The sequence below is a fragment of the Rhizobium sp. Leaf453 genome, assembly GCF_001425605.1.
Classification (GTDB): Bacteria; Pseudomonadota; Alphaproteobacteria; order Rhizobiales; family Rhizobiaceae; genus Pararhizobium.
On the sequence record NZ_LMRG01000007.1, the window covers coordinates 1 to 57671 of the forward strand.

The window sequence follows — 57671 nt, forward strand, 5'->3', positions numbered from 1 at the left end:
GGATTTGCAGTTCGATGCGCTGGCGCGATGGGCCAACCATCCGCCAGCAAAAGACGGATGGTCAGACGAAACAGGTGGGGGGTCAAAATTGGACGCCGGTCACCCCGCCAGAGGGGTCAATATTCCACGCCGAAACACACAATTCCGTCCAACAAGAGATGAAGAGGAAGCCTAACTCGAACATGCACAGCGTCTACACTCTCGCATCGGAGGAATTTCGTAGGAACTGGGAGCAGCCCGAGTTTCGAAGTGCGAAAGTAGGCGGAAAGGCCGCCTTCTCTAGCATCGCAAAGGCGGTTCAAGATGAATTCAGCGTCAACTTGACCGAAACCCGAGTGATCGACGAGATGACCTTTGCCGACGTCCCGGTGGCTGTCTGGGACATCTTCCACTCCTTCGAGAAGTTCTTCCGTGACTGAGAGCCCACTTACATACCGCAAAAGCCACCAATGAAATCACCGACAATGTCGTAGCTTACTTACGAGGCTTGGCAACCGCTGGTATCTTGGCCCCTAATCGATGTTGGCGACGAGATACGTCGGGCCGTGACCGCTCTTGCTAACCATCGCGCTCGATCTGCCCATCGCGTCCGCCTGCCTTACGGCAGAGTCACGGAAGTCGAACCGGGCCGACGACGACGCACCGTTTCCAGCCGTCTTCCATGCGCCGAAACCCTGATCAAATACGATCGTTGCCGATTTGCCGCCGTCGAACCGCAGGTGCATATAACGGCCGTGGGCGACGCGTTTGAACGTGACGCGGAAGTCGATGTCCTTCTTCTTAGCGTACTCCTTCAACACCGCTTCGGCGATCACACCGTCTCGCCAGTCGTTCGATAGCGAGTTCTGCATTCCCGGCTTGTTTCCCGGCTGATCTCCAGTCAGCAGCTCGACAACACGACGAGGGGTCGCCCCTTTGGTCAGAGCCGAAACTGTGTCGACGAACATCTTCGCCACCAACGGAGACTTTACGTAGGGGTCGCTGTAGACGATGGACTCGATCGTTGTCGTCTTCGGGATTCCCAAGTCCTCAAGAAGACCTCGAATCCTTGAAGCCATGCTGCCGCCGAAGATCGTCAGCGCCCGATCAAGCTCGTTCTCGATCTGGTCGTATTTCGATGCCGCCGATGGGAGCAGGGACTTCTTGTCTATCGACGTGGCCGAGGGCATCCAGTCTACGGTCGCCTTTACGACCGGCTTCCTCGCCGGCTCGCCCCAGTTCGCTCCTGGAAGCCAAGACGACAGATCTCTCGACGCCCACGCTGTCGTTCTCAATCCCGAGGTCACGGCAATGCCAGCGACCGCGCCATTGGCCGCCGTCGTCGCGGTTCCAGAATGGATCGGGAACGCGCCGCCGGTCCTACTAAACCGCAGTCCGAGGTCGTAGAGCGCCAGCTTTCTTGCGCCGTCATAGGCACGCAGAGCGGCGTCCGGGACGACGAAACGAATGTCGTATCCCTGCGAGTGCCACTTTGCGAACTGAGCCAGTGCCGCCCATTCGGATAAGTGTCCGGCGTCCGTCGTTTCGGGAAGGAAGACATGCACGACGGGCTTCGCGGAGTCGATGAGAAGCCGGTTGACTTCATCCAGGGGGGACGTGGAGAGAAGGGCGTCCTCTGCAAAACGCTCGTCGTCCGGAAGGGCGTCGTTCAACGAGAGATGCGCGTCAAGGAATTTCAGCGCAGCGATTCGATCGAGCTTTCCTTCCTCGAACGGAGCGTCGGACACCAGGACGCATGCCGCGCATCCTGTCATGCATCCAGGGTTGGAGCAGTCTAGGACCGCCCGAGCCTCTCGCAGCACCGTCGGTAGCCGCGCGGGTATCGCGGATGAGAATCCAGCGCCGCCTGCCGCGCGGTCGAATACCAGCATCGACCGGACGCGCTGGGCGAGGGTGCCTTCCCAGTTCTGCGTCGCGAAACCCATCTCGTCGGCTTCGATGCCGAGGTCGCGAGCGATCCCTTCGCGTAAGGCTAAGACGAGCGCGGTCGCTGCGGCCCTACTCAAGGGAGCGGAAGGTTGCAACTCGAAAACGTCCGTCGTGATTTCGTAGCCAAGCTCCAGATTTCGCCTGATCGCCCAAGAACTGTCGTTGCCTTCGCAGAACATCCGGCTCTCTCCCTTCTTCCACCTCAGCGGAAGATGGAGCTGGAGCGGCGACCGCAGATCAGGATTGGGATCGCCGTTCTCAAGGTTTTCGTGATCGGGTGCCGCGCGTCCGCAATGTAGGCAAAGGGCGTAGCCGTTCTTCGACTGACCGCGATTGCTGTAGTAGACTGATCCTTCCCTTGTGCTTCTGAACCGACCGAGATCTGGAATGGGCAGCGACGTCCATGCGCTCGCGCGGACGGAAACGCTCGGCTCCTCGGGCGGCACGTAAGAGATGATGTCTGTCTCCGCGTGGGCCTTGTCTCGCGCGTCGACCGAAAACCCGGCCGGCCGGAGATACTGGTCGTTCTTGACCGCTCCGGCGCAGACCGGGCATTCAGGGACGAACTCCCGGCCCGTGTCGCTCGTGCCACAGGTCTGGCAGACCCAATGGAACTTGAGGCTCTGGACTTCCCGAACGTTCTCTTCGCTTGCGGGTCGTTTCCAGTTGAGGAGCACGCCGGCCGATTTATGCACCAGACCGTCGAGTACTATCTCGGAGCCGGGAGCATAGTCGCGTATGGCGAGGTCGAGAGACCGTTGCGGACCAACAAGCCGCGTTGTTCGCCGTCCATCCTGCGGCTCGCTGGTCTTCGCCTTGTGTGGGACGAATGTGACGACGCCGGTCGGAAAGCCGTGACCGGGAAGAAAGCCGCGGTCAGCGAGTGCGCTTAGAAGGAACTCCTGGCACAGCCGCTTCAGTTCCAACGCCATCCTCCCCTTCGCCGCCTCCTTGATACCTTCGTCCTTGGCGAGAGCCTGCAGTCCCGTCCATTCGTTCACGAAGCCCGTCTCGAGCAGGGTTGCGATCTCCAGGCAGCTTTCGACGAGATCGAACTGGCCTTCGAGAACCGAGTGCCTAACGAGGCTTGAAAGATCCTTCTCCACCGCGCCTTCCGTCGACGGCAGCGCGAGCCACTCGCGAAAAGCCGCGATCGGTCGCTGGTCGACAAGGGGTCGGTTTTCACCGACCACTGCCGGCGTACCCATGAACGCCCCGATCTCCATCTTGATCGCGTTGCCACCGCGCTCGAGCATGAAGCGCCTCAGCAGGAATGCGTTCACGTGTCGCTGCACGATCGGCCGGCTGCTCAGGGCCACCTTCGGCGCGGCCAGACTGCGGGCAAGATATCGTGCCGGCGAATTGAACGCCTCGCGGTCGAGCGGCCGGTCCCGGCAAAAGGTGAAGGCGAGCGAGAATGGCTGTCTGCGGCGGCCCGCGCGTCCCACCCGCTGCTTGTAGTTGGCTACCGACGGCGGAACGTTCGTCATGAGGACTGTCGAGACCGATCCGATGTCGACGCCCATCTCCATCGTCGTCGAGCAATTCAGTATGTTGATCGCCCCGGCCTTAAACTGTCTTTCGTAGTGATGAAGAACAGAAGCGTCCTGCTGCGCCGAGTGCTCTGCCGAACGAGAATATTCGGCGAACAGAGCGACACGGTCCGAAATGTTGTTCCAGGCACCGTCGGCGCGCAGCTCCTTCACCTTATCGGAACTTTCGAGCCAGTCGCGGATCGCTCGCCGGCCTTCCTCAAAATCGACGTCGCCTAGAAGAATCGATGGCAGGGCGGGCAGCTTCCTCGGCTCCGCCAGGCGTCGGGCCGAGTGCCTCGACGCCCTCACAAGCGGGCTCGCACCGAAAGGAGCAATGTCCACGATCCTGCGCGTCAGCGTGCAGAAGAACCCGTCCAACAGAGGGGCGATGTGGGCCTTGCGCAAATCCAGTGCCGGATGGTCTGGATTGTTGTTGAGAACCGCCTGCAGTTGGTTCCAAGCCCCATTGAAGATGTCTTCGAAATCGGCGCGGTGGTCTGGCCTTGATGGATCCAGTCCCAAGCCATTCATCAAGAGCATCTGAGGCGTGGAAGGATTGGATGGGTTCTTCGGAACCCCCGGCCATGCCAGGTATCGGCGGTCGCCATCCGTGGTTCGTCCGGGAGCGCGTAATGATCGAATCCTCGCCCTCGGAGTGATCCAATGCATGACGCCCTCGTCGATCGCGATGGCAGCATTGGCACGTAGGAAGAACGTCGTGATCGCATAAAGGAACGCCTGCCAGTCTTCGACACCCTTTCCGTAGCGGACAAACGCGGGCGGTACGACAGTCTTGCTGTCGATGCCTGCGAACCGAAGTCTGGCGAGCCCTAGGCTTTCCAGGGAGAGCGCGGTGCGAGGACGTCTCGCGAATTCGCGGAGCAAAAGGAATTCGGCGAGCTTCCTGCTGTCGTGGAACAGCTCCGGATCGCGCGGCTGCCAGACTTCCTTGACCCACTCAGCAACTTCTTTGCGCTGCGAAAGTCGGGTGACCATGTCGTCCCAGGCGATACCGCCGGGAGACGGCTTGTTCGCATCGGCGAGCGCCTGTCTCTCCTTATCGAGGAGACCTTGCAAGACTGCGTTCGGAGAAAGAGCCAATGCTGCTTCCAGACCGGCGATCGTGTTCTCGATATCAGTAGTGTCAACCGTGCTTCCGGTTCCTAGTGAGTGCTGAACAGTGTGAAAGACGAACGAGCGAACGAAATTTCGTTCGGATTCTGCCTGGATCTTCGCCGACATGCGCGCAGTGCCCTGGCGGCTGTCGGTGAAGGACAGGACACGCTTACCCTGAGACGGTGCCGTTTCCCTCGCCATCTCAGGATCGACGCCTTCCAACAAGATCGGCGCCGCGTTCGCTATCATGAAAGGTGCGCCAAAACGGACTGGGCGAAGCAGTCTGTCAATGCCTTTTGTGGCGTTCGTCTGGCAGCAGGGACAGGATTCGAGCTTTAGAGCTGAGTACACCGAAACTGAATTTACCGACCCAACTGCCTCGATGCTCCAGTCGGTCCTGGAAAGGTGCAATGGCCTGAACTCGGGGCCGGCCATAGACCCAATCAGAATCTCTGTCCCTACAATCTCCGCAAGCGTTCTGTCCTCTTCCGCTGCCTCCGCGTCGACATCGTCGCCCGTGCCGTCGTCATCCCTGGTGGCTTCGAGCTCGAACTCGTCCTTGCCGAGGTCGCGGCGGGTAGAGCGGATACTGTCGTTTGAAAGCTCTTCCGCTTCCAGAAGGACCTCACCGCACTCGGAGCAGCTCACGATCTCAAGCACTGGGGCGGTGCAGGCTGGGCAAAAGTCGCAGCGATCGATATAAACCGCTCCGAACGACCAGCCAGCGGGTGATGCCGGACAACCGCCGTTCACGCAGGTCCAGAGGCCTGGTATCGCTCTTTCGAAGCTATGCACCCTTACGGGCGCCAATCGTTCCTCGTCGCCCTTCGATTCTGGATGCGGCCTCACCGCGCTGGAAAGCAGATTTAGATATCGCTCAGCATCAAGTCCCAGTGTCTGAGCGGAACGCTCGAATTCAGCGAGCGTCAGCGGTTCCTTAAACAGTTTCTCAGAAATGAAGCTCCATACGCGATCATCGCCCGCAAGAGCCTCGTACCTCTCCTCCGGAGGAGAGGCGAAGAGCGAGTCAACGTTCGCGATCCGGGCGCGTTGGGCTGGGCGGCCCGGAAGCTGGCGATGACCTTCGACAACATGGACGTTTGCATGTTCGATCCCTGCGACGTCGGCGAGAAATCTCTTGAGCTGGGACTGGATGTCGTCACCGCTGCCGATCGTTGCCGAGGTCGCCACGAAATGAATTTCTTCTGGCTTGCAATCGAAAGCAATGAGGACGCGGCGCAGCAGTAGTGCTATCTCGGCTGCCGCGGCGCCGACCAAAGAGTGAGCTTCGTCGAGGACGATCCACTTGAGCTTTCCCTTGGACTTCTCGATGATGGGCTGGTCGTCCGCACGGGCGAGCATGTATTCAAGCATCGTGATGTTCGTTACCAGAACCGGTGGAGGGCTTGCGCGTAGCTGCTCGCGATCGCGAAGCTTCTCTGGCGTCTCGCGACGCACTGAGTTTTTTTCCGATTGAGGAAGGTTACCGTTGTAGAGGCAGTACCTAATTTTACCGGAAAATGGCGCCGTCCATGCGGAAAGACGCTCTTGCTGGCTCTCGATCAACGCGTTCAACGGATACAGCATAATTGCCTGCACGCCTTCCAAAGGCGTCGTTACCATTTCGAGCTGCCGGACAAGATCGCTCAGGATCGGAAAAAGGAAGCACTCGGTCTTGCCCGAACCAGTTCCGGACGTGACCAGCACGGACTGGGGCGAGACGCCGCTCGCGAGGTGTTGCCAGGTTTCCAACTGGTGGGCAAACGGGCGGCGGCTCCTTGGAAACCGGTAGTCATTTGGCTCGGGAATTTCATCAAGCATCGAAACGAAACGAGTATGCAGCAGGGACGTTTCCACATTGGCCATCGTACCTTCGGCCGTTACATAAGGATGCGCCCCCTCGATAACCGGCTGTTGCAAAAGGGCGCCCTCGGTTGAGGAGTCGGAGCCAAACATTCGCCTCATATGATCTGCGAGTGCGATGTTTCTGATCCCGGACTGCGCGATGATTGCTTCTGCCGTTCTTCGACGAATATCGGAAAGAGTATTGAAGGGTTTCAAGAAAGGGCCTCGTAAAAACGTAAAAGATGCGGATAGGCAAAGGAGACGTACCGGCCGTGCTCACGGAGTGTCCGGCGCACTACGATGTCGGAAAGACTGCTTGAAGCAATCTTTCCTGTCGCAGCGGCAGCGAGGAATGCTGGAACCGCAATCCCTTCGAAATCCGCCACGCTATGATTTTTAAACTCCGCCGGCAGGCGGATCGATGACTGCAACAGAAGTTCCAGCACCGGATTGCGGCCAACCTTCCGCTCTGCCGTCTCGTCGTCAAAAAGATGTTGGTCGCGGACGAATTCCATCAGCACGATGTCCAGTGACGGCTGCAGTTGCGCGAGGCCGGCATCGAAGACCGCTGTGAGAGCGGGTTCGATTGATAGGAGGGCGGCGCGCAGGGACTGAAAGTGCCCTGCCAGAAGCTCGAAAAGCCTTTCCGGCGGCAGTTGCACAAGCGATAGAGCTCTTTCGAATTCCTCCCTCTCGGAGACGAGCGTGTCCCTCCAGGCTTTTGACGGCAGTGCAAGCCAAAGGAAGGGCAACTGGTCCTGCAGCCCCCATATCGCCTGTCTCTGCGCATCGTCCTTGGCCTTGAACAAAAGACGAAGCAACGAGTGGGGCCGGAGGGCCATGACCTTGAGAACGTCGAAGGCTGCAGCAGGAAGGCCGTTCAGATTGCACGCGAGGTCGATTAGATAATTTACGTCTTCAGCTCTCAGCGACCCGGACTCGAACTCGGCGAGCGCTTCCGTAAAAGCTGCAGTTCGTGACCTGGTGTTGGGCGAGAACAGAGCCGACAAGAGCACGGAGCGGTCCCCTCCGCTCGCAGGAAGGACCACCAGAAGCGGTCTCGAAACAACGTCCGGGCCGTCCCGAACGTAGACGAGACACGGGCCCTCGCAGAAATCGGGAAGCGCGAACGTGCCTTCTCCATGGGGTTTCAACGCATGCTCCTCCGTCGGTCGCAGGATCATACGCACGACAGGATCTGACGGCAGCACCCGATCAAGGACGACAAGTCCATCGTGGTAGCGAGGAGAAGGATACCTATATCGCTTCAATCTTATCGACGTTCTAGCATCGCCGATGAAATCCATGTCGAGGACGGCGTCCTGATCACTGATACGCGCCATCAGTTCTTCGACGACCGGCTTCAAGACAGATAGCGGTATTTCTCCACTGAAGCTGAATTGAAGGGAACTCGATCGTTCATTCCGGGGAGTGAGCGTGAGCGTGGCCTTCGAAGAACTCTCTGCAATTGCCCCTCTAAGGACGGTCACATCGATCTCCTGGCCAGGCTGGACGATCTCGCCGTCGCTGGAAATGACAGAGGCCAACCGGCTCTTTATCGGCACGGACACCTTAAATGGCTGGCCTTGCGGAGCACGGAGAATTGCCTCGACACGATACCGGGGACGCCCGGCGAACGAGAGGCGGTGTTCCCCATCGCGCACGTTTCGAGCCGCGATGTCGCCAGATCCCAGGCCGATGGTCCATCCGTCAAAGTTGTCCTGGATGATCTGTGCTTCGGTAGCGCTGGTCATCCTGCCATGCAGCCGCGCGCCGACTGGCACGATCGCGATACGCCTTCGCTCAAGTTGTATGTCTGCGATCGGGTCGCGCCAGGAGATGTCGAAGACGCCGAGGCGAGACAATCGACGCTCCTTGACCGGCGTCCATGACCCGCCTGGCTGACGGATTAGGACTTCATTTGGACGGATCTGGCGCACGCCCGTCTGCGAGCTGATCTCGATCGTGACTAGCCCTTCGAATATTTCGATCTCGTCAGCAGGCTGAAGCGGAGAGGTGTCTGTAGCCGATAGCGCAAGACTTTCTTGCCGTTCGTCCTTGCCGGCCTCTATCCTGTACCGCTCGCCGATCGCTGCATCAGGCTTTTGGAAGTAGGTGGTGCCGGTGACGATGTGGACGACAGTCTTGCCTGCTGCCGGCCATGTCTCAGGAGCAGCCGTTCCTTCCTGCGTAATGGCGATCCAGTCCGCAGGCGCTAACACGTAAACTGTCGGTGCGGGTAGGCTCGCAGAGCCCGTCTTGGCTAGCCGAAGCTTTTTCGGCGCGGTCTGGTCGACGGAACCTTCTGCGACGAACGACATGATTTTCGCCACGACAGGCGAACCACCGGGCCATACGAAGGGATGAACTTCCGATCCGCACGTAAGATTGACGGTGACACCCTGGTTGAACTCGAATCCTACGTGCATTCTGTCGAGCGTCGCCGTCGGACGTATCCGCCATGTCTTCTCGAATTCGGTGGGAGGCTCGAAGAGCGCCAACTGGCTCGGAAGGAAGTCGACAAGCTTGCCAGACGGACCTGCCTTCCATCGTCCCTTTAAGGAAACGCCGGGGAGTTTGCCGGCGGGAATGTCACCGCGCGCCTTCAGGAGCAGCGCAGGTCGCCATAGTTCGCCGTCGAGAACAAGATAGCGTTCGGCACAGACCCCACTGCCGGCCGTTCCAGCTTCGGCCTTCTCGACCAGCAGACCGCTCAAAAGCCGCCGCGCGATCTGCTCGTCGTTCGTGGGGATGAATATAGGTAAGGTGGACTTCCATTCAGGGCTTTGCGCATCGAGAAAGGCTACAGGATCGACTCCAGCCGGCGCGGTCTCCACCGTTCGACGCCAGTCGAGCAAGGTCAGTACGAGTTCCGCGCAGAGGTCAACGAATCCTTCCTGCCTGTAGGATTTGCGGATCATCCATGACATGTCATGGGCAAACCCTTTGACGTGGTCCGCCGTACCGTCCAACAGCGAGAAACGCATAATGTTTCGAAGATAGTCCGAGAGCCAGCTTGATCCGCCGTCTGCGATCACATTTGCCGAAATTCCACCTTCCAAAGCAAGCGAGAGCAAGAATTCTCGACCACCGTCGAATTTCAGAAGAGGGCGCTTCCAATACTTCAGGCCGACTTCCGAAAGGCGTCGCCGGACATCGTGAGGAACGTTGATTAGGACGTCCAGGTTGAGGGCGTCCCATTTCAAGAACAATGTGGTGGACTCTCTGCGGAACCACTCGCCACAGAATACGACGAACAGAGCACCCGCAGAGCCATCTTCGCGCAGGATTTTCGCCTGCGAAATGCGCAGCAGTGTCTGCGCTTCAAGGTATTCGGCGTCGGTCATCCTGTATCTATGAAGTTGCCGGCCGTCAGGTGCTCTAAGAGCTCTTTTGAACAGGTAGGTGGAAAGCCAGCGGACTATCGGATCGTTCGGTTTAGCGGCGGGCAAAGCTTTGCGAAGCTTTCTCAGCTCGGCAACAACCTCCCAGTGGAGTTCGAGAGCGGCGTCTGTCTCACGCGCCTTCAAGACTTCACTGATTTCCGCCAGCCGGCTCAGGTCGTCCCGACCTCTCTCGAACTCGGCGCGTAACGCTTGATCTGTAAATTCCCCCAGGCGCATCGTTCCCCCATCCGCACGCCGAATTCTACTCAGTAATTATTATTAGAAGTTGAATCCTAGAGGCGAATCCTCGCCCTATACGCTATGCTTCATCATTGATAACGGCAACTGCTTTCGGCAAAAGGTGAATGGGAGCCGAGCACCCTACGCATGTCGATTGACCACCGGGGCGGGCAGATCGGGCGGATATTGGTGTCAGAGCGTCTCAAGCACGGGCCTCAAGGAACCCGAGACGACTTCGAATTCGCTGTTTTGTAGCACCGATCGCTTGTCGGTAAATTCGATGACGCTGGCGTCGCCCGGATCAATGCCGTGCATTGAAACCGTCCCGAGGATCGTCTGACCCTTGGGATGACGGGAATCGATGATCAGCGAAAGCATGGACCGCGCGTTCCTGTCGTCCTGATCCTGCTGGTTCGGACTGTCGATGACCATTGGTGCAGAGAATGCGGTCGAGTACTCCTGAATGGTCGCAAGCAGCGCGAGTTCATACGCCAGAAGCAGGCGAGGCTGCTCGCTGCCGGTCTCGACAATGCGCCCGGTGATTTTGGATATCGCGTCGTAGTCGGGATTCAGCACATTCAGCTTGTCGATATAGCTGCGCATCCTTTCGGCATAGAACCGCTCGCGCTGCTCTCGATGTTGCCGTTTGTTGAATTCCTTGAGAGCCGCTTCCATCTCGACGATGGACGCCTCGAAAGTCCCTATCTTCTCGTCGAGCTCGGAAATCTGCTCGTTGAAAAGCGACATGGCCTGCCGACGGCCCTCGTTCTCGATCACCTCCTTGAGCGTGACTCGTTCACGTTCGACTTCCAGCGTCGACTGGACTTCAGCGATAATGCGGTCGGTAGAAACCATCCCCTTTTCGACGTCGCGCGCCTTCTTCGCGAGATCGTCGATCTTGTCGAGGGAGCTTGCTACGAATTCGAAGCACTGATCCCTGTCTGCGAGGATCGAGAAACGGTGCCTGAAATCGTTCCGATGATCCGTGCCGCATGTCGGGCAGGCAATCGTCTCGCGTCCGTCCGAGGCCGCCCAGTTCGCATCGGCTCCGAGTTCTCTCGCCGCAGCGCGGGCCAGCTCGATCTGTTCTTCCAGAAGGAGCCGCTCGTCGACCACCGCGGCGAGTTTCGCCGCGCGCCGTTGCCGTGCGTCGCGCAGTTCCGTCAGGCGGGCGAGAAGGTCCTCGACCGCTGCGTCGTGAGCGTAGGCAGAAAGCTCGATACCCTGGAAGACCGGATCGAGACCAAGCTTGGCGATGACGCCGGCTACCGTGTTCCTTTCGGATAGAGCCTCGGACTTAAGCCGTGCGGCCACTGTCCTTTCAGCCGAGATCTTGTAGAACTCGTTGGGCTTGATACCCGAATGATATTCGATGATGGCCCGCCTGAAGTTCGCATATTGCGTCAGCCTGTCGAACGACGAGAGCGGGCGCTCCCATCCTCCGTCCTGATCCATGTAAAAAGGTAGAAACGCATAGGCAGGCGGAGGTATCTCGGGTTCGTTCTGCCTGTTCAACAGGGTCAGACCGAAGTCGAGCTTGTCTGCAAGAAACGGTCCGAATTCGTGCGTGATACTGTTAGTGGAGATCAGCTTCTTTCCGTCGACATCGAACATGGCCAGTTGACGGCCGTCCCTGACGACGGAATAGGCGGCATCGTCGATCCGCATATGAAGTCTGCTCTTGACGTTCGCGGCCGCCCAGTCGCGATGTATCGCCTGTGGAGCCGCACCTAGCGTCCAGTAGAGGCTCTTGATGACAGAGGACTTACCGACCCCGTTCATTCCCTGGATGATCGTCAGCTTCGGGTGGAATTCTATCGTCCGTGCCTTCCTTTCGGTCAGCGACAACAATTCCAGCCTTTCGAAGCTCAAGCGTTTCATCTTTTTCTTTTCTCAGATTTCGGACGAGAAGGGCGAAGCGTTCGCGTTCGTTCATTGGCGTTGGTACTCGTAGAGGATCATGGCGGCGATCGCGGCGTCGTCGGCAGTCGGCGACCAGGCCTGCACCACATCCCTAACTTCGACGACGGCCTCCTGCAGAGCTACGACGAAATCGTGACGCCCATTGAAAATCGGTTCAATAGCGGTCGCGATCTTCGGCGCGACATGTCGCAGCGTTTCCCAGCGCGTTCTGCGCTCGATCTCGTAGCGGTCCCATGCCTTCATGATTGCCGTGACCCTGACGAACCCAAGCGGCTGGAGAAACGGGGCTACATTCGCCCAGCTAGGCGCCGTATGCTCTCCATGTATGCCGAGGAAGGATTCGACGTCGGACCTCTTGAGGACGTGCGCGGCGTCGAACCCCGTCAAAGTACGAACTGCGGGCTGCGGCTTCGCCTTCCGCCTGCATTCGCCGGACAGGGCGTCGAAGAACGTCTTCGCGCCGCGTTCGCTTCCCGTGCGTTTAAAAAGGATGTCGGCCACTTGTCCGACGACGGTGTGATGCGCGTTGTCGAAATGGAGGGGACTGTAGTTCAGATGGTAGTACGGCAGGTGCGTCGCCGTCACGAATGCGGCGTCTTCGGCACTCATTGCGATCCCGAGCTCTTTCAACGAATCCTTGTCGAGTGTTGTCAGGCAATGCTCGCCGACATCCCGGCTGAGTTTGGGCATGGGCATGTTCGTGACTATTACCGCACGGTCTATACACGTCGAAAAGCGCCGGATGTTATCGAACATCCTTCCCGCGACGGATGCACCGTGCCCGTTGCCGTCCTTCGCCTTCTTCCGCTCGGTGAACCGGCTTACCGTCCAGTTACCGCTCTTGCGCGTTTTCACCTGATAGAAGACAACCTTCTTCGGCGTCGCCTCGTGGTCGAGTTCTAGGATGTCGTCGTGGGATTCGAACAAGAATGCATAGGATTGATCGCTGACGTGAAGCGCGAGCATCCGTTGGATTCCCCAAGCATACTGGTAGTCGAGGCGCTCGGTCAGTACCGCGCCGCCGTCCTCGCGCTTCGCTTCTTGTTTTAACTTCTCGACTACGCCCATCTTGCCTCAACGCGAATCAATTCCTTTGCGGCAGCCGAGAGTAGCAAAGTGTTCGCGAATAACGAGAGCGTGGAAGCCAAATGGCTTCTTATCCACGGACAGGAGTGCAGACTTGTGTTCGACGCGACCCGCTGGGAGCTCATCCCCAGCGTGATCGAGCCAGCTCGAGCAGCGGCACGCATTTTTCGTTGAGAACAAACCCCGTCTCCTCGGCTTCGGGCGGCAGCATATAGAGGACGTCCAGCGGCAGGTTCTTGCCCGCAAGTCTGATCTCGTTTTTCAGCCGCGACAACGGCTCGCCGGACGGGCCGACGACCAGGATGTCGAAGTCGTTACCGACGCGAACGAGGGAAGATCCGAACATGAAGGATTGGAACTCGGACAGCGAAGGGCAGGTTTCAAGAAGATGCCTCGCCACTTCACCGGACGTCTTCAACGTCCTTTCAGGAGCACCTGGAGTTCGTCCCATTTCATCACCTTGCAGCCCAGCTCTTCTCCAGCTTCGATAGCCTTTTGGGTGGGTTTCCCATTCGGGTTGATGTTCCATACGACATCCACCGCGCCGAACCGATCCCAAAGGGCCCGAACCGCCTCGGCCGTAGGCTCGTATTCCCTGACCATCCCAATCCGAAGCTTCCGACCGTCTGCGAGTGTCACGCTATGGATCCGATCGAACTCTCGATCGATCGACGTCACGCATCGGAGCTGCCTGATCAGCCGATCCGAGAAGAAAAATTCCTTGTGACTGGCCGTCTTCACGTTGTCGTCCTGAATGGCCGAGGTGAGCGTCCCGCCGTTGCCCCAGCCGATCTTCTGACCTTCGAGATATCTGATGGCAGCGCCTTCCCAAACGGCGCCTTTTCTATATCCGCAGAGGAAGTGCATCTCTGGATATTGCTGGTGGTAACCCATCGCCAACGCAAGATCGATGAAGTCGGCCTCTGATATGACGGCGACCGCGTCCGGCCGCCCGTGAGCCGTAATCTTGATCGCGTCTCCACGGATATTCTCCGCCCCCGTTACGACCCGAACTTCTTGGATGGATTTGAGCGCGTAGCCAACCTGCCAGTTCATGCGAAAATTCCGTCCATCTCTTCAGGATACCGGATGCCGCTCCCGGCGACGTCGCAGACGTGCCGCTCGGAAAGACCTCGAACGTGTTCCTGGTATCGAGCGAAAGTTTCCTTCTCCGCGTCGGTCGCGTGATGGAGGTTCGTCTTGATGATCGCGAGGGTACGGAAATGGTTCGGCAGGATCACGCTCCTCATCCGCTGAGACCACGTTTTCGCGGTCTCAGACTCCGGGTCGAATTCGAAAGCCTCGCCATCCACGGGGGCGAATTCCTTCCAAACAGCCTTGTTCTCGCTCATGGCTGCGGTGATCGCGTCGCGCACCTGCCCGCGCACGTCATAGGCTCGGATGCCCTGCTTGCGCGCGAGCGCCCCAAGGTGCTCCGCCTTCCATCCCAGCAAAGAGTTGCGAGGATAGGCGTCCGGATCCTTGTCTACGATCGTATGGCAGGTCGGGCATAGGAGGATGAGATTTTCGAACGTGTCCGGTTCGAACTCCCCTTCTGGACGTTCTTCCCGCCGCGGGCCGCCCTCGCCGTGCGGGATCACATGCGCCATCTCTGCAATATGCTTGTCGCCTCCCATTTCCGCAGGGAAGAGGGGATCGAGGCAGTGAGGACGCTGGCAATGGCCAGCGGCCGCTGAGAAAAGGCGCAGTTTCAACTCTGTCGGTATATGCTTTCGATCTGGCATCGGTGGGCCTTAAATTCGGGTGCAATCTGAAATGGCACCAATGGCTTAAGGTTTCAAGTCTGTCCGGAACGGTAGCGTCGTGGAGCAGCCTGTTGGGTACTTCAACGGAGGGGTCATATCAGCCGTGGTACATTGGCAAGCAGAGGATTTGGTAGCGTGCGGCAGGAAAGGCACAGGTGAGAGTCCGCTCTCATGTGTCGCTCAAAGGGCGGACGGCGGGCTAGCGAAGCTGTATCGCGGGCGCTTAGCAGATCCCGCGCGTCAGCTCTGGGCCTTGCGTGACTGAACCGTCGGTGTTGATCAATGTCTGCTTTGTCCAGACTCAGACTTTTAAGCCGTCAGTCAACTCCCGGCCCCAAAAGTGTTGGCTCTTCCAACTTAACGAAAAAGTCCCAGCGCAACTGACTGAGACCTTAAATTTGATTATTTCGACAAATAAAAATCCAGTGGCTAGTCAGTCAACTCTCGTCAACATGAAGCGATCAGCGCCGGGATCGTAGGCAACAACGGCATTGTCCACGATGATCGTAATGGCAGGCCCTGGAGACACCGGCTCGGATTCGAGCTCGGCGGCATGTTCAGCGCAGCGCGTTGCATACAGCAGGCCATTGTACGTCAGGAGACCGCGGCGACCACAATGCTCGCAAACGTGGAATGATCTCGCCTCAGCCAGGTAATAGGCTTCATCGATCCCCATCCAGGTCCTTTGAGGGGGTTCCGCCATTCTGTAGTAGATCCTCAGACCTCCCATTTTTTCCTTGATCTGAAGCAGATGAAGCGTTCCGCCGCCGGCTGCACTCACCTTTTCGGCAGTGGCGAGGAAGGCATCAACGATGTCGGCCCAGCCGTCTCCGCACTCGATGCCGAATCGTAGGTTCCCGAATGTCAGGTGCGGGTATCGGTCCGCCAGTTCGGCAATCTTGTCCATCTCAGCCTTCTCCACTCATCGGTTGTAGCGGCGTTGAATCCTTGTAGTCACATCAGAGCTGTTCCGACGATGCGCGATCTCAATCTTGTTCCACTAATCAGCCTGCCAGGATTCGAAATCGATAATTGCGAGGTGTTCGCGGCTGGGAGCACCGGCAGCCTTTCACCGCGGCGACGGCGTAGAGACGTTTGCCGAGCTCGTCGTAGGTCTCAATTCTCGCGACAGCTAGTTGCGCATTTTTAACTGCCGTTCGGACACCAGCTTGGCTGCCAGCTCCATCAGCTTGTCCTTATGCTTGTTGAGGTCGTGCTTTGCCCTGTGCCATTCCTCCCGCAGGATTCGATCGACCTCGGAGCGAAAATGCGCAGGAGGGCGGTAGGATTCGTTTACGCGTCGGTAGTCGGCCTCGAAACGGGGACTGTCCCCCATCCCAAAACTGACCACCATCTGTGTTGCGGTCCGGGTTGCCTCGTCCAGGTCGCAATCGAGGATTCCCGCTCCCCCTATAGAGCGGTCCTGGTGAACGACGTCTTCAGCCGCCATTCCCGCCAGAGCAATGCGGATTCTTGCCCGGAGGATCTGTTCCGTCGGCAGAACATGGTCCGTGAATTCGCATGTCATGCTGCCGGCGGATTGCAAGCTACCTTCGATGATCGTGTCCTTGAGATTGACGGTCACGATATCGACGAACCTCGACGCGATGGCCACGAGTGCGTGACCGCATTCATGCGTCGCGACCCGCAGGAGCGAGATTTCGTCGAGTTTGATCAATGGCGGCATGCTCGCTTCGACGTCGGTGATTTCGACACTGCGTCCGTTCCCGCGCGCGACCCTCTTGGCTGCACGCGCCAAACGTTCGAGATCGGCGGGTGTGAGACCATCGAGATGCTCAGTCAGCGGTGCCAGCATGTCAGGTGGTATCGAACCCAGGTGGTAGGCAAGGATTGCAGCTCGCTCTTCCGGTGTTGGAAGCCCAAATTCGATGTGCTGTTCGAAACGTCCCGACCGAAGGATTGCCGGTTCTAAATCCCTCGGTCGATTGGTGGCAGCAAGCAAGATCACACCCGGCCAGTCGGCCGCTGCGCTGGTGAGTTCGAGAAACTGGTTGACGACCTGGGTCTCGTAGTAGGCGTGTTGGCTGCGCCTGTTCTCGCGGTTTCCAATGGAGTCGAGCTCATCGATGAATAACAACGCGGGTGATTTTGACCGCGCTTCATCAAAGGATTCACGCATTGCACGGAGCATGTCCCCGAGGTATCCCTCTCCCGCCGATTGCCACCGTCCGGCAGAGGTCGCGATCAGCGTGACGCCGAGCTCCGCCGCAAGCGATTTCGCGAACATGCTCTTTCCGACCCCAGGGGGGCCGGCCAGAAGGGCGGCCCTGTCCAACGCCGACCACGCAAGCGTCTTGTCTCTCCATGACGACAGGTCAGTCACAAGATTGGCCACCCATTCCCGAGCTGGCCCAAAACCCGGCAGCTCACTGAGACGCGGTCCTTCAAGAGTGTCTGAATCCTTCGCCGCCTGAAGGTTTTCGAAGTCTACGTCATCAAGTGAGTATCTGCAGACGAGCGCCTCGATCATATCCCAGTCTTCGCCGGCCACAGCTTCCGCAGTCGTGGCATCGAGGCAGGGGCGTCGTGCCAGTTTCCGGACGGCGTTGATATGTCGAGTAGCCGGCCTCTCAACGGTCACAGTGGCGTCGGCCGCGATCCGGACAGACGGAGACAGTGCCTCGATATTATCGGTGAGAACGATCGTCTGGGCATTGTACGTGAGAAGGTCGAGACCAACCGTCTTTTTCGAGCCGAACTGCTTGGAAACCACACGATGCATCGATGTTTCGGCGTTGAAGAACGCGCGTGCTTGTCCGGAGAAAAGGAGCTCGGCGGCACGTTCGAAACGGGGAAACCAACGCTTGTTAACAATGACAATCATGAGGCCGGCAGCGTTTCCTCGGAATTGCCGAGTCGGTTTCAATGCTCGTCGCAGTAGGCAATACGCGAGCATGACGCCAGGCCGCTTCTTCACCTCCTTGAAAGCTGCTGAGGTCATTCGATGTTTCATGACCTCTTCTCCTGTCTTGGGATACCGAGACGGTACCAACGGTTCAACGTTCGGACGAAGTGCTCGTCCTCGACGATAAAGTGCGCATAGACCTCACTGGTAACGACGAGGTGCCCATCGGGCAGCGCCGGATGTCCTTCGACGACACCTTCCAGACAAGGGACTTTTCGCGACGACTGAACCCACTGGTCCAGGAAAGGCACCGCCATCAGTGCCGGCGAGAAAATACTGCCGGCTTCAAGCCGCTCGAGGGCGACGACCAACTTCTTCAAACGCCTGATTTCGTCGGTGATGCTGGTGGGCATGATTCGGAGTTCCTGTGAGATTAAAAGCGCTGCCAAAGGATTCGATAAGAATCAAAGGCGCCTTGTTGGCGCCACTGGCGCCTACATATCGTCATTGGATTTCTGGCGTCAACTATTTTGCCGAAAGGTTTTGATCCTCGCGGAGATCGTGGCTAGGAATCCTTATGCGGCCTGCACCACCGAAAATTTTGAAAATTGCCAGGGAGTTCCTCGGTCTCAGCCAAGACGACGTCGAGGCTTTGTTTGGGATTTCTCGAAAAACCATTCAGCGTTTGGAGCGTGGGGACAACGTCGTCGTTCACTACGCGAATAGTCTGCAAGGTTTCTATGAGCTCCAAGGGATCGAATTCGTTCCTCCCGCAGGGGGCAAGGGCTGGGGTGTGTTCAACGCAAACACGAAGAGTGATCCGAACAAGCTGAACGAGCTTGGGGTTATCCCCCCATCGAAGCGGATTAAAGCAACGAAATGAACGCCCGCTAAAACTCAAAACGCAGCGCGATGCGGTATCCCAAGCTGCTGAGCCGTAAGATATGGTTTTGAACAGGCCTAGGCGATGCTCCTTCGATCAGCACGCAGCATGCGTCCGCTCCGACTTCCAGACTAAGTTCCACAGTCAGTGATTTCGCCTGAATATTGTTCAAGGTTGGATATCACCGTTTAACAGCGAACTTCGGTTCGAAATGCTAGCGGACCATTCAGCCGCAAATTCAACCTGTGTTTTGAATCGTCTGATGAGTGGAATGGGGGGCACTGCAGCCTTTAGCCGCGACGCCATTCCGCCAGATAAAGAAGGCCGGGAAACGAGCGGTGATTTTCAACCGCGGCCGAAAAAATGACAGAACAAACGATGAACTTTTTTCGCGCTGAGGAGGCTAAAGCCGAAGAGAGAAACGGGCGGGCGCGAACGCCCGACTTCTCTTTTCGTTCGAGTTCAAGCCGTCCCTGCACTAGCGGAAATCATGCTTGTGCCGGCTTGAAGTCGAAGAAGGCGGAATGCGAGCAAGCTCGCATACTCTTTGCTTCGTTAGAAAAGGAAGTGTTCAAGTGTTCAGATGAGAGCCGCAGACACTAACGACAAAACAACCGTTGGCTCCGGCAAGCAAGACGGGCATTATATCGGGCGAACCCTAAGTGATTGATATCACAGAGAAAAACGTCGGAGTGGCGGGATTCGAACCCACGACCCCTTGACCCCCAGTCAAGTGCGCTACCGGGCTGCGCTACACTCCGTACGACGTTTTTGTTCGAGCTGTGAACACAAGCCATGACCCCGTATAACGAACCCACGACCCCTTGACCCCCAGTCAAGTGCGCTACCGGGCTGCGCTACACTCCGAACCGACGAAAGCCGTATATAAACAGGACTTGGCGCGCAAGCCCTGTTTTCAGAAAAGGCGATAATTCCGGTGAAAAATCCAGTGGGCCAAAAGTTGGATTTTCGGGATATTTAAAGTTTTCGGCAATTCCTTGGCCCGATAATGCGCTGGCAAAATCGAGGACCGAGACGATGGCGAAAACGACAGCCAGGAAACCCCGCAAGCGGCGTGCAAGTGCCAAGCAGGCCAAGGACGGCATGTGGCAATGGTATCTGGCTGGCGTCCTGTCGGTCGGTGCTGTGGTCGCGTATGACAACCGCGCCGAGATCATGCCGATGGCGACACCGTTCTACACCGCATCGATCGCGAAGGTTCATCCCGCAGAAAAGCGCGAGAAGGCCGCTGAACATCGTGTTGAAAGAAACGCGGAAAAGTCTGTTCGAAAGGTGATTGAAGCCGATGTCGATCATCCGGTGCCGGCGCTTGCGCTGCCGATGCCCGACAGCCGGCCGGTCGAACAGGCGGCCTTGGATCAGACGCCGCGCAGGTCCGGAAGCTTCGTCTTCTGCACCGAGACCTTCGAAAACTGCGTCGTCGATGGTGGCACATTCTGGTACGGCCGGAAAAAAGTCGAGATCGCCGATATCCTCGCGCCGCGCATCAAGCAGGCCAAGTGCGACAACGAGCGCAAGGTGGGCTCGCTGGCAAAACGGCGGCTCTGGGAAATCCTCAATGCCGGTGACGTTCATCTGGCTGGTGGAGACGGCGCTGGAGCCCGTGTGATGGTCGCCAACGGTCAATCCGCCGGCGCGGTGCTGGTTTCGGAGGGGCTGGCGTTTCCGAAGTCCGAAGGCAAGCGGGGCTGGTGCACGCAGCAGGGGTGAGACGAAACAGAATGCCTAATCGACGAACTGCCGGGGCTCTTTCCACGCGGCAGTGGAAGCGTCAGATCCTCTTCGCCAGCCGGTAATAGACGGCTTCGGTCTTTTCGATCATCGTCTCCACCGAGAAACTTGCCATCTTTTCCTGGGCCGCCGCGCGCATGGCGCGGTATCTGTCCGGATCAGCGCTTTCCACCATCGCATTCGCCAATTTTGCACTGTCGCCATCATTGGCGACGATCAGGCCGTTTCCATCTTGGTCAATGACGGTCGATGCACCGCCGACATCGGTTGAGATCATCGGCTTTCCGGCCGCCGCCGCTTCCAGCATCACGTAGGACATCGCCTCGTAGCGGCTGGGCATGACCAGCATGTCGAACGCAGGCACGGCCTGCGAGCCGGTGAAGGCCGAGGTCAGGCGGATGCGATTCTGCAGACCGCTTTCGGCAATTGCCTTCCGCACCTCCGGCTCTAGTTCACCCGAACCGACCATGATCATCTGCGTGTCGGGCAGGCGGGAGGCGGCATTGCGGAAGGCTTCGATCAAACGTTCCGGCGCCTTCTGGTGCGACAGGCGGCCGATGAAGCCGAAGACGAAGGTATCCGGCGAAATGCCGAAACTCGCGCGCACGGTGCTGGCCATGTCGAGCGGGGGCGGCGAGACGCCATTGACGATGACGGACAGCCGCGTCTCGGGCATGCCAAGCGACAGGGCATGAGCATGCTCGTCCTCGGAGACACAGATCAGGTAGTCAGTAAACAGGCGCGCAAGGATGACCTCGATGAGGCCATAGACAAGGCGTCCGCCCTTGCCGAGCGTCGGGTCCATCGTGCGGAACGCATGGGGCGTGTAAACGCGTGGGACATGGCGGCCGGGCAGGTAAGGGCGGGAGAGCGCGCCTGCCTTGGAACTGTGTCCATGGACGATGTCGAATGGCTGGCTACCCTTGATGATCTGCCGCAGCGCCCTGAACGCCGCAATGTCGGACGGCCCCGGCGCACGCTTCATGGCGATGGAATGAACGGCAGACAGATCGAGCGATTTCAGTTCGCGGATAAAGCCATCCTCGGCCCTGACCGGTGAATAGACCGCCTCGACGTGATGTCCCCGCTGCTTCAGCCCGCGGCAGAGATCGAGAAAGTGCCGGCCGGAACCACCGCCGCTTGGTTCGAGCACCTGCAGGATGCGCAGGCCGCCATTCTCGCCAAGGGTCAAGGGAGTGATGCTCATATGGAAAAATCCGCCGCTTCGCTCGAAAGTCGATCCGCGCTCACTTCTAGCGTGCGGACGTTAACGCGCCGTTGGCGAGGGTGGCAAGCCGTGTGATCCGCTGATGCGGATCGAGCGCCTGTGGCGATATTCCAGGGCGCCACAGCCCCAGACGATGCCGAGCAGAAGGAAGAAATGCCGCCAGTGGTCGGTATCGATGACATTGCCGATGGCGGTATGGCCGATCAGCACGATCCAGGAGATCATCAGATAGGGTTGCCACGGCCGGTCCAGCAGCAGGAAGCGGAAGCCCATCGTAATCGTCCAGATGATCAGCGTGACATAGGACACGAAGCCGAGCCAGCCGTAGGAGGTCAGGCTTTTCAGCCAGATATTGTGCTCGTCCTCGGGAAAGATCTGGCTGAACACCATCGGCCCGATGCCGAGTGGTTTTTCCATCGACATCAGGAAACCGATCTTGTGTCGATCGAAACGTCCGAGATGGCCGCCGTCATATTCCTGGACAAGCTGTGTACGGTTGGAAAACAGGTCGGAGACCTGGGGGATCTGAAGGGCGATGACGAGGGCGACGACCATGGCGATTGCTCCACTTAGCGCGATCACCAGGATTTTCAGCCGGAAGGCCCCGGTCCGCTCCTTCAGCAGCATCACGAGCACGAGCGCGCAGGCGCAGAACAGGTAGAGTGCCCATGCCGCGCGCGAGAAGGACAGGAACAGTCCCAGTGCCATGATCAGGATCGCGACTGCCTTGATCGGTGCGGTTGTGATGCGCTCGGTCAGGAGGCGGTACATCAGGTAGAGCGACGGCGCGACGAGGAACGGTCCGAACACGTTGGGGTCCTGGAACGCGCCTTTGGCTCGGTCGTAGAGCGTGAAGGCCTCGCCGCCGGGGATGGCGCCGAAATAGCCGAGAATGCCGAGCAGCGAGGTGATGACGCCGGCCCAGACCCATGCATTGAAGATCAGCGTCAACCGATCCTGCCGGGCTTCGATAATCGCGGCATAGAAAACGGACGACATGGCGAGAAAGCCCGATACCGCCATGTACATAGGGCCTGTTCCCAGGTCATGCATGACGGTCAAGGACAGGATGCCGCCGGTCATGAAGAGGATGAGGAGGGCCAGAAGCGGTGCCACTGCGCGGGAGATTTTCAGGCCGAAAATGAACCAGATCCCGATCAGGCCGGCGATGAAGACCTCATAGGGCGCCGGTTCGGAGATGACGAAGCCCGACAGGAAAACGCCAAACGTCACCATCGCCGAGCCGAGGATGGCCAAGGCGGCAAGCTGCGGCCGGAAAACCGCCGCCGGCGTGGCCTCGACAGCACTCAATAGGCATTCTCCGTATTGAGCAGCCGGATCGGTGTCAGGAAGAGGATTTTCAAGTCCAGCCAGAGCGACCAGTTTTCGATGTAGTAGAGGTCGAAGGCGGTCCGGAACTTGATCTTTTCGTCATTGTCGATCTCGCCGCGCCAGCCGTTGATCTGCGCCCAACCGGTAACACCGGGCTTGACACGGTGGCGGGCGAAATAGCCTTCGACGACATCCGAATAGGTGCGATCGGCGGTCTGTGCGAGGACTGCGTGCGGACGGGGGCCGACGAGTGAGAGTTGTCCGCGGAGCACGTTGAAGATCTGCGGCAGTTCGTCGATCGACGACTTGCGCAGGAAACGGCCGACCGGGGTGACGCGTGGATCGCCTTTGGTGACCGCGTTACGCGCCGTCGGGTCGCTCATGTTGGTGTACATGGAGCGGAACTTGTAGACGTCGATCTGCTCGTTGTTGAAGCCATGGCGCTTCTGCTTGAAGATGATCGGGCCGGGCGAGGTGACCTTGACGGCAATCGCCGCGCCGATGAACACGGGCCACAGCATCACAAGCGCGACGATGCTGAAGAAGATATCGAAGATGCGCTTGGCAACCGAATCCCAGTCGGCGATCGGCTTGTCGAAGATGTCGAGCATCGGTACCTGGCCAACATGCGAATAGCTGCGCGGCCGGAACCGCAGATTGTTGGCGTGGGCAGCCAGGCGGATATCGGCCGGCAGGATCCAGAGCTTCTTCAAGAGTTGGAGAATGCGCTTCTCCGCCGACAACGGCAGGGCGATGATCAGCATGTCGATCCGGGTCAGGCGCGCGAAGTCAACGAGTTCGGCGACCGTGCCGAGCTTCGGATATCCGGCGATGATGCCTGGCGAACGCCGCTCGTCACGATCGTCGAAAATGCCGCAGATGCGGATGTCGTTGTCGGTCTGCTGTTCGAGCGAACGGATCAGGTCCTTGGCGGGCTGGCCACCGCCGACGATGACGGCGCGACGCTCCATGGTGCCGTTGCGTGCCCAGCGGCGGATCGAAAAGGCGATGAAGGCGCGTTCGGCGATCAGGAAGGCGGCGCCGAGGACATACCAGAGCGTGAAGGAGAAGCGCGAGAACGTGCCGCCGACCTTCATCAGGAACAGGACGAGCGCCATGGAGGCGAAGGCAAGTGTCCAGCAGCCAATCAGCCGGGGCAGGGCGCGCGCGGCCGAACGCAGGGTCGGAACCTGGTAACCATCGCACAATTGCAGAAACGCCACCGTCAGGACCGAACCGCCGGCGATCAGGGCACAATAACCCAGCCAGTCCTCAAGTTTCGGCTGGACGTAGATCATGTGGATGGCATAGCCGATGGCAAACAGCGCGGCGAATTCCATGAGCCGCATCAGGCCGATAATCATGGCCGGTGAATAGGTGTCGGTACGGAACTGGGACGCGATGGTGCGGGCCAACGGATTGAGTTCGCGGGTCGACCCTGTGTCCGCCTTTTCGCCTGGCGCGATGGTCCGAATCTCGGAAATTTTCTTCCTGAGCGCTTCGGTGTCGAAAGTTTCCGGTTTGTCGATCTGGTTCATGATATCCGCCCGGCCGTTTGAGTCCCTTCGGGATAACAGAAAGGCACTAAGAAACGCTTACGAGCGGCACGCACCATTTCCTACGGGCGGGCCGATTCCGGTACAATGTCGTGATAGAGCCGGGTAATGCCGTCTGCCATCGTCGATGTCGAGAATTTGGCTTTGAACCCTGCGGCTTCGGGCATGACGCGGGCGGCCCAGTTCGGATCGGTGAGCGCATTTGTCATGGCCGTGGCAAGTGCAGCGGCATCGTCGGGGGGTACCAGCGCGGGGTTTTCTGCGCCCAGCACTTCGGGAATCCCGCCGACCCGGGAAGCAATGACCGGTTTGCGTCCAGCGAGCGCTTCCAGCACGATATAGGGCATCGATTCGGCACGCGAGGGAACAACGACATTGCGCGTGAAGGAGAAGGCGTCGCGCGCCTTCATCGCCGGCAGCATCTCGATGCGGCGTCCGAGACCGCGCTCCAGCATCATCTGTTCGTACTCGGCCTTCTGTGGTCCGTCACCGATCATCATGGCCGACAAGGGCCGGCCGACGATTCGCTCGGTCTTGGCAAAGGCGTCGATGAAGAGGTCCGGTCCCTTCAAATCGCGCAACATGCCGATATAGAGAAAATCGACGGCGTCCGGCCTCGCATGGACCATTTCGAAGTCGCGGTCATTGATGCCGTTGTAGATGCGCTCGCTACGGGTGCGCGGCTTACCCACCTTGGCGATATAAGTGTCGCGCTCGAAGTCGCAGACGAAGACGATCGCGTCGGTGAAGATTTCCTGAAAACGCTCCAGCACGAAGACCATCTTTCCTGAGAAGGTCTTCCTGTCATAGTGCAGGCTGCCGCCATGCGGCGAATAGATGCGGGCAACGCAATACCTGTTCACCCGCAAGGCTGAGCCGATGATCCGGGACAGGACGCCTCCCTTGGCGCCGTGTCCATGCAGGATATCCGGCCGCAAACTTCTGATTTCCTTGTAGCTCCTGTACAGTGCCGCCGCATCCGCGATGCCGATGGAACGGCGGATCGGGAGGCGGACGAGACCCAGCGACAGAAACGGCCTGATCTCGTCGAAAAGCTTGTCTTCGTAGTCTCCACCGGTCGTGCTGTCACAGAGGATGCCGACCTGGTGCCCCACCTTCGCCTGCGCTTCCGCCAGGTCGCGCACATGGCGGAAAATCCCGCCAACGGGCGACCGGAAGCAATGAATAATGCGCAACGGGCGGGGATCCGGCATGACTGTCAGAACAGTCGTTCGCGGACGTAAATCGTGTCACCTGCCATGATCGGATCGGAAATCGAAACGCGCCCGGTGATGGTGCGCCCGTTGATCTTGCGCGTGACATCGACATTTGCCTGATTGGCGCGCGGTGAATAGCCGCCGGCAACGGCAATGGCGTTCTGCACAGTCATGCCCGGTACATAGGAATACTGTCCGGCCTGGCCGACTTCACCCATGATGAAGACCGAGCGATAGCGATCGACTTCGATCGTCACATCGGGGTCACGCAGATAGCCCTGGCGCAACTTGCTGGCGATCATCGTTTCCATCTCGGGCAGCGTATGGCCTCGCGACGGTACGGCGCCGATCAGAGGGAAGGCGACATAGCCGGCCTGGTCCACCGTATAGCTGCCGCTGAGGCCCGCCTGTTCGAAGACGTTGATCCGCAGCCGGTCGCCGCTGTCGATACGGTAGGGCTGGATCGTCGCTTCGCTGAATGCCTTCGGTGCCGGCTGATAACTGGTGCACCCCGACAGGGCGAGGCACAGGGTTGCCAGGGCAAGGCCTGCTTTCAATCGTGCGGACGTCATTGGGCTCTCACGCTCCGGAAACCAAGTTCATGGTCTGATGTTATCAATCTGTTAGGGTTAATAGGCGGTAAAGGGCAGAACCGATTTTCACCTGTCGGACGCGTTCGGCGCGATTTTTCCCTGAAGCTTTAGGTTTCGGCAACTGTCCGCATTAACCCTTGCGTTACCATGTTTGTTTACGGTGGCGCGAATTGTGCAGGTTCGGAGTAAGCGCATGTCTGGCGTCAGCGGCGGTCATCAGGATGTAGATATCGATCTCGGCGGGCTTTTCCGCGCCATCTGGCGTCGGCGGGGCAGGGTGCTGATGGCGACCGTCGTCTTTGCCGGCCTTGCTTTCACCGGTGCCAACCTGATGTCCCCGCAATACCAATCGGAAACGCGGCTCCTCATCGAATCGCGCCAGCCCGCCTACAGTGGCGCCAATCAATCGACACCGCAGACCACGGACAGTCCTTTCGATGAATCCGGCATTTCCAGCCAGGTACAGGTTCTCCGCTCGGTCGATCTGATCAAGCAGGTTGCCCGTGAAATGAAGCTGTACGAATTGCCCGAGTTCGATCCGACCGCGAACCCGTCGGCCATTTCCGATGTTCTCGTCATGCTGGGCATCAAGAAGAACCCACTGGACCTGCCACCGGAAGAGCGGGTCCTCAAGGAGTTCGAGGAGAAGCTGCAGGTCTATCAGGTCGAAAAGTCCCGCGTCATTGCCATCCAGTTCACCTCCAAGGACCCGAAGCTGGCGGCCGCCATCCCCAACGAGATGGCCAAGGTTTTCCAGTCGCTCCAAAGCGGCGCCAAGCTCGATTCCAACTCGGAAGCAAGTCGCTGGCTGGAGCCCGAGATCGCCAATCTGCGCGAAAAGGTGCGCGATGCCGAGGCAAAGGTCGCCGATTATCGCGCATCCTCCGATCTGCTGCTGACCGGCGAAACTGGCGGCACCTTCGCGACGAAGCAGTTGAATGACATTTCGACCGAACTCGCCCGCGTACGTGGCGAGCGCGCCAATGCCGACGCGCGTGCCGAAGGCGTGCGCACCGCGCTGGCGAACGGAAGGGCTGTCGATACCTTGAATGACGTCGTTGCATCGCCGATGATCCAGCGGTTGAAGGAAACGGAATCGAATGTCCAGGCGCAGGTCGCAGACCTGTCGACGACATTGCTCGACGGCCATCCGCGGCTGAAGGCATTGAAGGCACAGTTGCAGGGTATCCGCACCCAGATCGTCAGCGAAACGAAGAAGATTCTCGGCAGCCTGGAAAATGAAGCCAATGTCGCGCAACTGCGCGAGAAGCAATTGATCGGTCAACTGAACACGCTGAAGGCAAGTTCGGCAAAGGCCGGCGAAGATGAAGTCGGTCTGCGCGCCCTCGAGCGCGAAGCGGTTGCACAACGTCAATTGCTGGAAACCTATCTGGCCCGCTACCGTGAGGCGACGTCGCGCAGCGGCGCGGATGCGGCCCCGGCGGATGCGCGCGTTATTTCGCGGGCCGTCGAGCCCACCGAGGCACAATTTCCAAAGGTCGTGCCGATCACAATCGTTGCAGCCTTTGCGAGCTTCCTTGTCAGCTGTGTCGTGATCATGCTTTCTGAGTTGTTCAGCGGTCGCGCCTTGCGTCCGGTCGGCGTGGAGCATGAGACTGTCGTGGAAGAGGAAAAGCAAAAGCGCGCAGCGGCGCCCTTGCGGGAACAACCGGTTCCGGCGACCGAGCGCGTGGCCGTTGCGCCGCAGGTTGCACCGGCGGATATCACCGACGACGATTTCTCGATCCAGTCCGTCGCCGAACATGTGTGCGGCGATGACGTCCGCGTCGCGATCTCGGTATCCCCCGCCGGTGACAAGGGCTCGATGCATACGGTCATGCTGGCGCGGCTGGTTGCGGAGCAGGGGCGCAAGATCGCCGTGATTGATCTCACCGGCTCTGCCTACCCGACCCGGCTGATGGCGCAATCGGCCGGTCTTGCCGGCATCACCAACCTGCTCGTCGGCGAAGTTCCGTTTACGGAAACCATCCATTCCGACCGTCTGTCGGACGCCCACATCATCCCGCAGGGCGACGCCGATGCGGCTCTCGCCATGCGTGGCATCGAGCGCCTGCAGATGATCATAGACGCCCTGACGAATGCCTATGACACGGTGCTGGTCGAGTGCGGTCCGGCCGATGTCGAGGCGATCAAGAGGGTATACCGGTCACAGGATGCGGAAATCATCATCTCCGCCCCGTCCGTCGACAATGAGGCCATCATCGACCTCATCACCGGTTTCGGCGAGGCGGGGTTCACCAATATCGTGCTGATGACGGGGACGGGCTATCCGAAATCCGGCGACTCAGGCCGTCGGGCGGCCTGAACGAGACCATTTTTACTCGCCGTCCGATTCCGTTGAGGGTTGCATTCCCGGCGCCTGTCGTTGTTGGCGCAGACGTTGCAGAAAGGCATAGGCCCGCTTGTTCTTCTTGATGGCCGCCTTGGCGCGGACGACGGCATGATGCGTGCCCGCGGCTAAGCGGCCCCGGAGCGTCAACGGCAGCACGATATCGCGCTGAATGGTCTCCATCGTGCACCAGGATCGCTTGTAGGCCTGGTCACCGATGCCGAAGTCGAACAACTTGACGCCATCCGCATTGAGCTTCTGGATCATCAGATAGAACAGCAGTTCACCCGGGCTGCTGTCGGCGGCGATCTCTTCATCGATCGAGCCGAACTGGCAGATGACGTGGTCACCCTTGCGTGACAGGCCGGCAATGGCGATGACGCGGCCTTCATGCTCGCCCTTCAACCGAATGGCGTTGAGTTGCAGCGGTTCGCCGCCATGTCCCGGCCCGAGCGCCGCAAGCGCATGGAAGAAGGCTTGCGTTTCGCTGTCCTGGAAAACATTCGGTAGACCGAGCGCTTTGAACCGCACCGCCTTCTGCTCGAAAAACAGGTCGAGAAGCTGGCGCCGCTCTTCATCGGTTGTGGCTACGATGTGTTCGTATCCACCGAGAGCCTCCAGACGCTTCTCCGAAACACGGAATTTCTTGCGCCGCCGCTTGGCGTTGATCTGCGCAAGCGTCGCCTCGAAACTGTCGAGAAGCGGAAGTTGGAACGATGAGTTCTGGTTGCGAACAGCGGGAAGGGATGCCAGCGGATGGCGGATGCCGCGCCAGTCGAACGGCATCTTTTCCAGGGTGACGATATCGGCGACGCGCGACAGCTTGGCCGAAAGGTCGGCGATCAGCGTTGCGGCGAGCTTCTTGCAGGCGATCGGATCGAAATCGGCGGCAAAAATGCCGGTGTTCATATTGCTGTGCGGCGAGCCAAGGAACCGAGCGGTGCGGAAGAACCGGCCACGCACCAGTTCCAGCGGCAGGATGAAGACGGTCCGCTGGTCGATGCTGCCGCGGACGAGAAGCACCTGATTGTCATGGGTCGCGGCCCAGGCCTTGCACCAATCGAAGCCCTGATGCAGCGAGGTGGCACTGGAGTTTTCCAGCATACGCCAGTCGGCTTCGAGGGCTTCCATGCTGACATGGACGGACAGCTTGAGGTCATGGGTGACGACGATGTCCTGCGCCTTGTCGCGACGCGCATGCCAGACGCGGCGGCGAGCCTCGTTCACGGGCATCATGTTGAAGTCCACGTCCGTCATGTTCGCCTGGATTTCCGGATTATGCTGACAATCGCATCTATCCCGAACATGCCCTTACTTTCATTTAAATTGGACACGCTCGCGGGGGCTTCCGGCCGATTTCGGCAAATTCGGTTACCGAAAGGATAAAGTCGGGCGTCAGTCGGTAACCCATCCGCTGGCAAGCGCATTCGCCCATTCCCGGTCGCCGCGGACGCGGGCTAGGCGGGACATTGCCATATGGTCGTAGGGGAGGCGTCGGAAGGTCACGTCCCATAGGTCGCCGGCCTTCGACAGGATGGCATAGGATGCATCCGGCGAACCGGTTTCGACCTTGTGGAATACGGGCGCATCATCGTCATAGCCGGGGCACCCGACGCTGCCGGGATTGACAATCAACCGACCATCGGACAGCCGGACGGCGCGGGGAATATGGGTGTGGCCGCAAAGGGTGACGGGATAGTTCAGTCCCTCTGCAAAACCTTCGATGCGCACGCGTGACGACATGTGCAGGACGCCTTCCGGCGTCAGGTCTTCCAGCCAGTAGATCAGGTCATCCGCCGGCGTGCCATGGCAGAGAAAGAGTTCTCCGTGATGGACGAGGGTTGGCGGCAGCGTGCGCAGCCATTCGAGGTGATGGGGTTGCAATTCGCTGTGGGCGGCGCGGTCCCATTGACCCATCTCCGCAGGTTGGCGACTGATGAGCCAGCGATCGTGATTGCCCCGGATCGATGGGAAATTCCGGGCCATGAGCAGGTCCGCGGTCCGGGCGGCATTCAGGGGCCCGCTTAGATGATCGCCGAGGTTGACCACATCGTCGATCCCCTGCGCGTCGATGTCGGAGAGAACGGCTTCAAGCGCGAGGTCGTTGCCGTGGATATCGGCGATCACTGCGATTTTCATGTGTGTTCCCTTGGCTCAGCGCGGCTTGGCAGGCTTTTCCATCCACTTGATGATGAGCATGGCGGGAAGAACCCACAGGAGGCCGGTGAAGAAGAAATAGAGAAGATGCACCCACCACGGCGAGGCACCCAGCAACAAAGATGCGAAGGTGGTGGCGACCAGGGCATAGATAATCACGAGGATGACGATCAGGACGGTGCCAATGAGTTTTCTGAGGCGTACGGGCATTACGGTCTTTCCGGTTAGTGGTTTTCGTCTTGCTGGCGCTTGGCCGCGACGGCATGCCGCAAAGGGGTAAGCCTTGTTTTGCATGGCACTCTCGTGCAAATCAACGATTTTGACGCCCCCACCTTGAGGCAAATTGCCTTTGACGGTGTGGCGCGCGCTTTTGAAGACGACGGAGGCCATGATGGCGAGTATGGATTTGACGCGGGAGAAGCAGTTGCAGGGCGGGATCGACACGGTCAGCCGCAATCGAACCCATGTCAGGATCTGGCTTGGTCTTGTCGTGCTGGCGCTCTTCGCACTCGTGCTTGTGGGCGGTGCGACGCGGCTCACCGAATCCGGCCTCTCGATCACCCAGTGGAAGCCGATCCACGGCGTCATTCCGCCGCTGAACGACGCGGAATGGCAGGAAGAATTCGAGCTTTACAAGCAGATCCCGCAATATGAGCAGCTCAACCAGGGCATGACGGTCGAGGGTTTCAAGGCAATCTTCTGGTGGGAATGGGCGCACCGTCTGCTCGCCCGTTCCATCGGCCTGATCTTCGCGCTGCCGCTCGCCTGGTTCTGGATCCGTGGCCAGATCGAGCCGAAGCTGAAGCTTCCCCTGATCGGCATTCTCGCGCTGGGTGGCTTCCAGGGCTTCATCGGCTGGTGGATGGTTTCGTCCGGTCTCACGGAGCGCACCGAGGTCAGTCAGTATCGTCTAGCGACGCATCTCGTCATTGCCTGTCTGATCTTCATGTCCTGTATCTGGATCGGGCGGGGTCTGGCCCCGCACGCGCATGATGCGGCGCCGACCGCGCGCTCGCGAAAAATGGCGGCGATCATTGCCTGCATGGCTTTGTTCCAGATCTACCTCGGGGCATTGGTCGCCGGTCTCGATGCCGGCCTGAGCTACAACACCTGGCCGCTGATGGACGGCTCCATCGTGCCGGGCGATCTGTTCATCCAGCAGCCCTTCTGGATCAATCTGTTCGAGAATCCGAAGACGGTGCAGTTCGTCCACCGCATCGGGGCCTATGTGATCTTTGCCTTCGTGCTGATGCATATGATCGCCTCGCTGCGGGCGGCGCCGGATACGACCCATGCGCGTCGCTCCGTCGTGCTGTTCGTGCTTGTGACGATCCAGGCATTGATCGGCATCACGACGCTGATCCTGCAGGTGCCGGTCGGCTGGGGCGTGGCGCATCAGGGCGGTGCACTGGTCGTGCTGGGCTTTGCCGTTGCGCACTGGCGCGCCTTCGTCGGCGAATATCCGCGCGAAACCGAGATTGTCGAACCCAGCTGATCAGGCGTCGAAGCGTCCGTCTTCAAGCATCGTTTTGAGAAGGCCGAGCAGATCGCGGGCTTCCCCGGCGAAGAAGCGGTCGCTTTCGGATGTCTCGTCCTCCATGTACCAGCACATGGAAAGGGCGGTGTGGGCAGCCGCATATTCGGCGATCTTGCGCTGTGGGCAGGCAAGCAAATCGGCAAAGAAGTCAGCGAAGAAGGCGATGCGTTCGGGATCGAGAATATCCGCGCGTGCGCCGAGCGGATTACCGAAGACATTGGCCACCTCATAGGCGGGGTCGCCGATCACACCATGCGGATCAATCGCCAGCCAGCCGCGCGGACCACCTGAGACGATGTTTCCATGATGTAAATCACCATGCAGTGGACGCACGGAAGCCTGTGTGGCGAGAAGCTGTGTGGCAAGCGCCGATGACCAGTGGAGGAGGCCACTGAGCATTGAGCCGCTGCTCTCCTGATTCGTGCGCTCGAACAGGGATTTGAAGCGACGCTCCAGCGAGATCAGTTCGGATGGTGGCGGCTGTTTGCTAGAGAGATGCAGTTGCGAGATCACTTCGCAGAAGACAGGTGCGCAGGCCCGGTCTCCGGCGCGCGTGCGGTGGTCTTCGAGCGTGATCGTACCGGCGTCTTCCAGAAGGCAGGCGTGTCCGTGCTGGTCGAGCAACCGTGTCGCGCCGGAGCCATTTCGCCAGCGCAGGAGGGCGATACCCGGCAGTTCCTCCATGCCTTCCGGCTTCAGCACTTTTACTATGGCGCCGGCAAGGCCATGACGCGTCACCCGGTAAACATGGCTGGAGCGGGTGTCGGCGATCAGTTCCGCCGTTTCGATCGACCAGACATGCCGTAACTCGGCCGACAGGCCCGGTAATGTCTGATCCATCATGCCGATAGCATCAGATCCATGTTCTGGACGGCGGCGCCGGAGGCGCCCTTGCCGAGATTGTCGAGCAGGGCGACGAGATTGACCTGTTCGCCGCCGGCCGATCCGAAGACGAAGAGCTTCATCGTGTCCTTGCCCGCCAGTTCGACAGCATCGACGCGCGGAGCCTTGGTGCTCTCGTCGAGGGGCACGACGGTCACGATCGACTGTCCGGCGTAATGCGCAGCGAGGGCAGCATGGATGCTTTCCAGCGTCGCACCACCGTTCAACTGGTCGAGGAACAGCGGCACCTGGACGATCATGCCCTGCGGGAAGCGGCCAACCGAGGGCGAGAAGATCGGTGCGCGATCGAGCAGGCCGTGGATCTGCATTTCCGGTACGTGCTTGTGCTTGAGCGTCAGGCCGTAGAGGAAATGCGGGGAACTGATCGCATCCGGACTCTGCGGGTCTTCCATCTGCGCGATCATCTGCTTGCCGCCGCCGGTATAGCCGGAGACCGCATTGACCGTCACCGGATAGCCTTCCGGCAGGATGCCTGCCTGACGCAAAGGCCGGATCAAACCGATGGCGCCAGTCGGATAGCAGCCGGGATTGGCGACCAGACGCGCGTCGCGGATCTTGCCGGCCTGTGCAGTGTCCATTTCGGCAAAACCATAGGCCCAGTCCGGCGCGATGCGGTACGCCGTCGAGGTGTCGATGATGCGCACCTTGTTGTTGCCCTCCAGCATGCCGACCGCTTGCTTTGAGGCGTCGTCGGGCAGGCACAGGATAGCGATATCGGCGCTGTTGAGCAGATCTTCACGGATCGAGGCGTTGCGGCGTTCCGCTTCCGGAATGGAGAGCAATTCCACGTCCGAGCGTCCGGCCATGCGGGTGCGAATCTGCAGCCCCGTCGTACCGTGTTCGCCATCGATGAAGATCTTCGGTTTCATGGGCCTATTCCGCTTTTTCAATGACTTGGGGCGATTTCCGGACTCTGTTTCCGATCACCCTGATTCAATATCTCAACTGCATTTTGCTGACACACGCCGAGGCGCGGGTGGATGCCCAGAGCATATATACTTTGACTGCAGTCATCGCAATGACCGCGGGGCGGCCGCATGCCTCCGTCACCGAATCTTAACCATGTGCGTTAACGGCACTTTAAGGTTTCCGGCCCCGCGCCTTGTATTCGAGGGGGGCGGGTGGGATTTTGTCATGAAAGTTTCATGATTGGAGATGGTGCGATGAGAGGGATTTTGAAGAGAGGGGTGACTTTGCTGGCGCATCCGGTTCTCGCATTTCTGCTTTTCTGCGCGACGCTTCATATCCTGCATCATTTCGATACGCGCTGGGCCTTCGTGCCGTTCCTTGTCATGATCATGGCGGCAATCGCCACGCTTCTTTTTGTTGTGTCCCGGCGCCCCGTCTTTTCCGCATACGCAGCCGCGACGATCGTCCTCCTCATAGCCGCCATGTCCGAGGCGAAATTTCAGTTGAAGGGCTTTTCGCTGCATGTGTTCGACCTTGCGTTCACAGGGCTTGATGCATCGGCCATCCGGTTCCTGGCCGGCTCCTATTCCTATCTGCTGGTTGCCGCGCTGGCGGCGCTCGGCGCGGTCGGCCTGTTCTTTGGGGTGCTCTTCAAAGGGGACCGCGCCCGCTCGACGCCATGGTGGCTGAAAACCGGTCTGGTCGCGGGAGCCACATCGGCCGCGGTCGCCTTGTATCCAAACAAGCCAGGCGAGCCGAACTACACGCATTATATTTCGGGCTATAACGCGTCCTCCTTCTTCGTTTCGCTCGGGGATCTGCATTTGCCGTTCGGCAAGATCACGCTCGTCGATGTGGTCGAGGCAGCCCCGACGGTGGGACGCATGACCAACGAGGTTTCCTGTGGCGACGCGGCATCCCGTCCCGACGTGTTCTTCGTGCTGTCGGAAAGCCATACCGATCCGGCGAACTTCCCGCAGGTAACCGTTCCGGAGGCGATGTCAAAAGCCTATCAGTCGGACGACGGCAAGGTGCATCCGATGTATGTCGAGACATTCGGCGGGGGAACCTGGGTCACCAATTTCTCCGTCATGACCGGCCTTTCCGGCTCCGATTTCGGCTGGCAGAGCCCTTATGTCACGCAGATGATGGAACGCCGTGTTGAGGCGAGCTTTCCGCAACTCCTGGCGCGCTGCGGCTATCGCACGGTCGCCATCATGCCGATGGATTTCTCCTTTGTGAATGAAGGTGCGTTCCTGACATCGCTCGGCTTCGAGGAGGTCGTTGATTATCGCGACATGGCACCGAAGGATCACTTTGTCCGCGACAAGTTCTATTTCGACGTGGCGGAGAAGTTGATCCGCGAACACCGCAGTACCGATCCACGCCCCCTGTTCGTGGCGCTGCAGACGATGTTTCCGCATGGCCCCTACGATCGCTCTCTGGTGAGTGCCGAGGAATTGCCGGAACAGCCGCGGTATGCCGAGGATGCCGAGGCCAATGAATATTTGCGCCGGATGGCCGTGGCAAAACTGGATTTCCAGGCCTTTCTCAAGGAACGGCAGACGACGCCCGGTGGGGCGGGATCCGTCGTGGTCGAATACGGTGACCATCAGGCGACCGCGACGAAACTTTATCTGCCGGCACAAAAGGATGGTCGCAACATCTTCGCCGACCTCCATTCTCCAGCCTACCGGACATATTTCTCCGTGCATGGCTATGGCCGGACAATCGACATGAAGCCGCTCTCCCTGCCGATGGACGTGGGCTTTCTGTCCGCGAGCGTGATCGAGGCCGCAGGATTGCCGACCTCGCCGATGTTCCGCTCACTGGCCGAACTGCGCGACGCCTGCAGTGGGCGCTACCACGAGTGCCACGACCGCGAGAAGGTGGATGCGCATCTGAAGCAGAGATCCGACGCTGGCCTGCTCCATCTTTACTGAACGTCCAGCTTACTGGCCGCCCGCCGGTTCACGTTCCGCCAGTTCCTCTGCGTGCAGACCCAGCATGTACATGGCAACCGTTGCACCGGCGATGGCCGTGATGTCGGCATGGTCGTAGGCAGGGGCGACCTCGACGACATCCGCACCCTTGATCCTCAAGGCGCCCAGCTTGCGCAGGACGGAGAGGATCTTGGCACTCGAGGGGCCACCGGCCACCGGTGTTCCCGTTCCGGGTGCATAGGCGGGGTCGAGGCAGTCGATATCGAACGTGACATAGGCGGGCCGATCGCCGACATGGTGGAGGATGGTGTCGGCGATCTCGGCCGCGCTCATGTCCTCGACATCATAGCCATAGAGGATACGGATGCCGCAATCCTCTGGCGCATGGGTGCGAATGCCGACTTGGATGGAAGCGGCGGTATCGATGAGGCCTTCGCGCGCGGCGCGGCCAACGAAGGAGCCGTGGTCGATCCGGCCTTTTTCATCCGCCCAGGTGTCCTGATGCGCGTCGAACTGGACAAGCGCCAGCGGACCATGGATCGCCGCATGGGCGCGCAGCAGGGGCAGGGTGACGAAGTGATCACCGCCGAGCGTGAACAGGAAGGCGCCGCTTTTCAGGATTTTCGCCGCTTCGCGCTCGATCGTCGCCGGAGTCTTGCCGTGATTGCCGTAGTCGAGCAGGCAGTCGCCATAATCGATCGTTGCCATATGGGCGAACAGGTCGCGCTCGAACGGATATTGCGGATCGTTGTCGAAGATCGCAGACGCCCGGCGGATCGCTTGTGGTCCGAAGCGTGCGCCCGGGCGGTTCGAGGTCGCGGCATCGAAGGGGATGCCCCAGACGACGGCATCAACGCCCTTCAGGTTCTTGGTATATTTCCGCCGCATGAAGGAAAGCACGCCCGCATGTGTCGGGTCGGTCGCAGCGCTTTTCAGCGAGGTTGCGGTGATCGCGTGATCTATCGTCTTGTTGGCCATGACCTGTCTCGTCTGTTGTGTCGGCAGACGTTGGACAATCGGCAGACGGAAGGCAAGACCCCGCCGGCTGAGACGAATGGATAATCGAGGCGTCAGGAGGCCTTTGCCTCGAATGCGGGAGCAAAGTCTCCGAGTGATTTTGCCTTGAGTATCAGACCTTCGATGTCCTGTTCGACGATCGCCTCGAGATCGGCGAAGCTGTCGATGACATAGTAGATCGGCTGCACGATATCGATGCGATAGGGGGTTCTGAGCACGCTGAGCAGGTCGAAGGGGCGGAACTCACATTCCGTACCGGCCATCGCAGCCTTCGCCTCACTGGGCGAGGAGACGATCCCGGCGCCGAAGCAGCGCTGGCCCTCAGGCGTGTTGATCAGGCCGAACTCCACCGTGAACCAGAAGATGCGGAAGAGGTGCCAGGAATAGCCCTTGCCAAGGCGGACGGCGGTTTCGCCGAAGTGGCGGACGAAGTTGGCGTAAGACTGGTTGGTCAGCAGCGGGCAGTGGCCGAACACCTCATGGAAGAGGTCCGGCTCTTCGATATAGTCGATATGTTCGCGCCGCCGCAGGAAGGTGGCGAGCGGAAACTTGCCTTGGCTCAGCAGTTCATAGAAGCGTGAGGGAGGGATGAGCGCGGGCACGCCTTCGACGCCGAAGCCGGTGGTCTCGTGCAAGCGGCGATCGACATCGAGCAGCTGCGGCACCTTGTTGGCATTAAGCCCAAGGGACTCGACGCCATCCAGATATTCGCGACAGGCCATGGTGGCGAGCAACGCGATCTGACGCCGGTAGAGTTCGCCCCAGATTGCATCCTCCTCCGCGGTGTAGGGGTAGATTCCATTCGGGTCGGGTAGTTTTGCCGTGTAGCTGCTTTCCTTGGTCATGCCTTCCTCCGCGCGCATATCGGTTCGGTAATTATGCTCCCGGTTTGTCGGAATTTTCTTCCTTTCATCACTGCAGGGATCATAATCCTGAGAGGATTTTCCAGATCTGGCGGATAAAATGAAAGAAACCGGGAATTTTCAACGCAAGCTGCTGCAGCTCTTGCAGGCGGATGGCAGTCTTTCTCTCAGCGAACTCGCGGATAAAGCCGGCATGTCTCAGAGTTCGGCCTGGCGGAAGATCCAGGAACTCGAAGCGGATGGAGTGATCCGCAAGCGTGTGACGCTTTTGGACCCCGGCAAGCTCGATCTCAAACTGTGCGTCATCGCCCATGTGACGCTGGAGGATCATCATGAGGAGGCTGTGGCCTCATTTGCCTCGGTGGTGCTGGAGCGGCCTGAGATCATGGAATGCTATGCGCTCTCAGGCGCGTTCGATTACATGCTGAAGATCAGGGCCAGTGATGTCGAAAGCTATGAGGCCTTCATGACGCGCTATCTGATGCGCAATCCGCATGTGCGCACGGTCGTGTCGAGCTTCGTGTTGCGCGAGCTAAAATTCTCGACGGAATTGCCGTTGTGATGCACCAAAAGAAAAAGGCGGGACAAAGCCCGCCTTTTCCAAATCGAAATTCCTGAAACGATTAACGCTTCGAGAACTGGAACGAACGGCGGGCCTTGGCCTTACCGTACTTCTTACGCTCGACGACGCGCGAGTCGCGGGTCAGGAAGCCACCCTTCTTCAGGACCGAGCGCAGGCCCGGTTCGAAGTAGGTGAGAGCCTTCGAGATACCGTGACGAACGGCACCGGCCTGGCCGGAGAGACCGCCGCCGGCAACCGTGGCGTCGATGTCGAACTGGCCATCACGGGCAGCAGCGACGATCGGCTGGCGCAGGATCATCTGCAGGACCGGACGGGCGAAGTAGGTCGCGAATTCGCGGCCGTTGATCGTGATCTTGCCGGAGCCCGGCTTGACCCAGACGCGGGCAACGGCGTTCTTGCGCTTGCCGGTCGCGTAGGAGCGGCCCTGGGCGTCGACCTTCTTGACGCGAGCCGGAGCCTGAGCTTCCGCAGTCGTGCCAAGGTCTTTCAGAGAAGAGAGATCAGCCACGATTAGGCGCTCCTTACGTTCTTGCTGTTCAGCTTGGCGACGTCGAGGACGGTCGGCTGCTGTGCTTCATGCGGATGGTTGGTGCCGGCGTATACGCGCAGGTTCTTCATCTGGCGACGGCCCAGCGGACCACGCGGAACCATGCGCTCGACAGCCTTCTCGAGAACGCGCTCCGGGAAGCGGCCTTCGATGATCTGACGTGCAGTACGTTCCTTGATGCCGCCCGGGTAACCGGTGTGCCAGTAATACTTCTTGTCGGTGTACTTTTTGCCGGTGAGGACAGCCTTCTCGGCGTTGATAACGATGACGTTGTCGCCATCATCAACGTGAGGGGTGAAGGTGGCCTTATGCTTGCCGCGCAGGATGTTGGCGATGATGGAAGCGACGCGACCAACAACGAGGCCTTCGGCGTCGATGAGGATCCACTTCTTCTCCACCTCTGCAGGCTTCTGAACGAAGGTTGACATGTTGAAACTCTTTCGTTTGAACCCGATACGTTGCCGCCGGGCGTTTCTTGTTGCTTGAATTTGGCAGGCATCAACCGGCCAAAAATGAAAGCGGCCCCAAGGGCCCGCGATCTGGTGCGGCTTATACGCAAGCGATGAAATGCGGTCAAGATTGCCGTTTTGTTGCTTCGCAAAAATTATGATGCAAAAACAATGGTTTGATTATGTGGTATTATAATACCACAAATTATCTCGGCGGAATCGAGTAAGTCGCGGTGGCATGAGCAACGAATTCCACTCCGCCTTGCTCCACGATGGCCGCATCTAGGACTGCCAGCCGCTTACCCAGTTTCAGAATCCGGCAGGTACACTCGAGAGCGCCGAGCCGGGGCTTTCTGAGGAAATTGATGTTGAGATTGGTGGTGACGGCAAGCGCCACCGGGCCAATATGGGCAAGCAGGGCGACATAGGCCGTGACATCGGCGAGAGCGAACAGCGCTGGTCCCGAGACCGTGCCGCCGGGGCGTAGATGTTTTTCGTTCGGATCGAACCGCATCGTTGCGGAGCCAGGGCCAACGGCGACCACCTCGAAGACTTTGCCATCCGTATGGACCTCGGAAAAATCCGTGTCCAGGAAGCGGTTAAGGTCAGCGACGGTCATGATCGGTTCAATCGGCATTCTTGTCTCCCGAACGGCTGTCCTGCTTAGAGTGCCGTTGGGCTTCGCTGGCAAGCTGGAAGAAAGTCTAGCGCGTATCACCGGTGCTTGAAACGGCGGTTGCGGCAGCGTACCAAGCGCTCATCCAGACAGGACAAGGAATAGGAAACAAACATGGCGGACATCGTTCCCCTGCACAAGGAAGAGCCCCGTGGCCTCGTGTTGCGCGAAATTTCCGGCGGCGTGCTGCGCCTGACGCTCAACAATCCTCCCGCCAACACGCTATCCATCGCTCTGATGCAGACACTGATGGCCGAGCTCGATGCAGTTGCCGAGTCCGACGAAATTCGGGTTGTTGTCCTTGCCGCATCCGGCGCGCTGTTTTCGGCCGGGCATGATCTGAAAGAACTGACGCAGCATCGAACCGATCTTGACGAGGGCAGGGCCTTTTTCGAAAGGACCATTCGGGTTTGTGCCGATCTGATGCTGAAGATCAATCACCTGCCGCAGCCGGTTCTCGCCGAGATCGATGGTCTGGCGACGGCGGCAGGATGCCAGCTGGTCGCCAGCTGTGATCTGGCCATCTGCACCGACAGTTCGACCTTCTGCACGCCGGGCGTCAACATTGGTCTCTTCTGCTCGACGCCGATGGTGGCCGTATCGCGCGCCGCCCATCCCAAGCAGGCAATGGAGATGCTCCTGACCGGCGAGACGATCGACGCCTCCACCGCCAAGGATTTCGGCCTGGTGAACCGCATCGTGCCGAAGCAATATCTCCAGCAGGTCGTCAACAAATATGCGGCCGTCATCGCCTCGAAATCACCGCAGGCGCTGAAAATCGGCAAGCAGGCTTTCTATCGGCAGGCGCCGATGGGCATTGAGGATGCCTATGCCTTCACGACGGGTGTGATGGTGGAAAACCTGATGAAGGCGGATGCGAAGGAGGGGATTGACGCGGTCCTGAGCAAGCGGACGCCGGAGTGGAAAGCCGATTAGAGGTCGTGCTTCACGTCTGTCGTTGATTGTTTATCAAGCCAGCTTCAGCATCAGCGCGCCAAGCGCTATGAGACAGGCCGCGACAATGCGGAAGACGCTGACGCGCTCCTTAAGTATGGTCACTGAAATCACGATCGCAAACAGGATTGACGTTTCACGCAGCGCCGCCACCGTTGCGACCGGCGCCTTGGTCATCGCCCAGAGCGCCAAGCCGTAAGCGCCGATCGAGCCGCCGCCGCCAATCAGGCCGCGCCACCATTGATGCCGGATATGGAACAGCACCGGTGCGAAGCCGCGTTTGGCGAAGGCCCAGGAAAACAAGAGGACCGGTGGCAGCAGCGCCATCCAGAGCGTGTAGGAAATCGGGTTGAGCGCAAGCCGCGCGCCAATACCGTCGACATAGGTATAGCTGGCGATGACCACGGCATTGGCAAGCGCCAGAAGAATGGCGCGCTTACCACCTTTTCGGGCCTCGAAGGCCAGCGTCAGCACACCCGTTGAGATCGTCAGGACGCCGGCGATGGCTCCACCTGACAGATTCTCGCCGATAATCGCGCCGCTCGTCGCCGCGACGAGAAGAGGCGCAACGCCGCGCATCAGCGGATAGACGAGGCCGATGTCGCCTGCACGGTAGGCGGCGGCCACGAGTTGAAAGTACGCAAACTGGAACAGCGCCGAAACAAGGATGAACGGCCATGCGTCTGGGTGAGGCAGTGGCATGAAGGGCAGGATGGGCAGGGCGACGACGGCGGCGCCGAGCGCGATCATCGCAGCGTCAAGCGATTTTTCCGACCCTGCCTTGACGAGCGCATTCCAGGTTGCATGCAGGAACGCCCCGAACAGGACGAGAGCGATAACGTCTAGCGGCACGATGAACCTTTGGAAGCGGCGAATGGGCTATTTGATCGCGTTTCTGGCTGCCATCAGGATGAAAAGCAACCGGATATCACCGAATAGGCCAAAATTGGCCACGCAGGACGCGAATTTGCCGACGAGCGTTTGCCTGAGGATTTCCGGTGCAACCGTGCCGCGCTTGGTTGACAGGAAAGATCGCTGTCCCAATTATCAGCCGCGACGAGTGCAGAACGCGGATTTCAAACATGAACCATGACGTGTACCCCGACTTTTACATCTCCGACATTTTGCGATCGACCAAGACCATCGCGCTTGTCGGGGCATCGCCGAACGCGGAGAGGCCGAGCCATCGCGTGATGGCCTTCCTGTTGCGCAAGGGTTACACGGTGTTCCCGGTCAATCCGGGGCAGGCCGGCAAGGAAATCCAGGGGCAGACGGTCTATGCGACGCTGGCCGATATTCCCGAGCCGATCGACATGGTCGATGTCTTTCGCGCCGCCGATGCGCTTCCGGCATTGGTCGACGAAATTCTGGCGGTGAAGCCGCGCCCGAAAGTGATCTGGGGACAGCTGGCGGTCCGTGACGACAAGGCCGCGGAGAAGGCGGAGGCTGCCGGCATCAAGGTCGTCATGGATCGTTGCCCGGCGATCGAATATCCGCGTCTGGTAGGCTGAAACCGCAGTGTCAAGTGCGCGGCATCGCGCCGCTCCCGCGAAAATTGTCAAAACATGCTTTGACCGAGGCTCGCCCCCTCTGAAATAGTGCGCCGGTCTTGGCCACGGGAGGATATGCCGATGAAGAATAATCCAGGTTTCAACACGCTTGCGATCCATGCCGGTGCCCAGCCGGATCCCACGACGGGCGCGCGGGCGACACCGATTTACCAGACGACGAGCTTCGTCTTCAACGATGCCGATCACGCCGCCTCGTTGTTCGGGCTGCAGGCTTTCGGCAACATCTATACCCGCATCATGAACCCGACGCAGGCCGTGCTGGAAGAGCGCGTCGCGGCGCTGGAAGGCGGCACAGCGGCGCTAGCCATTGCCTCCGGCCATGCGGCACAACTCTTGGTATTCCACACAATCATGAGCCCCGGCGACAATTTCCTGGCGGCGCGCCAGCTCTACGGCGGCTCCGTCAACCAGTTCGGCAATGCTTTCAAATCCTTCGATTGGCATGTGCGCTGGGTGGACACGGCTGACATCGCCTCGTTCGAAAGCCAGATCGATGACCGCACGAAAGCGATTTTCATCGAAAGCCTGGCCAATCCTGGCGGCACCTTCGTCGATATCGCGGCGATCTCGGCAGTCGCCAAGAAGCATGGTTTGCCGCTGATCGTCGATAACACCATGGCGACACCCTATCTCATCCGCCCGATCGAGCACGGTGCCGATATCGTCGTCCATTCTCTGACCAAGTTCATGGGTGGCCATGGTAACTCGATGGGCGGCGTGATCGTCGATGGCGGCACGTTCGACTGGTCGAAGTCCAGCAAATACCCGATGCTGTCGCAACCACGTCCGGAATATGCCGGTATAGTGCTGCATGCGACCTTCGGCAATTTTGCCTTCGCCATTGCCTGCCGGGTGCTGGGCCTGCGCGATTTCGGCCCTTCGATTGCGCCTTTCAACGCCTTCCTGCTGCTGACCGGCATCGAAACGCTGCCGCTGAGAATGCAGCGTCATTGCGACAATGCCTTGGCTGTCGCGACTTGGCTCAGCACGCATGAAAAGGTTGCCTGGGTGAAATATGCGGGCCTTGAGGGTGATGCCAATCATGGCCTGCAGCAGACCTATTCGCCGAAGGGCGCCGGTGCCGTCTTCACCTTCGGTCTGAGGGGGGGCTATGAGGCCGGTAAACGTTTCGTCGAGGGGTTGGAAATGTTCTCGCACCTTGCCAATATCGGCGACACGCGCTCACTGGTGATCCATCCGGCCTCGACCACCCATCGCCAGTTGACGCCGGAGCAGCAAACCGCTGCCGGCGCCGGCCCGGAAGTGGTGCGCCTGTCTGTCGGTATCGAGGATGTCAGCGATATTATCGCGGATCTCGAACAGTCGCTCGCTCAAGCCTAACTGACATTCAATGGCCGGGCGACCGGCCATCCCATCCTCGCGGAGATCGCCATGAAACACGCCCTGAAATTCGATCTGTCTTCCGTCGAGCCCGAACTCGCCGCGCCGCCAGAGGATCGGCTGATTTCCGGCAATCCGCATTTTCGAAGCTGGAATTTCGAGGAGGCTGACGGCGGCATTTATGCCGGCATTTGGGAGTCAACGCCGGGCAAATGGCGCATCGCGTATGAGGAATGGGAATATTTCCACATTCTTTCCGGCGTTTCCGTCGTCACGGAAGAAGGCGGCGCGGAAACCCATCTGAAGGCCGGCGACAGCATGATCCTGAGACCCGGCTTCAAGGGAACCTGGGAAGTGATTGAAACGACTCGCAAGGACTATGTCATTCGGCTCTAGGCGAGGCTTGCCAAAAATAGTCGGAAGGGACAGTCTGGATCGTCGAACAACCTAGGAGTTCGCGTCAGATGCAATCGGCCGCTCGCGACCACCCGCTCATTTGCCGGGGTTGCTGGGATCAGATGCACATGCCGATCCCCATCCGGGGCCGCTGGCCGTTCCATTTCGTATTTGCGGCATCACGCGCAGCAAGATGAACCCAAACATCTGCACGATCTGCGAGCGGTCTTTTCGCTACGTCAAGAAGCAGCGGCACATTTCAGCCACGGCTACAATCATGTTTGCTGACATCCGAGGCTACACCCATTTGTCCGAACGCATGGACGCAATCGTTCTAAGCGATATCGTCAGTGCTTTTCAGGACCAATGCGCCGAGGCTATCTGGGCTCACGATGGGATCGTCAATAAACAGATGGGCGACGGGCTGATGGCGATCTTCAATTTTCCGATCAAGGTCGAGCACCATGCTGCAGCCGCAATAGCCGCAGCAATCGACATCCAGAGACGCTGCGCTTCTGTGCTTGAGGACATGAAGAGGCGCGGTGCAGCGCTACCAATTGATGCGCTCGGCGTGGGCGTGGGTGTTCACACCGGTCAGGTTGAAATAGGGGAATTCTCGACCTTTCGCAGCGACTTCACAGCGATCGGTCGCACGGTGAACCTGACCGCCAGACTGGAATCCCAAGCGACGGCGGGGGAGATACTGGTTTCGGCCGAAGCTGCGGCAGGGGCGCAGAAACTTATGGCCTCGGCTGCTTCGCGGCTGCTGGTGCTCAAGGGTATTGGGCATCCCGTGCTGGCCCATGTTCTGTCTTCAACAGACTGATTGGAGCATAGCATTCCTCTACCATACGAGTTCCAGCCGGTCCAAACCGTGGAAGTGATAACTGTCCTTGATCTGCGGTTCGTCCTTGAAGCGTAGGCCGGGCAGGCGTTCGAACAAGATCGGCAGGGAAAGTTTCAGCTCCAGCCGCGCCAGCGGTGCGCCGATGCAGAAATGCAGTCCGGCGCCGAAGGAGACGTGGGCACCTTCATTGCGGTCCGGTCGGAAGGTGAGGGGATCGGAGAACTTTTGCGGGTCCACATTGGCGGCGCCAAGCAGCAGGCCGATCTTGTCGCCCTTCTTCAGCGTGATGCCGTCCTCCAGTTCGAGATCGGAAAGCGCATAGCGCTGGAAGACGTGCAGGGGCGCTGCATAGCGCATGCACTCCTCGATCGTCCGGTCGGTCGCGCCGTCGTTGGCGAAGGCTGCCTCGATGGACGTTCCGGTTTTGAGCAAAGCATGCACCGCATTACCGAGTTGATGCACTGTCGCCTCATGCCCGGCATTCAGCAGGAGCACTGCCGTCGAGATCAGTTCATCGTCCGACAGCCGCTCGCCGTCTTTTTCCGTGGTGATCATGTGGGTGAGCAGATCGTCCGACGGATTGTCGCGCTTCCAGTCGATGATGCTTTTCAGGTAGTCGGAGAATTCGGCGGAGGCCTGGTTGGCGTCCAGCTCCGTCTCCAGCGACGGGTTGAACATGTACATCTTCACCATGCGGTGTGACCAGTCGAGCAGCTTCGGCCCCATGTCGACCGGAACGCCGAGCATGCGCGCGATCACGGTGACCGGGATGATCTCGGCATAGGTCTGCAGCAGCTCGACTTCGCCATCCTTCTCGAAGCCGTCGATCAGCGAATGGGCAAGGGCCGCGATTTCCGGCTTGAGCTGTTCGATCTGGCGCGAGACAAAGGCCCGGTTGACCAGCGTGCGCAGGCGCGTATGGGCCGGCGGTTCCAGTTCCAGAAGCGAATAGGCTTCGAGCCGATCGAAATCCGCAAGATGCGGTTTCGGTTCCGGCAGACCCAGTTCCTCGCGGCTTGCGACATGCAGGATCTGCCGGCCGAAACGGCGATCGCGCAGCAGACCGTTCACCTGATCATAGCCTGTGAAGAACCATTTCTGCTGTTCTTCCCAGAAAAAGGCCGGGGATTGGGCATGCAGCGCCGCATAGGTCACGAGCGGATCGCGATAGAAGGCGGGGTTGCGGATGTCGATGGAGGCGCGGCGTGTCGAGGAATCGATGGAAGCGGCGGGGCGGCTGGACATGGTCGGCATTCTCGCTGAATGAAACTCGGATACTTCTCTAGGGGGCGAACGGCAGGCCCGACAAGACGTTTGTCCGATATCCGCGAAATATAGCCACGTGAAAACGGCGTTTTCCAAGCGGGCATTTTCACATGTCACCTTGCCTTGCAGTGCGACATGTCTATTTCATGGACGATGAAAAGCAACGACCAGAGAGTGACCATGGCCTCGTCGCATACCAGCCTGTCAGCCGGTATTCTTGCCGCCTTGCGTGGAAAGCGCGTTTCGCTCGCAGGTCGGGATCCGGCCGGAGAGCGCGGCGATACGGTCATCGCGTCCTACAACATCCACAAATGCGTCGGCACCGACAAGAGATTCGATCCGGGTCGCATCACCGAGGTGATCTCCGAAATCGGCGCCGATATCATCGCCCTGCAGGAGGCCGATCAGCGCTTCGGCGAGCGGGCAGGGCTGCTGGATCTGGAAAGACTGCATCGCGACTGTCACCTGATCGCAGTGCCGGTCGCGGCATTCTCGCCAAAGGGGCACGGCTGGCATGGCAACATGCTGCTGTTGCGCGAGGGGGCGGTCGCCAAGGTTCATCAGTTGAAGCTGCCTGGGGTCGAGCCGCGCGGCGCGCTTGTGGTCGATCTCGATCTGAAAGGCGGGCCGCTGCGGATCGTTGCGGCACATTTCGGGCTGTTACGGCATTCCCGTGCGCAGCAGGCAGCAGCGATCCTGGCCGCGATCAAGGGAGCGGAGGAGCGGCCGACCCTGCTGATCGGCGATCTCAACGAATGGCGTATGGGACGTCGATCGGCCCTCAGCTTTCTCAGCCCGGTCTTCGATCACGCTGCGACCGCGGTGCCGAGCTTCCCGTCGCGTTTTCCATTGCTGGCGCTCGACCGGGTGATGGGCAGCCCCCACAATCTCGTAACCGCAGTAGAGGTGCACAATACGCCCTTGTCTCGTGTTGCCTCTGACCACCTGCCGATCAAGGCATTCGTCGATCTGAAGGCGGCCGTCGCGAACATGGGGGAAAAGGCTGGCGAGGCGGTTTCCGCTGCCCAAAGCTGAGGAACGGGTGGTCGTTTGATGCGCGCGTCCATCGTCGCCCTTTATGTCTCAGCGTCCGGCCTGTTCGTTCTTGCTGTCGTCTACCTGTATGGCCGGTTCGGACGCAGGCTGCACGGTCCTCCGTCCAGCGCGGTACAGCCGGTGCCGGACCAGACGGAGATCGACCGCCTCTCAGGACCGCTGCTTCAAGACCATGCGGGCGAAAACGCCATCACACTGATCGCCGATAACATGGATGCCTTCGCCCTGCGTGCCGCTTCGGCACGCAGGGCAGGGCGAAGCCTCGACCTGCAATATTATTATTGGAAGAATGACCTGACGGGCCGGATGCTGGCGCGCGAAGTGCTTGATGCCGCCGACCGCGGCGTTCGTGTCCGTCTGCTGCTCGACGACATCAATGCCGGCCTGCACGATCGCATGTGCTTGTCCCTCGATGCGCATGAGCATATTGAGGTGCGCTTGTTCAACCCAAGTCGGGCGCGCACTGATCGGTTCAAGCGTGGGCTTGAAATGATGCTGCGGCCACTGCGTGCCTCGCGGCGCATGCACAACAAGCAGTGGATCGCCGATGGCCGCGTGGTCATCGCCGGCGGGCGCAATATCGGCGACGCCTATTTTGACGCTGACGAGCAGTCGAATTTTCGCGATCTCGATGTGTGGATGCTCGGCCCCGTCGCTGACGAAGCGGCCGCGGTGTTCGATCGCTACTGGAACAGTTCGGTGGTCGTGCCGATCGGTTCGCTTCGTACGCCGCGAAAGCATTATCTGCCGAATTTTCGAAGCAAACTGGAGAGGGTCGCGGCGTCGAAAGGAGGGCAATTCTATCTCGGTCATGTCGAAGCGGTCGTGAATGAGGGCGGTCTGCTGCCGGCCGATATGACCTGTCACTGGACGGGTGAGGCGCAACTTGTTTCCGATCCGCCGGAAAAGGCGTTTTTGCAGAAGCGCAGTCACTCGATCATGCGTGAGTTGATGCCGGTACTGACCTCCGCCCGTCGCGATGTCCGGGTGATCTCGCCCTATTTCATTCCCGGGACGATCGGGACGATAGAGATCGGTAAGCTGGTGGATCGCCAGGTCAATGTGGCTGTCCTGACCAATTCGCTTGCTGCAACGGATGTTGCCGCCGTTCACGGCGCCTATGCCAACTACCGCAAGGCGCTGCTGAAGTCGGGCACCGCGCTGTTCGAACTGAAGGCCGTGCATGACGCCACCGACCAAAAGCGCATGTCGCTGTTCGGTTCGCGGGGCGCCAGCCTGCACACCAAGGCCTTTACCGTGGACGGCAAGTCCGGTTTTGTCGGGTCGATGAACTTCGATCCGCGATCGGCCTCCCTCAATACGGAAATGGGCGTTCTGTTCACGCATCCGGCGCTGGTTGCGGAAGTCGAGGCGATCTTCGATGAGGAGACCAGTCCGGCCAACAGTTTCCGTCTCACGCTGGAGCGGAACCGGCTCCGTTGGCATGACATCGATGGTGAAACGCCGCGGGTGCTGAAACACGAGCCGGAGGCGGGCTTCTGGCGCCGGCTGCTCGCCGGGATCATTGGCATCCTTCCGATCGAATCCCAACTCTGAGCGGCTTTACTGTTTGTTTACCGTGCGCGTCCGAATGCCTGTGGGCGCGCCGGCAGGAGTGCCTCACACAAGCAATCCCGGATATAAGCCATTAAGATATCGACGCTAAATCGCGTGCTCGAGGCAACCGAATCGCGACCGTAGCCGTATTAACGTTATGCAGAGTTCGCGACTTGAAGTGGGGTACTTGGACACTCTATGTATGGACAAGAGATATTCCCGATGATTCCCGGTGTGCAGCAGGGTTTGCATACTAGCAAGACAAAGGTTTGACATGAGAAATCCCGTTGATACCGCTATGGCTCTGGTGCCGATGGTCGTTGAGCAGACCAATCGCGGCGAGCGCTCCTACGATATCTTTTCGCGCCTCCTGAAAGAGCGCATCATCTTCTTGACGGGTCCTGTGGAAGACCACATGGCGACGCTGATCTGCGCCCAGTTGCTGTTCCTCGAAGCTGAAAACCCCAAGAAGGAAATCGCCCTCTACATCAATTCGCCGGGTGGCGTCGTCACCGCCGGGATGGCGATCTACGACACGATGCAGTTCATCAAGCCGGCCGTCTCGACGCTCTGCATCGGCCAGGCTGCCTCCATGGGCTCGCTTCTGCTGGCCGCCGGCCACAAGGACATGCGTTTTGCCACGCCGAATGCCCGCATCATGGTTCACCAGCCCTCCGGTGGCTTCCAGGGGCAGGCTTCGGACATCGAGCGTCACGCCCGCGACATCCTGAAAATGAAGCGCCGTCTGAACGAGGTTTATGTCAAGCACACCGGCCGGACCTATGAAGAGGTTGAACAGACGCTTGATCGTGACCACTTTATGACTGCGGATGAAGCCCTGAGCTGGGGTGTTGTCGACAAGGTGATCACCTCGCGCGAAGCGATGGAGAGCGCCTCGGACGCGTAAGGTTCAAGCTTTTGTGTGCGGATAGATGCATTTGTGACACAAATGTAACCGTCATGGGGCTTTATCCGCAGGCCAAAGACGTTAATATCGACCGTTAATGCTATGTTGAAGTTTGAAGTCCTAGCATTCGGTATTCGGTGGGAGATTCGTTGCTGCCGGACATCAAACATGGGTGTTTGAGGCCGGTTCGTACTCCCAAAAGTCCCGCAGCTTTTCGCATGATGCCGGAAAGCACGGCGGGGCGGGTTGAGTAGTCCGTGTCACCTTGTCGAGGGTGTCCGGCGTGCTGGAAGGAAAGTGATATGAGCAAGGTCAGCGGTAGCAACGGCGGTGACTCCAAGAATACCCTATACTGCTCCTTCTGCGGAAAGAGCCAGCACGAAGTCCGCAAGCTGATTGCCGGACCGACCGTGTTCATCTGCGATGAATGCGTCGAACTCTGCATGGACATCATCCGCGAAGAGAACAAGACCTCGATGGTCAAGTCCCGCGATGGCGTTCCGACGCCGCAGGAAATCATCAAGGTTCTCGACGAATACGTCATTGGCCAGCAGCAGGCCAAGCGTATCCTGTCGGTCGCGGTTCACAATCATTATAAGCGCCTGGCGCATGCCGCCAAGGGTACGGACGTCGAGTTGGCCAAGTCCAACATCATGCTCGTCGGCCCGACCGGTTGCGGCAAGACCTACTTGGCGCAGACGCTGGCACGCATCATCGACGTGCCGTTCACCATGGCCGACGCCACGACACTGACCGAAGCGGGCTATGTCGGTGAGGACGTCGAGAACATCATCCTGAAGCTCCTTCAGGCAGCCGACTACAATGTCGAGCGTGCGCAGCGCGGCATCGTCTATATCGACGAAGTCGACAAGATTTCGCGCAAGTCCGACAACCCGTCGATCACCAGGGATGTCTCGGGCGAGGGCGTGCAGCAGGCACTTCTGAAGATCATGGAAGGCACCGTCGCTTCCGTTCCGCCGCAGGGCGGCCGCAAGCATCCGCAGCAGGAATTCCTGCAGGTTGATACGACGAACATCCTGTTCATCTGCGGCGGCGCGTTCGCAGGCCTCGACAAGATCATCTCGGCCCGTGGCGAAAAGACCTCGATCGGGTTCGGTGCTTCGGTCAAGTCGCCGGAAGATCGTCGCGTCGGCGAAGTCCTGCGCGAACTGGAGCCGGAAGACCTGGTCAAGTTCGGCCTGATCCCGGAATTCATCGGCCGTCTGCCGGTTCTGGCGACGCTCGAGGATCTCGACGAGCCGGCACTGATCCAGATCCTGTCGGAGCCGAAGAACGCCCTGATCAAGCAGTACCAGCGCCTGTTCGAGATGGAAGATGTCGAGCTGACCTTCCACGAGGATGCTCTGCGCGAGATTGCCAAGAAGGCGATCATCCGCAAGACCGGCGCCCGGGGCCTGCGCTCGATCATGGAAAAGATCCTGCTCGACACGATGTTCGAACTGCCGACGCTGGAAGGCGTGCGCGAAGTGGTCATCTCTGACGAGGTGGTCAAGGGCTCGGCCCGCCCGCTCTACATCTACTCGGAGCGCTCGGAAGAGAAGGCCAATGTTTCGGCCTGATCGCCTCACTGCATACAATCGAAAGGCTCGCCATGTGCGGGCCTTTTTTGTGTCACAGGCTGTAATCGTGAATCAAAGCCATCGCGATCTCGTTCGCTGTTGGCCTCATGCGTATCCGGCATGTCTCATATGTGAGCAAAGCGCGGGCGTGCAGTTGCCGCCAGGCTCGCAAATGCACAGAATCCGCGATTGCTAAACTGCGGCAACAACGCGATTATGCTATGATTCTATATCGGTTGATGCCGATACGAAGTGTGCCTGTTGAGTTTCGCGGCAAGGTCCGCGACAGTCAGATGCCGTTTAATATCCGACTACGACTTCCTCCCTTTTCGGTAGTCGGCAAAGGGTTGAAAACAGACGTCACACACTCCACCTGACAGTGGAAAGAATGAGAACCGGAAGCGCTCTTGAACGCTTCGGGTAACGCGCCCGGAAACGGGACGGAAAGGAAATGACATGACGAGCAAAACGTCTCCGGCAATCGAGAGTGCGACCTATCCGGTGCTGCCATTGCGCGACATCGTGGTGTTCCCGCACATGATCGTGCCGCTCTTTGTCGGCCGTGAAAAATCGATTCGCGCGCTTGAAGAAGTCATGGGCACCGACAAGCAGATCATGCTTGCGACCCAGATCAACGCCAGTGACGACGATCCGGAACCATCCGCGATCTACCAGATCGGCACGATCGCCAATGTTCTCCAGTTGCTGAAGCTGCCCGACGGGACCGTCAAGGTTCTGGTCGAAGGCCGCTCGCGCGCTGAAATCGACGGCTATACCCGTCGCGAGGAATTCTATGAGGCCATGGCCCATCCGCTGGCAGAGCCCGCGGAAGATCCGGTCGAGATCGAAGCGCTGAGCCGCTCGGTCGTCTCCGAGTTCGAAAGCTATGTGAAGCTCAACAAGAAGATCTCTCCTGAGGTCGTCGGCGCTGCCAGCCAGATCGAAGACTATTCGAAGCTGGCCGATACGGTCGCCTCGCACCTCTCCATCAAGATCGTCGAGAAGCAGGAAATGCTCGAGACGACCAGCGTCAAGCTGCGCCTTGAAAAGGCGCTCGGCTTCATGGAAGGCGAGATTTCGGTTCTCCAGGTCGAAAAGCGCATCCGCTCGCGCGTCAAGCGCCAGATGGAGAAGACCCAGCGCGAATATTACCTGAACGAGCAGATGAAGGCGATCCAGAAGGAACTCGGCGACGGCGAGGAAGGCCGCGACGAGATGGCCGAACTGGAAGACCGCATCGCCAAGACCAAGCTGTCCAAGGAAGCCCGTGAAAAGGCCGACGCGGAAGTCAAGAAGCTGCGCCAGATGAGCCCGATGTCGGCGGAAGCCACCGTCGTGCGCAACTATCTGGATTGGCTGCTGGGTATTCCGTGGTCGAAGAAGTCGAAGGTCAAGACCGACCTCAACCATGCCGAAAAGGTGCTCGAACTCGATCACTTCGGCCTGGACAAGGTCAAGGAACGGATCATCGAGTATCTGGCGGTCCAGGCACGTTCGCAGAAGATCAAGGGGCCGATCCTGTGCCTCGTCGGCCCTCCGGGCGTCGGCAAGACCTCGCTTGCCCGTTCGATCGCCAAGGCGACCGGCCGCGAATATATCCGCATGGCGCTCGGTGGCGTTCGTGACGAAGCCGAGATCCGCGGTCACCGCCGCACCTATATCGGCTCGATGCCCGGCAAGGTCATCCAGTCGATGAAGAAGGCGAAGAAGTCCAACCCGCTCTTCCTGCTCGACGAGATCGACAAGATGGGACAGGATTTCCGTGGCGACCCGTCGTCGGCTCTGCTCGAGGTGCTGGATCCGGAACAGAACTCGACCTTCATGGACCACTATCTCGAAGTGGAATATGACCTGTCGAATGTGATGTTCATCACCACGGCGAACACGCTGAACATCCCGGCGCCGCTGATGGACCGCATGGAAGTGATCCGCATCGCCGGCTATACCGAAGAGGAAAAGCTGGAGATCGCCAAGCGGCACCTGCTGCCGAAGGCGGTTGCCGATCATGCGCTTCAGGCCAAGGAATTCTCCGTGACCGACGAAGCGCTCCGCACGGTGATCCAGACCTATACCCGCGAGGCGGGCGTGCGCAGCCTTGAGCGCGAGCTGATGAAGCTTGCCCGCAAGGCCGTGACCGAAATCCTCAAGGGCAAGACCGACAAGGTCGAAGTCACGCCGGAGACGGTCAACGAATATCTGGGCGTTCCGCGCTATCGCCACGGCGAAGCCGAGCGGACCGACCAGGTCGGCGTCGTGACCGGTCTCGCTTGGACGGAAGTCGGCGGCGAACTGCTGACGATCGAAGGCGTGATGATGCCGGGCAAGGGCCGCATGACGGTGACCGGCAACCTGCGCGATGTGATGAAGGAATCGATTTCGGCGGCGGCATCCTATGTCCGTTCGCGCGCTATCGACTTCGGCATCGAGCCGCCACTGTTCGACCGCAGTGACATCCACGTGCACGTGCCGGAAGGCGCGACGCCCAAGGATGGTCCTTCGGCCGGCGTTGCGATGGCAACGGCGATCGTGTCGATCATGACCGGCATCGAAGTCGACAGGAATGTCGCGATGACCGGCGAGATCACGCTGCGCGGTCGCGTGCTGCCGATCGGCGGTCTGAAGGAAAAGCTGCTTGCAGCGCTTCGCGGTGGTATCAAGAAGGTGCTGATCCCGGAGGAAAATGCCAAGGATCTGGCGGATATCCCGGACAACGTGAAGAACAATATGGAGATCATTCCGGTCTCGCATATCGGTGAAGTGCTCAAGCATGCCTTGACGCGGGCGCCGGTGGCGATCGAATGGGATCCGTCCAAGCAGCCGGCTCCGATCGCTTCGGTCGATACCGACGACGCCGGAACGGCGATCGCGCATTAAGCGCTTGACTTGCAAGCCAATGAGTGCGTCCCGCAAGGGGCGCGCTGATTTGCAACGGAAACAGTGGAAGACCGGCATTTTTGCCGGTCTTTTTCATGTAAAATGCCCCTCAAAGCCTTGCATTCTCGGGGATTCGGAGCGATTGGGTTTGCCAAGGCGAGGGTCTTGCGTATGCTGCCCCCGGCTTGAAAATTGAGTCGTTTCGAACCAGTATTGAAAGGGGTGGAAACATGAACAAGAATGAGCTCGTGTCCGCAGTTGCCGAGAAGGCCGGTCTCTCGAAGACAGACGCATCTTCTGCCGTTGATGCAATCTTCGACGTAATCCAGGCAGAACTGAAGAACGGCGGCGACGTTCGCCTCGTTGGCTTCGGCAATTTCTCGGTCAGCCGCCGCGAAGCATCGAAGGGTCGCAACCCGTCCACCGGTGCAGAAGTTGACATTCCGGCACGCAACGTACCGAAGTTCTCGGCCGGCAAGGGTCTGAAGGACGCCGTCAACGGCTGATAAAAATTCTTGGCAGGCCGGGCTACGAGGCCGGTTCGCGCAAGTTCTGAGGGGTTCGGCGAAAGCCGGACCCCTTTTGCATTTTGATGTCTTGCCGCAGGTTTCTCTTTGCCTTACGAAGTCCTTGTTCTCAGGGCGGGGTGAAAGTCCCCACCGGCGGTAAGGGTTTTTGCCCAAGCCCGCGAGCGCCCAACGGCATGTTGCGCCTTAGGGTTAGCAGATCCGGTGTGATTCCGGGGCCGACGGTTACAGTCCGGATGAAAGAGAATGAGCAAAGCGCCGCGAAAGGCTTCGCCTCTGCGTGGCGTTTCCGTTCATGCGTCCTGATTTGTGTTGGTCCTCTTTTTGGGATTTTGGGCATGAATCAGACTTCCCTCGCATTTTCGACGTCCCGTGCGATGGCCGGAGCCATCTGGATGGTGCTGGCCGGCGTGGCCTTCGCCATTCTCAACGTCATCACCCAATGGGTGACGATGAAGCTCGCATTCCCTTCGGCGTCTGCCGCGTTCTGGCAGTACGCCTTTGCCTTGCTGTTTTCCCTGCCGATTCTCCTTCGCCATGGTCTTCGCTCCATGCGCACGCGCTATCCGTGGCGTCACGTTGTCCGGGTCGTGCTCGCGGCACTGGGTGTCCAGACCTGGATCGCGGGACTGGCCTCCGTACCGATATGGCAGGCGATCGCGCTGGTGATGACTTCTCCGTTCTTCATCATTCTCGGGGCACGGCTGTTCCTTGGCGAGCGCGTTGGTCCGGCTCGCTGGACCGCGACCGGCATCGGTTTCGCAGGTGCCATGATCATTCTCCAGCCCTGGTCGGACGGCTTCACCTGGGCGGCGTTTCTGCCGATCCTGTCGGCTCTGCTCTGGGGCGCGTCGTCGCTGATCACGAAAAGCTTGACCGGGACCGAACGTCCGGAAACGATCACGGTCTGGCTGCTTGTCCTGCTGACGCCGATCAACGGGAGCCTCGCGCTCGCCAGCGGCTTCGATGTGCCGGGAGGACTCGCGCTCGGGCTTTTCGTCCTCGCTGGAGTGCTGACCGTGATGGCGCAGTATTTCCTCACACTCGCCTATGCGGCGGCGGATGCTGCCTATGTGCAGCCTTTCGATGACCTGAAACTGCCCCTGAATGTCTTCGCCGGCTGGCTTTTCTTCGGCTACGCGCCGGCGGGCTATCTCTGGATCGGCGCGCTGCTCATTCTCGGGGCTTCGCTGTTCATTATGCGGCACGAGATGCGGAGGGAGCAGCGCGGCGGTTGAAGACGGCGGAACACGGCGATCCTGTCATCCGCCTGTCATGAGGCTCCCTCAGAAAGCGTCTGCTTTAACCCCGCGCTGAACGAGGATTTGACCATGACTTTTTCGCACAGGACCCTGCTGACCGCAGCACTCCTGACCTCCGTCGCTTTTCCGGCCGCAGCCGAACCGGTCTTCAATCGCATTGCGTCCTTCGCCGTTGCCGACAACCTGCCGGCCGATGCCGACAAGAAGGCTACCACGTCGGCTGAAATCATCGCCGCCACGGAAGACGGCAATATGCTCGTCTATTCCGACAGCCCGAACAAGGCGATCGGCCTGATCGATATTTCCGATGCGAAGGCGCCGAAGGCTGGTGGCGCGGTATCCTTCGATGGCGAACCGACTTCGGTTGCCGTCGCCGCCGGCAAGGCGCTTGTGGCCGTCAATACCCGCGAAAGCTTCGTCAAGCCGTCGGGTATCCTCGCCCAGGTCGATCTGGCCTCGAAGACCGTCGATACGACGTGCGATCTCGGCGGCCAGCCGGATTCGATTGCCCTGAACAAGGACAAGACCATTGCCGCGATCGCCATCGAGAACGAGCGTGATGAAGAGGTCAATGACGGCGACATCCCGCAGATGCCGGCCGGTGATCTTGTGCTGCTGTCGCTGAAGGACGGTGTCGTCGATTGCGGCTCGATCAAGCATGTGACGCTGACGGGCCTTGCCGACGTTGCAGGCGACGATCCGGAGCCGGAATTCGTGTCTTTCAACAGCCTGGACGAAGTTGCCCTGACGCTGCAGGAAAACAACTATATCGTCATCATCGACGGTAAGACCGGCACCGTGAAGTCCCATTTCTCCGCCGGCACGGTCAACCTCGAAGGCGTCGATACCAAGAAGGACGGCGCGCTGAAGTTTACCGGCGAAATGAAGGATGTTCCCCGCGAGCCCGACGCAGTGAAATGGCTGGACGACAACCGCCTCGTCGTCGCCAACGAAGGCGATTGGAAGGGCGGCGCGCGCGGCTTCACCATCTTCGACAAGACCGGCAAGGTCGTTTACGAAAACGGCGCAGCTCTTGAGCGTGAGATCGCCAAGATTGGTCACTATCCCGACAAGCGCAACAAGAAGGGCATTGAGCCGGAAGGTCTGGAAGCCGCGAAGTTCGGCGACGACAACCTGTTCTTCGTGCTTTCCGAGCGCGCCTCGATTGTCGGCGTCTACAAGGACACCGGCGCTGAGCCTGAACTCCTCCAGCTTCTGCCCTCGGGCATCTCGCCGGAAGGCGCGGTTGCTATTCCGGGTCGCAATCTGCTCGCAACGGCCAATGCGGCTGACCTCGGCGAAGACGGCGGCGCCCGCTCGCATGTCATGCTCTATGAGCGCGCCGA

At 59.4% G+C, this 57671-nt stretch carries 46 protein-coding genes, 1 tRNA gene, 1 pseudogene and 1 riboswitch (1 of these 49 running past the window's edge); of the genes and pseudogenes, 20 read left to right on the top strand and 28 right to left on the bottom strand.

Annotated elements, in window-relative coordinates:
- Positions 1-419, top strand: a 419-nt coding sequence (locus ASG68_RS31730; protein WP_162247273.1) for a hypothetical protein, incomplete at its 5' end; no start/stop codon positions are given.
- Between the two features lie 93 nt (positions 420-512).
- Here ASG68_RS31730 and ASG68_RS10335 read toward each other — a convergent pair.
- From ASG68_RS10335 to ASG68_RS10380, 10 genes are all read right to left on the bottom strand, one after another.
- On the bottom strand, positions 513-6641 hold the full coding sequence (locus ASG68_RS10335; protein WP_062609695.1) for a DEAD/DEAH box helicase: 6129 nt from the start codon (positions 6639-6641) through the stop codon (positions 513-515).
- On the bottom strand, positions 6638-10048 hold the full coding sequence (locus ASG68_RS10340; protein WP_210173829.1) for an STY4851/ECs_5259 family protein: 3411 nt from the start codon (positions 10046-10048) through the stop codon (positions 6638-6640). The genes ASG68_RS10335 and ASG68_RS10340 overlap by 4 nt, the downstream gene beginning before the upstream one ends.
- Before the next feature lie 195 nt (positions 10049-10243).
- Positions 10244-11932, bottom strand: a complete 1689-nt coding sequence (locus ASG68_RS10345) for an ATP-binding protein (RefSeq protein ID WP_062609698.1) — start codon at positions 11930-11932, stop codon at positions 10244-10246.
- Positions 11933-11983: 51 nt separating this feature from the next.
- The gene (locus ASG68_RS10350) at positions 11984-13042 is read right to left on the bottom strand and encodes a dsDNA nuclease domain-containing protein (RefSeq protein ID WP_062609700.1); all 1059 of its coding nucleotides are present in this window, start codon (positions 13040-13042) and stop codon (positions 11984-11986) included.
- 139 nt (positions 13043-13181) lie between these two features.
- Positions 13182-13406: a hypothetical protein gene (locus ASG68_RS10355; protein WP_062609717.1), complete on the bottom strand. Its 225-nt coding sequence runs from the start codon at positions 13404-13406 to the stop codon at positions 13182-13184.
- A gap of 68 nt (positions 13407-13474) precedes the next feature.
- Positions 13475-14116: a hypothetical protein gene (locus ASG68_RS10360; RefSeq protein WP_062609701.1), complete on the bottom strand. Its 642-nt coding sequence runs from the start codon at positions 14114-14116 to the stop codon at positions 13475-13477.
- Positions 14113-14805 (bottom strand): HNH endonuclease, encoded by a 693-nt coding sequence (locus tag ASG68_RS10365; protein WP_062609703.1) that lies wholly within the window; start codon positions 14803-14805, stop codon positions 14113-14115. The genes ASG68_RS10360 and ASG68_RS10365 overlap by 4 nt, the downstream gene beginning before the upstream one ends.
- 454 nt (positions 14806-15259) lie before the next feature.
- On the bottom strand, positions 15260-15733 hold the full coding sequence (locus tag ASG68_RS10370) for a hypothetical protein (RefSeq protein WP_062609705.1): 474 nt from the start codon (positions 15731-15733) through the stop codon (positions 15260-15262).
- Between the two features lie 225 nt (positions 15734-15958).
- Positions 15959-17800, bottom strand: coding sequence for an AAA family ATPase (locus ASG68_RS10375; RefSeq protein ID WP_062609707.1), 1842 nt, complete (start codon positions 17798-17800; stop codon positions 15959-15961).
- The gene (locus ASG68_RS10380) at positions 17797-18105 is read right to left on the bottom strand and encodes a hypothetical protein (RefSeq protein WP_062609709.1); all 309 of its coding nucleotides are present in this window, start codon (positions 18103-18105) and stop codon (positions 17797-17799) included. The genes ASG68_RS10375 and ASG68_RS10380 overlap by 4 nt, the downstream gene beginning before the upstream one ends.
- A 164-nt stretch (positions 18106-18269) precedes the next feature.
- Between ASG68_RS10380 and ASG68_RS10385 the strand changes: the two genes are divergently transcribed.
- Positions 18270-18575 (top strand): helix-turn-helix transcriptional regulator, encoded by a 306-nt coding sequence (locus tag ASG68_RS10385; RefSeq protein ID WP_062609711.1) that lies wholly within the window; start codon positions 18270-18272, stop codon positions 18573-18575.
- Positions 18576-19262: 687 nt separating this feature from the next.
- On the opposite strand, the gene ASG68_RS10390 is transcribed toward ASG68_RS10385, so the two are convergent.
- A tRNA-Pro gene (locus ASG68_RS10390) sits at positions 19263-19336 on the bottom strand.
- Positions 19337-19613: 277 nt separating this feature from the next.
- On the opposite strand from ASG68_RS10390, the gene ASG68_RS10395 reads away from it, so the two are divergent.
- Positions 19614-20306 (top strand): hypothetical protein, encoded by a 693-nt coding sequence (locus tag ASG68_RS10395; RefSeq protein ID WP_062576344.1) that lies wholly within the window; start codon positions 19614-19616, stop codon positions 20304-20306.
- 61 nt (positions 20307-20367) lie between these two features.
- On the opposite strand, the gene ASG68_RS10400 is transcribed toward ASG68_RS10395, so the two are convergent.
- The 5 genes from ASG68_RS10400 to ASG68_RS10420 form a co-directional block, all read right to left on the bottom strand.
- Positions 20368-21534: a glycosyltransferase gene (locus ASG68_RS10400; protein WP_062576345.1), complete on the bottom strand. Its 1167-nt coding sequence runs from the start codon at positions 21532-21534 to the stop codon at positions 20368-20370.
- A gap of 60 nt (positions 21535-21594) precedes the next feature.
- A complete protein-coding gene (locus ASG68_RS10405; RefSeq protein ID WP_062576346.1) occupies positions 21595-22866 on the bottom strand; it encodes an O-antigen ligase family protein in 1272 nt (423 codons plus the stop codon).
- Complete coding sequence (locus ASG68_RS10410; protein ID WP_062576347.1) at positions 22863-24425, bottom strand: undecaprenyl-phosphate glucose phosphotransferase; 1563 nt, start codon at positions 24423-24425, stop codon at positions 22863-22865. The genes ASG68_RS10405 and ASG68_RS10410 overlap by 4 nt, the downstream gene beginning before the upstream one ends.
- An 80-nt stretch (positions 24426-24505) precedes the next feature.
- The gene (locus tag ASG68_RS10415; protein WP_062576348.1) at positions 24506-25657 is read right to left on the bottom strand and encodes a glycosyltransferase family 4 protein; all 1152 of its coding nucleotides are present in this window, start codon (positions 25655-25657) and stop codon (positions 24506-24508) included.
- Between the two features lie 5 nt (positions 25658-25662).
- The gene (locus ASG68_RS10420; RefSeq protein WP_062576349.1) at positions 25663-26232 is read right to left on the bottom strand and encodes a polysaccharide biosynthesis/export family protein; all 570 of its coding nucleotides are present in this window, start codon (positions 26230-26232) and stop codon (positions 25663-25665) included.
- Positions 26233-26446: 214 nt separating this feature from the next.
- Between ASG68_RS10420 and ASG68_RS10425 the strand changes: the two genes are divergently transcribed.
- Positions 26447-28579: a GumC family protein gene (locus ASG68_RS10425; RefSeq protein WP_062576350.1), complete on the top strand. Its 2133-nt coding sequence runs from the start codon at positions 26447-26449 to the stop codon at positions 28577-28579.
- Between the two features lie 12 nt (positions 28580-28591).
- On the opposite strand, the gene ASG68_RS10430 is transcribed toward ASG68_RS10425, so the two are convergent.
- The 3 genes from ASG68_RS10430 to ASG68_RS10440 form a co-directional block, all read right to left on the bottom strand.
- Entirely contained in the window at positions 28592-29860 is a 1269-nt protein-coding gene (locus ASG68_RS10430; RefSeq protein ID WP_062576351.1) for a GNAT family N-acetyltransferase, read from the bottom strand.
- Between the two features lie 138 nt (positions 29861-29998).
- Positions 29999-30742 (bottom strand): metallophosphoesterase family protein, encoded by a 744-nt coding sequence (locus tag ASG68_RS10435; RefSeq protein ID WP_062576352.1) that lies wholly within the window; start codon positions 30740-30742, stop codon positions 29999-30001.
- A gap of 15 nt (positions 30743-30757) precedes the next feature.
- Positions 30758-30970 (bottom strand): DUF2842 domain-containing protein, encoded by a 213-nt coding sequence (locus ASG68_RS10440; RefSeq protein WP_062576353.1) that lies wholly within the window; start codon positions 30968-30970, stop codon positions 30758-30760.
- 181 nt (positions 30971-31151) lie between these two features.
- On the opposite strand from ASG68_RS10440, the gene ASG68_RS10445 reads away from it, so the two are divergent.
- Entirely contained in the window at positions 31152-32255 is a 1104-nt protein-coding gene (locus ASG68_RS10445; protein ID WP_062576662.1) for a COX15/CtaA family protein, read from the top strand.
- Here ASG68_RS10445 and ASG68_RS10450 read toward each other — a convergent pair whose 3' ends face one another.
- On the bottom strand, positions 32256-33140 hold the full coding sequence (locus tag ASG68_RS10450; RefSeq protein ID WP_062576354.1) for an aminoglycoside phosphotransferase family protein: 885 nt from the start codon (positions 33138-33140) through the stop codon (positions 32256-32258).
- Complete coding sequence (gene argC, locus ASG68_RS10455; RefSeq protein ID WP_062576355.1) at positions 33137-34069, bottom strand: N-acetyl-gamma-glutamyl-phosphate reductase; 933 nt, start codon at positions 34067-34069, stop codon at positions 33137-33139. The genes ASG68_RS10450 and argC overlap by 4 nt, the downstream gene beginning before the upstream one ends.
- A 294-nt stretch (positions 34070-34363) precedes the next feature.
- Here argC and ASG68_RS10460 point away from each other — a divergent pair, with 294 nt between their 5' ends.
- The gene (locus ASG68_RS10460) at positions 34364-36052 is read left to right on the top strand and encodes a sulfatase-like hydrolase/transferase (protein ID WP_162243587.1); all 1689 of its coding nucleotides are present in this window, start codon (positions 34364-34366) and stop codon (positions 36050-36052) included.
- 9 nt (positions 36053-36061) lie between these two features.
- Here ASG68_RS10460 and speB read toward each other — a convergent pair whose 3' ends face one another.
- Together speB and ASG68_RS10470 are read right to left on the bottom strand one after the other, a co-directional pair.
- Positions 36062-37030, bottom strand: coding sequence for an agmatinase (gene speB / locus ASG68_RS10465; protein ID WP_062576356.1), 969 nt, complete (start codon positions 37028-37030; stop codon positions 36062-36064).
- A gap of 92 nt (positions 37031-37122) precedes the next feature.
- Positions 37123-37968, bottom strand: a complete 846-nt coding sequence (locus ASG68_RS10470) for a phenylalanine 4-monooxygenase (RefSeq protein ID WP_082478457.1) — start codon at positions 37966-37968, stop codon at positions 37123-37125.
- A gap of 64 nt (positions 37969-38032) precedes the next feature.
- Between ASG68_RS10470 and ASG68_RS10475 the strand changes: the two genes are divergently transcribed.
- Positions 38033-38494, top strand: coding sequence for an Lrp/AsnC family transcriptional regulator (locus ASG68_RS10475; protein WP_062576357.1), 462 nt, complete (start codon positions 38033-38035; stop codon positions 38492-38494).
- A 61-nt stretch (positions 38495-38555) separates the two neighbouring features.
- Here ASG68_RS10475 and rpsI read toward each other — a convergent pair whose 3' ends face one another.
- From rpsI to ASG68_RS10490, 3 genes are all read right to left on the bottom strand, one after another.
- Positions 38556-39023 (bottom strand): 30S ribosomal protein S9, encoded by a 468-nt coding sequence (rpsI, locus tag ASG68_RS10480; RefSeq protein ID WP_062576358.1) that lies wholly within the window; start codon positions 39021-39023, stop codon positions 38556-38558.
- A 2-nt stretch (positions 39024-39025) separates the two neighbouring features.
- Positions 39026-39490 (bottom strand): 50S ribosomal protein L13, encoded by a 465-nt coding sequence (gene rplM, locus ASG68_RS10485; protein ID WP_062576359.1) that lies wholly within the window; start codon positions 39488-39490, stop codon positions 39026-39028.
- A 226-nt stretch (positions 39491-39716) separates the two neighbouring features.
- Positions 39717-40148: a PaaI family thioesterase gene (locus ASG68_RS10490; RefSeq protein ID WP_062576360.1), complete on the bottom strand. Its 432-nt coding sequence runs from the start codon at positions 40146-40148 to the stop codon at positions 39717-39719.
- Between the two features lie 153 nt (positions 40149-40301).
- Between ASG68_RS10490 and ASG68_RS10495 the strand changes: the two genes are divergently transcribed.
- Positions 40302-41123, top strand: coding sequence for an enoyl-CoA hydratase (locus ASG68_RS10495; RefSeq protein WP_062576361.1), 822 nt, complete (start codon positions 40302-40304; stop codon positions 41121-41123).
- A 33-nt stretch (positions 41124-41156) separates the two neighbouring features.
- Here ASG68_RS10495 and ASG68_RS10500 read toward each other — a convergent pair whose 3' ends face one another.
- Positions 41157-41993, bottom strand: coding sequence for an EamA family transporter (locus ASG68_RS10500; protein WP_062576362.1), 837 nt, complete (start codon positions 41991-41993; stop codon positions 41157-41159).
- A 230-nt stretch (positions 41994-42223) separates the two neighbouring features.
- On the opposite strand from ASG68_RS10500, the gene ASG68_RS10505 reads away from it, so the two are divergent.
- The 4 genes and pseudogenes from ASG68_RS10505 (at position 42224) to ASG68_RS10520 (ending at position 45275) form a co-directional block, all read left to right on the top strand.
- Positions 42224-42652 carry a CoA-binding protein gene (locus ASG68_RS10505; protein WP_062576363.1) on the top strand — a complete coding sequence of 143 codons (429 nt, stop codon included), beginning with the start codon at positions 42224-42226 and terminating at the stop codon, positions 42650-42652.
- A 120-nt stretch (positions 42653-42772) separates the two neighbouring features.
- Positions 42773-44053, top strand: coding sequence for an O-acetylhomoserine aminocarboxypropyltransferase (locus tag ASG68_RS10510; protein ID WP_062576364.1), 1281 nt, complete (start codon positions 42773-42775; stop codon positions 44051-44053).
- A gap of 51 nt (positions 44054-44104) precedes the next feature.
- Entirely contained in the window at positions 44105-44449 is a 345-nt protein-coding gene (locus tag ASG68_RS10515) for a cupin domain-containing protein (protein ID WP_062576365.1), read from the top strand.
- Between the two features lie 68 nt (positions 44450-44517).
- Positions 44518-45275, top strand: a pseudogene (locus ASG68_RS10520) (adenylate/guanylate cyclase domain-containing protein).
- Between the two features lie 18 nt (positions 45276-45293).
- Here ASG68_RS10520 and ASG68_RS10525 read toward each other — a convergent pair.
- Positions 45294-46550: a cytochrome P450 gene (locus ASG68_RS10525; protein ID WP_413814007.1), complete on the bottom strand. Its 1257-nt coding sequence runs from the start codon at positions 46548-46550 to the stop codon at positions 45294-45296.
- 192 nt (positions 46551-46742) lie between these two features.
- On the opposite strand from ASG68_RS10525, the gene ASG68_RS10530 reads away from it, so the two are divergent.
- The 8 genes from ASG68_RS10530 to ASG68_RS10565 all read left to right on the top strand — a co-directional run.
- On the top strand, positions 46743-47597 hold the full coding sequence (locus tag ASG68_RS10530; protein WP_062576367.1) for an endonuclease/exonuclease/phosphatase family protein: 855 nt from the start codon (positions 46743-46745) through the stop codon (positions 47595-47597).
- Positions 47598-47615: 18 nt separating this feature from the next.
- Positions 47616-49175 (top strand): phospholipase D family protein, encoded by a 1560-nt coding sequence (locus tag ASG68_RS10535; RefSeq protein ID WP_062576368.1) that lies wholly within the window; start codon positions 47616-47618, stop codon positions 49173-49175.
- A 274-nt stretch (positions 49176-49449) separates the two neighbouring features.
- The gene (gene clpP, locus ASG68_RS10540; RefSeq protein WP_062576369.1) at positions 49450-50082 is read left to right on the top strand and encodes an ATP-dependent Clp endopeptidase proteolytic subunit ClpP; all 633 of its coding nucleotides are present in this window, start codon (positions 49450-49452) and stop codon (positions 50080-50082) included.
- A gap of 302 nt (positions 50083-50384) precedes the next feature.
- Positions 50385-51662 carry an ATP-dependent Clp protease ATP-binding subunit ClpX gene (gene clpX, locus ASG68_RS10545; RefSeq protein ID WP_062576370.1) on the top strand — a complete coding sequence of 426 codons (1278 nt, stop codon included), beginning with the start codon at positions 50385-50387 and terminating at the stop codon, positions 51660-51662.
- Between the two features lie 456 nt (positions 51663-52118).
- Positions 52119-54536: an endopeptidase La gene (lon, locus tag ASG68_RS10550; protein WP_062576371.1), complete on the top strand. Its 2418-nt coding sequence runs from the start codon at positions 52119-52121 to the stop codon at positions 54534-54536.
- Between the two features lie 230 nt (positions 54537-54766).
- Positions 54767-55042 (top strand): DNA-binding protein HupB, encoded by a 276-nt coding sequence (hupB, locus tag ASG68_RS10555; RefSeq protein ID WP_062576372.1) that lies wholly within the window; start codon positions 54767-54769, stop codon positions 55040-55042.
- A gap of 122 nt (positions 55043-55164) precedes the next feature.
- A riboswitch (FMN riboswitch) is annotated at positions 55165-55315 on the top strand.
- Positions 55316-55401: 86 nt separating this feature from the next.
- The gene (locus ASG68_RS10560) at positions 55402-56301 is read left to right on the top strand and encodes a DMT family transporter (RefSeq protein WP_062576373.1); all 900 of its coding nucleotides are present in this window, start codon (positions 55402-55404) and stop codon (positions 56299-56301) included.
- 93 nt (positions 56302-56394) lie between these two features.
- On the top strand, positions 56395-57671 hold the 5' portion of the coding sequence (locus tag ASG68_RS10565) for an esterase-like activity of phytase family protein (protein ID WP_062609713.1). The gene runs 913 nt beyond the window's last position; only the first 1277 of its 2190 coding nucleotides appear in the window; it begins with the start codon at positions 56395-56397; its stop codon lies off the right edge, out of view.

What these genes read in the sequence shown, in the direction of transcription:
- ASG68_RS10340 (WP_210173829.1), bottom strand. Translation starts at nt 10,048, where the DNA reads ATGCGCCTGGGGGAATTTACAGATCAAGCGTTACGCGCCGAGTTCGAG.
- ASG68_RS10345 (WP_062609698.1), bottom strand. Translation starts at nt 11,932, where the DNA reads ATGAAACGCTTGAGCTTCGAAAGGCTGGAATTGTTGTCGCTGACCGAA.
- ASG68_RS10350 (WP_062609700.1), bottom strand. Translation starts at nt 13,042, where the DNA reads ATGGGCGTAGTCGAGAAGTTAAAACAAGAAGCGAAGCGCGAGGACGGC.
- ASG68_RS10355 (WP_062609717.1), bottom strand. Translation starts at nt 13,406, where the DNA reads ATGTTCGGATCTTCCCTCGTTCGCGTCGGTAACGACTTCGACATCCTG.
- ASG68_RS10360 (WP_062609701.1), bottom strand. Translation starts at nt 14,116, where the DNA reads ATGAACTGGCAGGTTGGCTACGCGCTCAAATCCATCCAAGAAGTTCGG.
- ASG68_RS10365 (WP_062609703.1), bottom strand. Translation starts at nt 14,805, where the DNA reads ATGCCAGATCGAAAGCATATACCGACAGAGTTGAAACTGCGCCTTTTC.
- ASG68_RS10370 (WP_062609705.1), bottom strand. Translation starts at nt 15,733, where the DNA reads ATGGACAAGATTGCCGAACTGGCGGACCGATACCCGCACCTGACATTC.
- ASG68_RS10375 (WP_062609707.1), bottom strand. Translation starts at nt 17,800, where the DNA reads ATGAAACATCGAATGACCTCAGCAGCTTTCAAGGAGGTGAAGAAGCGG.
- ASG68_RS10380 (WP_062609709.1), bottom strand. Translation starts at nt 18,105, where the DNA reads ATGCCCACCAGCATCACCGACGAAATCAGGCGTTTGAAGAAGTTGGTC.
- ASG68_RS10385 (WP_062609711.1), top strand. Translation starts at nt 18,270, where the DNA reads ATGCGGCCTGCACCACCGAAAATTTTGAAAATTGCCAGGGAGTTCCTC.
- ASG68_RS10395 (WP_062576344.1), top strand. Translation starts at nt 19,614, where the DNA reads ATGGCGAAAACGACAGCCAGGAAACCCCGCAAGCGGCGTGCAAGTGCC.
- ASG68_RS10400 (WP_062576345.1), bottom strand. Translation starts at nt 21,534, where the DNA reads ATGAGCATCACTCCCTTGACCCTTGGCGAGAATGGCGGCCTGCGCATC.
- ASG68_RS10410 (WP_062576347.1), bottom strand. Translation starts at nt 24,425, where the DNA reads ATGAACCAGATCGACAAACCGGAAACTTTCGACACCGAAGCGCTCAGG.
- ASG68_RS10415 (WP_062576348.1), bottom strand. Translation starts at nt 25,657, where the DNA reads ATGCCGGATCCCCGCCCGTTGCGCATTATTCATTGCTTCCGGTCGCCC.
- ASG68_RS10420 (WP_062576349.1), bottom strand. Translation starts at nt 26,232, where the DNA reads ATGACGTCCGCACGATTGAAAGCAGGCCTTGCCCTGGCAACCCTGTGC.
- ASG68_RS10425 (WP_062576350.1), top strand. Translation starts at nt 26,447, where the DNA reads ATGTCTGGCGTCAGCGGCGGTCATCAGGATGTAGATATCGATCTCGGC.
- ASG68_RS10430 (WP_062576351.1), bottom strand. Translation starts at nt 29,860, where the DNA reads ATGACGGACGTGGACTTCAACATGATGCCCGTGAACGAGGCTCGCCGC.
- ASG68_RS10435 (WP_062576352.1), bottom strand. Translation starts at nt 30,742, where the DNA reads ATGAAAATCGCAGTGATCGCCGATATCCACGGCAACGACCTCGCGCTT.
- ASG68_RS10440 (WP_062576353.1), bottom strand. Translation starts at nt 30,970, where the DNA reads ATGCCCGTACGCCTCAGAAAACTCATTGGCACCGTCCTGATCGTCATC.
- ASG68_RS10445 (WP_062576662.1), top strand. Translation starts at nt 31,152, where the DNA reads ATGGCGAGTATGGATTTGACGCGGGAGAAGCAGTTGCAGGGCGGGATC.
- ASG68_RS10450 (WP_062576354.1), bottom strand. Translation starts at nt 33,140, where the DNA reads ATGATGGATCAGACATTACCGGGCCTGTCGGCCGAGTTACGGCATGTC.
- argC (WP_062576355.1), bottom strand. Translation starts at nt 34,069, where the DNA reads ATGAAACCGAAGATCTTCATCGATGGCGAACACGGTACGACGGGGCTG.
- ASG68_RS10460 (WP_162243587.1), top strand. Translation starts at nt 34,364, where the DNA reads ATGAGAGGGATTTTGAAGAGAGGGGTGACTTTGCTGGCGCATCCGGTT.
- speB (WP_062576356.1), bottom strand. Translation starts at nt 37,030, where the DNA reads ATGGCCAACAAGACGATAGATCACGCGATCACCGCAACCTCGCTGAAA.
- ASG68_RS10475 (WP_062576357.1), top strand. Translation starts at nt 38,033, where the DNA reads ATGAAAGAAACCGGGAATTTTCAACGCAAGCTGCTGCAGCTCTTGCAG.
- rplM (WP_062576359.1), bottom strand. Translation starts at nt 39,490, where the DNA reads ATGTCAACCTTCGTTCAGAAGCCTGCAGAGGTGGAGAAGAAGTGGATC.
- ASG68_RS10490 (WP_062576360.1), bottom strand. Translation starts at nt 40,148, where the DNA reads ATGCCGATTGAACCGATCATGACCGTCGCTGACCTTAACCGCTTCCTG.
- ASG68_RS10495 (WP_062576361.1), top strand. Translation starts at nt 40,302, where the DNA reads ATGGCGGACATCGTTCCCCTGCACAAGGAAGAGCCCCGTGGCCTCGTG.
- ASG68_RS10505 (WP_062576363.1), top strand. Translation starts at nt 42,224, where the DNA reads ATGAACCATGACGTGTACCCCGACTTTTACATCTCCGACATTTTGCGA.
- ASG68_RS10510 (WP_062576364.1), top strand. Translation starts at nt 42,773, where the DNA reads ATGAAGAATAATCCAGGTTTCAACACGCTTGCGATCCATGCCGGTGCC.
- ASG68_RS10515 (WP_062576365.1), top strand. Translation starts at nt 44,105, where the DNA reads ATGAAACACGCCCTGAAATTCGATCTGTCTTCCGTCGAGCCCGAACTC.
- ASG68_RS10525 (WP_413814007.1), bottom strand. Translation starts at nt 46,550, where the DNA reads ATGCCGACCATGTCCAGCCGCCCCGCCGCTTCCATCGATTCCTCGACA.
- ASG68_RS10530 (WP_062576367.1), top strand. Translation starts at nt 46,743, where the DNA reads ATGGCCTCGTCGCATACCAGCCTGTCAGCCGGTATTCTTGCCGCCTTG.
- ASG68_RS10535 (WP_062576368.1), top strand. Translation starts at nt 47,616, where the DNA reads ATGCGCGCGTCCATCGTCGCCCTTTATGTCTCAGCGTCCGGCCTGTTC.
- clpP (WP_062576369.1), top strand. Translation starts at nt 49,450, where the DNA reads ATGAGAAATCCCGTTGATACCGCTATGGCTCTGGTGCCGATGGTCGTT.
- clpX (WP_062576370.1), top strand. Translation starts at nt 50,385, where the DNA reads ATGAGCAAGGTCAGCGGTAGCAACGGCGGTGACTCCAAGAATACCCTA.
- lon (WP_062576371.1), top strand. Translation starts at nt 52,119, where the DNA reads ATGACGAGCAAAACGTCTCCGGCAATCGAGAGTGCGACCTATCCGGTG.
- hupB (WP_062576372.1), top strand. Translation starts at nt 54,767, where the DNA reads ATGAACAAGAATGAGCTCGTGTCCGCAGTTGCCGAGAAGGCCGGTCTC.
- ASG68_RS10560 (WP_062576373.1), top strand. Translation starts at nt 55,402, where the DNA reads ATGAATCAGACTTCCCTCGCATTTTCGACGTCCCGTGCGATGGCCGGA.